At 47.8% G+C, this 56,951-nt stretch carries 60 protein-coding genes (1 of these 60 running past the window's edge); 51 read left to right on the top strand and 9 right to left on the bottom strand.

The window, feature by feature from the left end; genetic code table 11:
• From HP570_RS23315 to HP570_RS23280, 8 genes are all read left to right on the top strand, one after another.
• Window positions 1-723, top strand: partial view of a helix-turn-helix domain-containing protein gene (locus HP570_RS23315; RefSeq protein ID WP_173627315.1) — the 3' portion only. The gene continues 81 nt to the left of window position 1, outside the view; the window shows 723 of its 804 coding nt (coding positions 82-804); the start codon falls outside the window, past its left edge; it ends in the stop codon at window positions 721-723.
• 241 nt (window positions 724-964) lie between these two features.
• Window positions 965-2,590: a peptide ABC transporter substrate-binding protein gene (locus HP570_RS23310; protein ID WP_012684214.1), complete on the top strand. Its 1,626-nt coding sequence runs from the start codon at window positions 965-967 to the stop codon at window positions 2,588-2,590.
• 423 nt (window positions 2,591-3,013) lie between these two features.
• Complete coding sequence (locus HP570_RS23305) at window positions 3,014-4,663, top strand: peptide ABC transporter substrate-binding protein (RefSeq protein ID WP_173627314.1); 1,650 nt, start codon at window positions 3,014-3,016, stop codon at window positions 4,661-4,663.
• Between the two features lie 132 nt (window positions 4,664-4,795).
• Complete coding sequence (locus HP570_RS23300; protein ID WP_173627313.1) at window positions 4,796-6,391, top strand: peptide ABC transporter substrate-binding protein; 1,596 nt, start codon at window positions 4,796-4,798, stop codon at window positions 6,389-6,391.
• Between the two features lie 128 nt (window positions 6,392-6,519).
• Complete coding sequence (locus HP570_RS23295; protein ID WP_007721136.1) at window positions 6,520-6,777, top strand: hypothetical protein; 258 nt, start codon at window positions 6,520-6,522, stop codon at window positions 6,775-6,777.
• Between the two features lie 41 nt (window positions 6,778-6,818).
• The gene (locus tag HP570_RS23290) at window positions 6,819-7,295 is read left to right on the top strand and encodes a hypothetical protein (protein WP_050763813.1); all 477 of its coding nucleotides are present in this window, start codon (window positions 6,819-6,821) and stop codon (window positions 7,293-7,295) included.
• 172 nt (window positions 7,296-7,467) lie between these two features.
• On the top strand, window positions 7,468-9,117 hold the full coding sequence (locus HP570_RS23285; protein ID WP_173627312.1) for an N-acetylmuramoyl-L-alanine amidase family protein: 1,650 nt from the start codon (window positions 7,468-7,470) through the stop codon (window positions 9,115-9,117).
• 14 nt (window positions 9,118-9,131) lie between these two features.
• Window positions 9,132-9,680, top strand: coding sequence for a GerMN domain-containing protein (locus HP570_RS23280; protein ID WP_012684219.1), 549 nt, complete (start codon window positions 9,132-9,134; stop codon window positions 9,678-9,680).
• A gap of 1,404 nt (window positions 9,681-11,084) precedes the next feature.
• On the opposite strand, the gene HP570_RS23275 is transcribed toward HP570_RS23280, so the two are convergent.
• The gene (locus tag HP570_RS23275) at window positions 11,085-11,288 is read right to left on the bottom strand and encodes a DUF378 domain-containing protein (RefSeq protein ID WP_048036205.1); all 204 of its coding nucleotides are present in this window, start codon (window positions 11,286-11,288) and stop codon (window positions 11,085-11,087) included.
• A gap of 184 nt (window positions 11,289-11,472) precedes the next feature.
• On the opposite strand from HP570_RS23275, the gene HP570_RS23270 reads away from it, so the two are divergent.
• From HP570_RS23270 to pstB (HP570_RS23255), 4 genes are all read left to right on the top strand, one after another.
• A complete protein-coding gene (locus HP570_RS23270) occupies window positions 11,473-12,408 on the top strand; it encodes a phosphate ABC transporter substrate-binding protein (protein WP_012684221.1) in 936 nt (311 codons plus the stop codon).
• Window positions 12,409-12,497: 89 nt separating this feature from the next.
• Window positions 12,498-13,445, top strand: coding sequence for a phosphate ABC transporter permease subunit PstC (gene pstC, locus HP570_RS23265; protein ID WP_173627311.1), 948 nt, complete (start codon window positions 12,498-12,500; stop codon window positions 13,443-13,445).
• Complete coding sequence (pstA, locus tag HP570_RS23260; protein WP_012684223.1) at window positions 13,446-14,336, top strand: phosphate ABC transporter permease PstA; 891 nt, start codon at window positions 13,446-13,448, stop codon at window positions 14,334-14,336.
• A 19-nt stretch (window positions 14,337-14,355) separates the two neighbouring features.
• Window positions 14,356-15,129: a phosphate ABC transporter ATP-binding protein PstB gene (pstB, locus tag HP570_RS23255; RefSeq protein ID WP_012684224.1), complete on the top strand. Its 774-nt coding sequence runs from the start codon at window positions 14,356-14,358 to the stop codon at window positions 15,127-15,129.
• Between the two features lie 72 nt (window positions 15,130-15,201).
• Here the strand turns inward: pstB (HP570_RS23255) and HP570_RS23250 are convergent, their stop codons facing one another.
• Both HP570_RS23250 and HP570_RS23245 read right to left on the bottom strand, forming a co-directional pair.
• Entirely contained in the window at window positions 15,202-15,585 is a 384-nt protein-coding gene (locus HP570_RS23250) for a hypothetical protein (RefSeq protein ID WP_217364793.1), read from the bottom strand.
• A 60-nt stretch (window positions 15,586-15,645) separates the two neighbouring features.
• Window positions 15,646-17,691, bottom strand: coding sequence for a methyl-accepting chemotaxis protein (locus HP570_RS23245; protein WP_173627310.1), 2,046 nt, complete (start codon window positions 17,689-17,691; stop codon window positions 15,646-15,648).
• Window positions 17,692-17,921: 230 nt separating this feature from the next.
• Here HP570_RS23245 and pstB (HP570_RS23240) point away from each other — a divergent pair, with 230 nt between their 5' ends.
• A complete protein-coding gene (gene pstB, locus HP570_RS23240; protein ID WP_012684227.1) occupies window positions 17,922-18,674 on the top strand; it encodes a phosphate ABC transporter ATP-binding protein PstB in 753 nt (250 codons plus the stop codon).
• A gap of 64 nt (window positions 18,675-18,738) precedes the next feature.
• Here the strand turns inward: pstB (HP570_RS23240) and HP570_RS23235 are convergent, their stop codons facing one another.
• Window positions 18,739-19,077 (bottom strand): winged helix-turn-helix transcriptional regulator, encoded by a 339-nt coding sequence (locus HP570_RS23235; protein WP_007721121.1) that lies wholly within the window; start codon window positions 19,075-19,077, stop codon window positions 18,739-18,741.
• A gap of 171 nt (window positions 19,078-19,248) precedes the next feature.
• Here HP570_RS23235 and HP570_RS23230 point away from each other — a divergent pair, with 171 nt between their 5' ends.
• The 8 genes from HP570_RS23230 (at window position 19,249) to HP570_RS23195 (ending at window position 25,789) form a co-directional block, all read left to right on the top strand.
• Window positions 19,249-19,872, top strand: a complete 624-nt coding sequence (locus HP570_RS23230; RefSeq protein ID WP_173627309.1) for an ester cyclase — start codon at window positions 19,249-19,251, stop codon at window positions 19,870-19,872.
• 28 nt (window positions 19,873-19,900) lie between these two features.
• Window positions 19,901-20,452, top strand: coding sequence for an NAD(P)H-dependent oxidoreductase (locus tag HP570_RS23225; protein WP_012684229.1), 552 nt, complete (start codon window positions 19,901-19,903; stop codon window positions 20,450-20,452).
• A gap of 34 nt (window positions 20,453-20,486) precedes the next feature.
• Window positions 20,487-21,200 (top strand): SDR family oxidoreductase, encoded by a 714-nt coding sequence (locus tag HP570_RS23220; RefSeq protein WP_142498473.1) that lies wholly within the window; start codon window positions 20,487-20,489, stop codon window positions 21,198-21,200.
• 106 nt (window positions 21,201-21,306) lie between these two features.
• Window positions 21,307-22,599: an arsenic transporter gene (locus tag HP570_RS23215; protein ID WP_012684231.1), complete on the top strand. Its 1,293-nt coding sequence runs from the start codon at window positions 21,307-21,309 to the stop codon at window positions 22,597-22,599.
• A gap of 132 nt (window positions 22,600-22,731) precedes the next feature.
• The gene (locus HP570_RS23210; protein WP_012684232.1) at window positions 22,732-23,121 is read left to right on the top strand and encodes a hypothetical protein; all 390 of its coding nucleotides are present in this window, start codon (window positions 22,732-22,734) and stop codon (window positions 23,119-23,121) included.
• A gap of 27 nt (window positions 23,122-23,148) precedes the next feature.
• Entirely contained in the window at window positions 23,149-23,751 is a 603-nt protein-coding gene (locus HP570_RS23205) for a gluconate 2-dehydrogenase subunit 3 family protein (RefSeq protein WP_173627308.1), read from the top strand.
• Window positions 23,738-25,357 (top strand): GMC family oxidoreductase, encoded by a 1,620-nt coding sequence (locus HP570_RS23200; RefSeq protein WP_173627307.1) that lies wholly within the window; start codon window positions 23,738-23,740, stop codon window positions 25,355-25,357. The genes HP570_RS23205 and HP570_RS23200 overlap by 14 nt, the downstream gene beginning before the upstream one ends.
• 96 nt (window positions 25,358-25,453) lie before the next feature.
• A complete protein-coding gene (locus HP570_RS23195; RefSeq protein ID WP_012684235.1) occupies window positions 25,454-25,789 on the top strand; it encodes an ArsR/SmtB family transcription factor in 336 nt (111 codons plus the stop codon).
• A gap of 21 nt (window positions 25,790-25,810) precedes the next feature.
• On the opposite strand, the gene HP570_RS23190 is transcribed toward HP570_RS23195, so the two are convergent.
• On the bottom strand, window positions 25,811-26,062 hold the full coding sequence (locus HP570_RS23190; protein ID WP_173627306.1) for a glutaredoxin family protein: 252 nt from the start codon (window positions 26,060-26,062) through the stop codon (window positions 25,811-25,813).
• 170 nt (window positions 26,063-26,232) lie between these two features.
• Between HP570_RS23190 and HP570_RS23185 the strand changes: the two genes are divergently transcribed.
• The 14 genes from HP570_RS23185 to HP570_RS23120 all read left to right on the top strand — a co-directional run bounded on the left by HP570_RS23185 (window position 26,233) and on the right by HP570_RS23120 (window position 38,510).
• Complete coding sequence (locus HP570_RS23185; protein ID WP_173607085.1) at window positions 26,233-26,475, top strand: gamma-type small acid-soluble spore protein; 243 nt, start codon at window positions 26,233-26,235, stop codon at window positions 26,473-26,475.
• A 153-nt stretch (window positions 26,476-26,628) separates the two neighbouring features.
• Window positions 26,629-27,015 carry a holo-ACP synthase gene (gene acpS / locus HP570_RS23180; RefSeq protein ID WP_173627305.1) on the top strand — a complete coding sequence of 129 codons (387 nt, stop codon included), beginning with the start codon at window positions 26,629-26,631 and terminating at the stop codon, window positions 27,013-27,015.
• Window positions 27,016-27,279: 264 nt separating this feature from the next.
• The gene (locus HP570_RS23175; RefSeq protein ID WP_012684239.1) at window positions 27,280-28,317 is read left to right on the top strand and encodes an outer membrane lipoprotein-sorting protein; all 1,038 of its coding nucleotides are present in this window, start codon (window positions 27,280-27,282) and stop codon (window positions 28,315-28,317) included.
• Between the two features lie 599 nt (window positions 28,318-28,916).
• Window positions 28,917-30,290, top strand: a complete 1,374-nt coding sequence (locus HP570_RS23170; RefSeq protein WP_173627304.1) for a coiled-coil domain-containing protein — start codon at window positions 28,917-28,919, stop codon at window positions 30,288-30,290.
• 185 nt (window positions 30,291-30,475) lie between these two features.
• The gene (locus tag HP570_RS23165) at window positions 30,476-30,916 is read left to right on the top strand and encodes a hypothetical protein (RefSeq protein ID WP_012684242.1); all 441 of its coding nucleotides are present in this window, start codon (window positions 30,476-30,478) and stop codon (window positions 30,914-30,916) included.
• Between the two features lie 2 nt (window positions 30,917-30,918).
• On the top strand, window positions 30,919-32,121 hold the full coding sequence (alr, locus tag HP570_RS23160; RefSeq protein WP_173627303.1) for an alanine racemase: 1,203 nt from the start codon (window positions 30,919-30,921) through the stop codon (window positions 32,119-32,121).
• A 230-nt stretch (window positions 32,122-32,351) separates the two neighbouring features.
• Window positions 32,352-32,651, top strand: a complete 300-nt coding sequence (locus HP570_RS23155) for a CopG family ribbon-helix-helix protein (protein ID WP_007721089.1) — start codon at window positions 32,352-32,354, stop codon at window positions 32,649-32,651.
• A 3-nt stretch (window positions 32,652-32,654) separates the two neighbouring features.
• Window positions 32,655-33,005 carry a type II toxin-antitoxin system PemK/MazF family toxin gene (locus HP570_RS23150; RefSeq protein ID WP_005830205.1) on the top strand — a complete coding sequence of 117 codons (351 nt, stop codon included), beginning with the start codon at window positions 32,655-32,657 and terminating at the stop codon, window positions 33,003-33,005.
• 208 nt (window positions 33,006-33,213) lie between these two features.
• Entirely contained in the window at window positions 33,214-33,642 is a 429-nt protein-coding gene (locus HP570_RS23145) for an anti-sigma regulatory factor (RefSeq protein ID WP_173627302.1), read from the top strand.
• Window positions 33,643-33,647: 5 nt separating this feature from the next.
• Window positions 33,648-34,649 carry a PP2C family protein-serine/threonine phosphatase gene (locus HP570_RS23140; RefSeq protein WP_173627301.1) on the top strand — a complete coding sequence of 334 codons (1,002 nt, stop codon included), beginning with the start codon at window positions 33,648-33,650 and terminating at the stop codon, window positions 34,647-34,649.
• Window positions 34,650-34,672: 23 nt separating this feature from the next.
• A complete protein-coding gene (locus HP570_RS23135; RefSeq protein WP_012684246.1) occupies window positions 34,673-34,999 on the top strand; it encodes an anti-sigma factor antagonist in 327 nt (108 codons plus the stop codon).
• Window positions 34,999-35,493: an anti-sigma B factor RsbW gene (gene rsbW / locus HP570_RS23130; protein ID WP_173627300.1), complete on the top strand. Its 495-nt coding sequence runs from the start codon at window positions 34,999-35,001 to the stop codon at window positions 35,491-35,493. Before HP570_RS23135 ends, rsbW begins: the two co-directional genes overlap by 1 nt.
• On the top strand, window positions 35,462-36,250 hold the full coding sequence (gene sigB / locus HP570_RS23125; protein ID WP_012684248.1) for an RNA polymerase sigma factor SigB: 789 nt from the start codon (window positions 35,462-35,464) through the stop codon (window positions 36,248-36,250). Before rsbW ends, sigB begins: the two co-directional genes overlap by 32 nt.
• A 97-nt stretch (window positions 36,251-36,347) precedes the next feature.
• The gene (locus tag HP570_RS23120; protein WP_173627299.1) at window positions 36,348-38,510 is read left to right on the top strand and encodes a Tex family protein; all 2,163 of its coding nucleotides are present in this window, start codon (window positions 36,348-36,350) and stop codon (window positions 38,508-38,510) included.
• Window positions 38,511-38,535: 25 nt separating this feature from the next.
• Here HP570_RS23120 and cmpA read toward each other — a convergent pair whose 3' ends face one another.
• The gene (cmpA, locus tag HP570_RS23115; protein ID WP_012684250.1) at window positions 38,536-38,658 is read right to left on the bottom strand and encodes a cortex morphogenetic protein CmpA; all 123 of its coding nucleotides are present in this window, start codon (window positions 38,656-38,658) and stop codon (window positions 38,536-38,538) included.
• A gap of 76 nt (window positions 38,659-38,734) precedes the next feature.
• Entirely contained in the window at window positions 38,735-39,073 is a 339-nt protein-coding gene (locus tag HP570_RS23110) for a hypothetical protein (RefSeq protein WP_012684251.1), read from the bottom strand.
• A 192-nt stretch (window positions 39,074-39,265) separates the two neighbouring features.
• Between HP570_RS23110 and HP570_RS23105 the strand changes: the two genes are divergently transcribed.
• The 7 genes from HP570_RS23105 (at window position 39,266) to HP570_RS23075 (ending at window position 46,101) form a co-directional block, all read left to right on the top strand.
• The gene (locus tag HP570_RS23105) at window positions 39,266-39,727 is read left to right on the top strand and encodes a SprT family protein (RefSeq protein WP_012684253.1); all 462 of its coding nucleotides are present in this window, start codon (window positions 39,266-39,268) and stop codon (window positions 39,725-39,727) included.
• A 96-nt stretch (window positions 39,728-39,823) separates the two neighbouring features.
• Window positions 39,824-40,840: a thiamine-phosphate kinase gene (gene thiL / locus HP570_RS23100; RefSeq protein WP_173627298.1), complete on the top strand. Its 1,017-nt coding sequence runs from the start codon at window positions 39,824-39,826 to the stop codon at window positions 40,838-40,840.
• Between the two features lie 5 nt (window positions 40,841-40,845).
• Window positions 40,846-41,316, top strand: coding sequence for a tRNA (adenosine(37)-N6)-threonylcarbamoyltransferase complex ATPase subunit type 1 TsaE (tsaE, locus tag HP570_RS23095; RefSeq protein WP_007721055.1), 471 nt, complete (start codon window positions 40,846-40,848; stop codon window positions 41,314-41,316).
• A complete protein-coding gene (gene tsaB / locus HP570_RS23090; RefSeq protein WP_087345503.1) occupies window positions 41,297-42,019 on the top strand; it encodes a tRNA (adenosine(37)-N6)-threonylcarbamoyltransferase complex dimerization subunit type 1 TsaB in 723 nt (240 codons plus the stop codon). The genes tsaE and tsaB overlap by 20 nt, the downstream gene beginning before the upstream one ends.
• Before the next feature lie 4 nt (window positions 42,020-42,023).
• A complete protein-coding gene (rimI, locus tag HP570_RS23085; protein ID WP_012684257.1) occupies window positions 42,024-42,479 on the top strand; it encodes a ribosomal protein S18-alanine N-acetyltransferase in 456 nt (151 codons plus the stop codon).
• Window positions 42,479-43,561: a tRNA (adenosine(37)-N6)-threonylcarbamoyltransferase complex transferase subunit TsaD gene (gene tsaD / locus HP570_RS23080; RefSeq protein WP_173627297.1), complete on the top strand. Its 1,083-nt coding sequence runs from the start codon at window positions 42,479-42,481 to the stop codon at window positions 43,559-43,561. Before rimI ends, tsaD begins: the two co-directional genes overlap by 1 nt.
• 302 nt (window positions 43,562-43,863) lie before the next feature.
• On the top strand, window positions 43,864-46,101 hold the full coding sequence (locus tag HP570_RS23075) for a hypothetical protein (RefSeq protein ID WP_173627296.1): 2,238 nt from the start codon (window positions 43,864-43,866) through the stop codon (window positions 46,099-46,101).
• An 8-nt stretch (window positions 46,102-46,109) separates the two neighbouring features.
• On the opposite strand, the gene HP570_RS23070 is transcribed toward HP570_RS23075, so the two are convergent.
• Entirely contained in the window at window positions 46,110-48,044 is a 1,935-nt protein-coding gene (locus tag HP570_RS23070; RefSeq protein WP_173627295.1) for an ABC-F family ATP-binding cassette domain-containing protein, read from the bottom strand.
• Between the two features lie 107 nt (window positions 48,045-48,151).
• Between HP570_RS23070 and HP570_RS23065 the strand changes: the two genes are divergently transcribed.
• The 6 genes from HP570_RS23065 to HP570_RS23040 all read left to right on the top strand — a co-directional run bounded on the left by HP570_RS23065 (window position 48,152) and on the right by HP570_RS23040 (window position 52,148).
• A complete protein-coding gene (locus tag HP570_RS23065; RefSeq protein WP_064203341.1) occupies window positions 48,152-48,730 on the top strand; it encodes a 5-formyltetrahydrofolate cyclo-ligase in 579 nt (192 codons plus the stop codon).
• Between the two features lie 131 nt (window positions 48,731-48,861).
• Window positions 48,862-49,377, top strand: a complete 516-nt coding sequence (locus HP570_RS23060; protein WP_012684262.1) for a MogA/MoaB family molybdenum cofactor biosynthesis protein — start codon at window positions 48,862-48,864, stop codon at window positions 49,375-49,377.
• Window positions 49,371-50,372 (top strand): molybdopterin-binding protein, encoded by a 1,002-nt coding sequence (locus tag HP570_RS23055; RefSeq protein WP_173607399.1) that lies wholly within the window; start codon window positions 49,371-49,373, stop codon window positions 50,370-50,372. Before HP570_RS23060 ends, HP570_RS23055 begins: the two co-directional genes overlap by 7 nt.
• Window positions 50,373-50,433: 61 nt before the next feature.
• A complete protein-coding gene (gene tatA / locus HP570_RS23050) occupies window positions 50,434-50,826 on the top strand; it encodes a twin-arginine translocase TatA/TatE family subunit (RefSeq protein WP_012684264.1) in 393 nt (130 codons plus the stop codon).
• 21 nt (window positions 50,827-50,847) lie between these two features.
• Window positions 50,848-51,624, top strand: coding sequence for a twin-arginine translocase subunit TatC (tatC, locus tag HP570_RS23045; RefSeq protein ID WP_016740769.1), 777 nt, complete (start codon window positions 50,848-50,850; stop codon window positions 51,622-51,624).
• Window positions 51,625-51,728: 104 nt separating this feature from the next.
• Window positions 51,729-52,148: a hypothetical protein gene (locus HP570_RS23040; RefSeq protein WP_064203338.1), complete on the top strand. Its 420-nt coding sequence runs from the start codon at window positions 51,729-51,731 to the stop codon at window positions 52,146-52,148.
• Between the two features lie 67 nt (window positions 52,149-52,215).
• On the opposite strand, the gene HP570_RS23035 is transcribed toward HP570_RS23040, so the two are convergent.
• On the bottom strand, window positions 52,216-53,535 hold the full coding sequence (locus tag HP570_RS23035) for a CAP-associated domain-containing protein (RefSeq protein WP_173627294.1): 1,320 nt from the start codon (window positions 53,533-53,535) through the stop codon (window positions 52,216-52,218).
• A gap of 266 nt (window positions 53,536-53,801) precedes the next feature.
• Between HP570_RS23035 and groES the strand changes: the two genes are divergently transcribed.
• The 3 genes from groES (at window position 53,802) to HP570_RS23020 (ending at window position 56,760) form a co-directional block, all read left to right on the top strand.
• Window positions 53,802-54,086: a co-chaperone GroES gene (groES, locus tag HP570_RS23030; protein ID WP_012684268.1), complete on the top strand. Its 285-nt coding sequence runs from the start codon at window positions 53,802-53,804 to the stop codon at window positions 54,084-54,086.
• 55 nt (window positions 54,087-54,141) lie between these two features.
• The gene (gene groL / locus HP570_RS23025) at window positions 54,142-55,773 is read left to right on the top strand and encodes a chaperonin GroEL (RefSeq protein WP_017246591.1); all 1,632 of its coding nucleotides are present in this window, start codon (window positions 54,142-54,144) and stop codon (window positions 55,771-55,773) included.
• Window positions 55,774-55,977: 204 nt separating this feature from the next.
• Entirely contained in the window at window positions 55,978-56,760 is a 783-nt protein-coding gene (locus HP570_RS23020) for an HAD family hydrolase (protein ID WP_173627293.1), read from the top strand.
• Window positions 56,761-56,951 lie beyond the last annotated feature (191 nt).

The raw sequence follows: 56,951 nt of genomic DNA, 5'->3' as shown, positions 1-56,951 counted from the left end.
GAGCCAGCAGCTGAAATCAGCTACTTCGTGCAGCATTACTGGGTCGTCCGCTGGGATTTGCGTACGGAACCACCTTACTTGCAAACTGTACTGGCTCATCCCAATGTGAATCTGGTGTTTGAAAAAGGAGCAAGTGGTATTTTTGGTGTAGCCCGTACGACTTCCTCTCATCTTTTAAAGGGACAAGGTCAGGTGTTCGGAGTAAAATTCAGGCCCGGAGGTTTTTATCCGTTTCTGAATGCCCCGATATCAAAGCTGAGCGGCACTTCTACCAGTCTGGAAGCCGTGTTTGGTGTTGCCACTGACCAGCTTGAGAAAGAAGTGCTAAGCCTGCCAAATGATGAGCAAATGATGAAAAGAGTAGAAGCCTTTCTATTCGAACATTTGCCGAAGCCTGACCCGAATGTTGCGCGCATCAGTGAAATCGTCAGGATGATCCAGGAAGATCGATCCGTACTCAAGGTAGAGGATGCCGTACAGTTGACCGGTATGAACATGAGGACCATGCAGCGCTTGTTTGATCGTTATGTAGGGGTTAGCCCGAAGTCGGTCATCCAACGATACAGATTACATGAAGCAGCGGAGCAGATTGACCAAGGAACGGTCCGAGATTGGCTGGACCTGTCTACCTCTCTAGGCTACTACGATCACTCTCACTTCATTCGAGATTTTCGAGCAATTGTCGGTGTAGCGCCGAACGAGTATCGACGAGCCCAAATTTAATCATAGTGAACCCCTTCGCCTTTTGGCTGGAGGGGTTGTTTCTTGCTGCATAAATTTTTATGTACGAGGCATACTTCATCATGATGAAACTACCAATTTTATTTCCTTTAATAGAATTTGATGTTTGAATAAAACATAATTAATTTTACTTAAAATGTCTTCAATATTACTAAAAATGCAGTATATTTGTGGAGTAGCTTTCAAGGAATCTTTACCGATAGAAAAAGAGGGGGTCAACACCATGAAAAAAAGCGTTTTTGCAGCAATGAGTTCTATCCTGGTTCTTAGTGCGGCGCTGGCTGGTTGTGGCGGCGGTGGTGAGAAAGCAGGCGAGCAAGGCGGTGCTTCTAAGGAGCAAACAAGCGGTCCTAAAGAATTGAGAATGAACATGATGTCCGAGCCACCAACTGCTGACCCTGCATTGGCTGAGGATTCTACTTCCAGTGCGGTTCTGCGTGCAACATTTGATGGTCTCACTCGTATTGGCGAAGATGGCAAACCACATCCATCTGTAGCAGAAAAAATTGACGTATCCGAAGATGGCCTTACTTATACATTCACCCTGCGTGACAGCAAATGGAGCAATGGAGAGCCAGTTACTGCAAAGGATTTTGAATACGCTTGGAAGCGAGCGCTCAATCCGAAGACAGCAGCTAACTACTCCTACCAATTGTATTACCTGAAAAATGCAGAAGAATACAACAAGGGTAAAGCAAAAGCCGATGATGTTGGCGTAAAAGCGAAAGACGATAAAACACTCGTCGTGACTTTGAAGAATCCAACACCATTCTTCTTGGAGCTGACTGCGTTCTATACGTACTACCCAGTTAACCAAAAAGTAGTAGAAGGCAGCGATAAATGGGCAGGCGAAGCAAAAACTCACGTGGGTAACGGTCCATTCAAAATGGAAACATGGGAACATAAGAGCAAATTGGTTCTCGTGAAGAGCGATACCTACTGGGATAAAGACGCTGTAAAACTCGACAAGCTCAACTTCTCCATGGTTGAAGATGCAAATACAGAGCTGTCCATGTTCGACAATGACGATTTGGATTGGTCCGGAGCGCCTCTGAGCTCACTTCCTACCGATGCGATTCCTGCATTGAAAGAATCCGGTCAAATGCAAACACGCCCGATCGCGGGTACGTACTTGTACAAATTCAATACGGAAGTTCCGCCGTTCAACAACGCGAAAATCCGTAAGGCGTTTGCTTATGCTATCGATCGTAAATCGATCATCGACAACATTACGCAAGCAAACCAAGAGCCAGCTATGGGTCTGATCCCGCCAACAATGGCAGTGGCAACAAGCCCTTACTTCAAAGACGGCGATGTAGAAGCAGCGAAAAAGATGCTGGAAGAAGGTATGAAAGAAGAAGGCATTACTAAAATGCCTACCCTGACTCTTTCCTTCAACACGTCTGAAGGTCACAAGAAAATTGCCGAAGCCATCCAAGACCAATGGAAAAAAGCACTCGGCGTAGACATTAAGCTGGAGAACAAAGAATGGAAAGTATTCTTGGAAGATGTGAACCAAGGTAAATTCCAAATCGCACGTTCCAGCTGGACTGGTGACTACAACGATCCATACACGTTCTTGGACCTGTTCAAGGACAAAGATGGCGGCAACAACGACACGAAATGGGAAAATCCGAAGTACAAAGAGCTGCTGAACCAATCTGCTCTGGAAAAGGACCCAGAAAAACGCAAACAAATCCTGGCACAAGCAGAAGCTATTTTCATGGACGAAATGCCAGCAGCTCCAATCTACTACTACACACATTCTTATGTGAAAAAAGACAAAGTAAAAGGTGTAGTACTCGACGGTCTCGGTTTCGCAGACTGGAAATGGGCAGACATTCAATAAGAAAAAGCGCATAGCTTGTTGTAATAAAAGAAGGGTGCTACGGCACTCTTCTTTTTTTTGTAAACCATTTTAAGAGAGAACAATGGAGCAGAGGATTGAAGGTGATAATAGAAATTATAAAATTATAAATTAAATTACTATTGCCATTTTACTGAATGTGGATAAAATTGGGTGAACGGAAAAATATATAAATAAATGAGGGGTGAATCTTCAAGTCTGAAAAAGCTTGATTTTATGCGGTTTTTCTTCGAGATATCGAAAGAGGGATGTTCTGGAAATTTTATTTATCGATCAATATGTTTTATAATTCATTAATTCTCTTTATAAATAAATAAAAATTTATTAAATCATTCTAAAACATATTTAAAAAATATATAAAACCATGTATATTGATAAAAGATTTAGAAAAGGGGGATTACTTGTATGAAAAAGAATGTTTTCGTGGCAATGAGTTCTATCCTCGTTCTTGGCGCGGCACTCGCAGGATGCGGTGGCGGAAACCAGGCGGCACCGGCAGATAACAACGCTTCCGGAGCAAAGACAGAAAATTCTGCACCAGCTGGCTCTAAAGTACTGAAACTGAACCTGCACTCCGAGCCACCAACAGCTGACCCAGGTATCGCGGAAGATACAACTTCCAGCACCATCATCACTGCTACCTTCGAAGGTCTGACTCGCGTTGGTAAAGACGGTAAATACAATCCAGCAGCAGCAGAGAGCTACACTGTTTCTGAGGACGGTAAAAAATATACATTCAAAATTCGTGATAACAAATGGAGCAATGGCGATCCAGTATCCGCAAAAGATTTCGAATATGCTTGGAAACGCGCTCTTAATCCAAAAACAGCTTCCAACTATGCATACCAACTGTACTATGTGAAGGGCGCAGAAGCCTACAACAAGGGCAAAGGTAAAGTAGAAGACGTTGGCGTAAAAGCAATTGACGATAAAACACTCGAAGTAGAATTGGCGAACCCAACTCCTTTCTTCCTGGAGCTGGTTGCATTCAAAACATACTTCCCAGTTAATCCAAAAGTAGTGGATGGCAACGAGAAATGGGCTACCGATGCGAAAACAGTTATTGGTAACGGTCCATTCAAAATGGATTCTTGGGAGCACAAGAGCAAGCTCGTCGTTTCCAAAAACGATAACTATTGGGATAAAGACAACGTAAAATTGGACAAAATCGAATTCTCCATGGTAGAAGATGAGAATACAGAGCTGTCCATGTTTGAAAACGGTGAACTGCACTGGGCGGGATCTCCAACCTCTGCACTACCAACTGACGCGATTCCGGCTTTGAAAGACTCCGGAAAAATGACAACACAGCCAATCGCGGGTACCTACTTCTACCGTTTCAACACAGAAAAACCACCGTTTAACAATGCAAAAATCCGTAAAGCTTTTACGTACGCAATCGATCGTCAAAGCCTGATCGACAACATCCTGCAAGCTGGTCAATTGCCTGCAACAGGCTATGTACCACCAAGCATGGCGCTGACAAAAGACGGCTTCTACAAGGATAACGACATCGAAGCAGCGAAGAAAATGCTCGAGGAAGGTATGAAAGAAGAGGGCCTCACCAAATTCCCGGCACTTACTCTTTCCTTCAACACTTCCGAAGGTCACAAAAAGATTGCTGAGGCAATCCAAGACCAATGGAAGAAAAACCTCGGCGTAGACGTGAAGCTCGAGAACAAAGAGTGGAAAGTATACCTGGATGATGTACACCAAGGTAAATACCAAGTGGCTCGTGCAGGCTGGTTGGGTGACTTCAACGATCCAATCAACTTCTTGGAAATGTTCAAGGAAAAAGACGGCGGAAACAACGATACTCGTTGGGAAAATCCGAAGTACAAAGAACTCCTGAACCAATCCGCTCTGGAGCTAGACCCAGAAAAACGTAAAGCAATCCTGGCTCAGGCAGAGCAAATCCTGATGGATGAAATGCCGATTATGCCAATCTACTTCTATACTCAATCTTGGGTTAAGGACGACAAAGTACAAGATGTTATCATCGATGGTCTGGGTGCTGTAGACTACAAATACGCAGATTTCGTAGAAAAGAAATAATAGCTGTGCATGTAAAAGAAGAGAGGTGCTATACTCGCCTCTCTTCTTTTTTATCTATTTAATATCCAAATATTACCTTTTCATGTATACTATTTTTGGAAGATTCTATCAGAGTTAATTGGAGGGTATATGATGAAGAAGAGTGTTTTTATGGTATTGAGTTCGGCCCTCGTTTTCGGCGGAATGATGACAGCGTACGAAGGCGCTGTCCAAGCGGCTGAGCAGAAGGTATTAAGGATGAATCTGCAATCGGAGCCGCCTACAGCAGATCCAGGAATTGCGGAGGATACTACCTCTGGTACGATCATCACGGCTATATTCGAAGGTCTGACACGTCTCGGAAAAGACGGAGAGGTGCACCCGGCGGCGGCAGAGAGCTATACCGTTTCTAAGGATGGGAAGACTTATACATTTAAGATTCGTGAAGCAAAATGGAGCAACGGCGACCCAGTAACAGCACATGATTTCGAATATGCTTGGAAACGCGTGCTCGATCCAAAGACAGCTTCCAACTACGCCTACCAGTTGTATTATGTGACTGGTGCTGAAGACTTCAACAAAGGGATCGGTAAAGCAGGAGACGTTGGTGTAAAGGCAATTGACGATAAGACGCTGGAAGTGGAACTGACAAACCCGACACCATTTTTCCCGGAGCTGGTTGCTTTCAAAACATACTTCCCGGTGAACAAGAAGGTAGTCGAAGGCAACAGGAAATGGGCTGACGAGGCAAAGACGGTTGTTGGCAACGGGCCATTCAAAATGGAAACATGGGAACACAAGAGCAAGCTGACTGTTGTAAAAAACGAGAAGTATTGGGATAAAGCCAATGTAAAATTGGATAAGATCGAATTCACCATGGTAGAGGATGAGAATACGGAATTGGCCATGTTTGATAACGACGAAATCGATTGGGCGGGTGCTCCAACGTCCGGGCTGCCAATCGACGCACTTCCGGTTTTGAGGGAAGCTGGCATCCTGAAGACACAGCCAATCGCCGGTGCCTACTTTTATCGTTTCAATACAGAGCAAGCACCGTTTACCAACGCAAAAATTCGTAAGGCGTTCGCCTATGCAATTAATCGTGAAAGTATCACCGCCGATGTCCTGCAAGCAGGTCAAGTACCGGCAACAGGCTATGTACCACCGAGCATGGCGTTGAACAAAGACGGTTACTTCAAAGACAATGACCTTGAAGTGGCAAAGAAATTACTGGTAGAAGGTATGAAGGAAGAGGGTATCTCCAAACTCCCTCCAATTACACTCAGCTACAACACATCCGAAGGTCATAAAAAGATCGCAAAAGAAATACAGGCTCAATGGAAGAAAAACCTCGGCGTAGATATCAAGCTCAAAAATTCAGAGTGGAAAGTATACTTAGATGACGTACACCAAGGTAATTATCAAATCGCTCGTGGAGGCTGGCTGGGTGACTTCAATGATCCCATCAACTTCTTGGAAATGTTCCAGGAAAAAGACGGCGGAAACAACGATACACGTTGGGAAAATCCAAAGTACAAGGAGCTCCTGAACCAATCCGCTCTGGAGCAAGACCCAGAGAAGCGCAAAGCAATTCTCATGGAGGCTGAGCAAATCCTGATGGATGAAATGCCAATTATGCCAATCTACTTCTACGTGAACTCTTGGGTGCAAAACGAGAATCTGAAGGATGTCGTAATCGATGGACTGGGTGATATTGATTTCAAATATGCGGATCTTACCAAAAAATAAAAATGCAGGAGAAGAGGGCTATTTTCGTGCCCTCTTCTTTTTTTCTGTCTCATGGACAAATGACCAATCCATTACGTCCTTGGCTACATAGAGTAAAAAGGAACTAACTGCAATTAGGGGGGATACTGATGGATATTGGGTCTTTGCTCAACATTGTGAAATCCATTCCTAAGGAAAAGCTGAGGACAGATGCCGGAATTAAGGAAGTCATTCGTGAAATGGCCAGAAAGTCAGGGAAAAAATTGACCGAGCAAGAGGTTAACAGTTATGCTGCGCAGTTTCGTCAGATGCAGAAAACAGAAAATGTCGGAAGTTTGTTGAATAAGCTTTCGAAAAAAGGTGTCACTGCAAAGGATTTGGAAAATATAAAAAAACGTTTTAGATAAGGGGGGAGAGTGAGGAGGGAGGTGGGATTATCGTTGAGAAAATGAAAGCGAAAAAGAAGCAGGCTGTCCCCAAGAACCCTTTGCTAGAATCGATCAACAAACTTGCGGATGCGCAGCATGCAAACAATGCCCAAATGATGAAAGAAATGAGTCAGGTGCGCCAGGAGCTACAGGATATGAAAAATACACTGGGGCGTCTCAAGCAGGCACCTCCAAAAGGTACAGGAGAACGGCGAAGTCTGCTGTTTGGAGGACGACGGAATACCGCCCAAGTGGAAGCTGTACCCCCACCACAAAAGCCTGCCATTTCTATCGAAGATTTACTGCCGCTTTTACCGCATCTAGGCGACGCTATTCCCCAATTGAAAAACCCCAAGGTAGCCGACTCCATTAAGGTACTATCGAATCCAGCTGTGATATCGCTGATCCAACAATTTCTTGCTAACGGGGGCTTGAACATGATAAAAAAACCGGTTCAACAAGTAAGTAGGCAAGAGAGAAGGGGATTTTTCCGGTAACAAATGCTCAGTTTCAAAGACTGTCTCGCGGGGCTTGCGGAGGCGGTCTTTTCATTTTGGTACCAAAAGACTATAAACTTTACAGATCATCCAGCGTCTAATAGAATGGTGAACGTTGCACATTGGCTGACGCCACATAACGAAGAATACAGACATCACGGAGGAGGTCAGGATGAAGAGACGATTTTACCCTCTGCTTTTTGCATTGCTGGTCCTGCTGCTAATCCCCGGTTGGGCGGTTGCAGCAAGCAGTGCCTCAGAGGAAGCTGTCAATCTCGTGATTGGTGGACAAGCAGTAAATGCTGAAGTGCCGCCAGTCATCAAGAATGGGCGCACGTTGGTACCCGTTCGTGTCATCGCCGAAGGGCTAGGTGCAAATGTGGATTGGAATGAGGCTACTCGAACAGCTGTCATTACCAAAGGCACACAGCAGCTCTCCCTTACACTTGACTCCCGTACAGCAGTGTTGAACGGCAAACAAGTGAAGCTTGATACGCCGCCTGTTATTTCACAAAAGCGTATGCTGCTGCCACTGCGTTTTGTCGGGGAGTCACTTGGTGTTACAGTCGGGTGGGACAACAGCAAGCGTACTGTCATTGCGAACGAAACACCGCAGGTCAAGCTGAATGGCAAGGTACCAACCCAGCCGATCAAGCTGTATCAAGTGGAAGACACGATGTACGCGTCCGCACAGGCCGTAGCTGAGCAAGTGGGACAAAAAGGCTTTACGTGGAAAAGACCTGAGCGCGGGATGACGATTGATGATCAGTTGGTCCTCCCATTACGTCAATTGGAGGACGAGCTTGGAGGGTCATTTACGTGGGACAAGAAAAATAATCAGGTTGAGATCGATCGCCTCAATATTTTGAAAGGTGTATCTGAGAACGGCGACCGTGTTCGTATTGAAACGACCATACCTGTTATTCCGCAGTCCTTTGTGATGACAGGACCACACCGGATTGTCTTGGATCTCCCACAAACCGCATTGGATGATGATTTAATCGATGATCTGAAGCGTCAAGACGAGAAAAATGATAGCGTAGGCGAATCCGAGGAAACGGCCTCCGCTGCTGATGAAGATCAAGGCACAGATTCTGACGGACTGAATCAGGCAGAACAAGCAAAAGAAGAACCTCTCATCACTAACCTGCGTTACAGCCAATACAGTGCGTCTCCTGACACAGTTCGCGTCGTTATTGAGCTGAACCAAAAGAGCACGTATGAGCTGGCTTACACGAATGATGGTATCGAAGTGAAATTGGCGCCAAAACCGAAGAAAACAGGCTACCTGATCGTCGTTGATGCCGGTCATGGGGGAAAAGACCCTGGTACGAAGGGCTCCGCTGGCAACAATGAAAAAGATTACAACTTGGCTGTCTCCAATAAGATTGTGGCTTTGCTGAAGCAATACCCAGAGTTTCAAGTCGTTCCTGTCCGCACGACGGATGTGTTTTATGAACTGTCAGAGCGTGTCGCTGTTGCCAATGAGTTAGATGCCGACTTGTTCTTGTCTATTCACGCCAACGCATTCGAGAAACCGACGGCTGCAGGAACAGAAACTTTCTATTATAATGAAAACAGTAAAGACTTTGCCCAGCTGGTACATAAATATTTACGTGGGGCAACGCAGTTCCCGGATCGAGGCTTCAAGAAGAGCGGCTTTTATGTGATCAAAAACACGAAAATGCCTGCTGTGTTGACCGAAACTGGCTTCCTCTCCAATCCACAGGAGAACGCGCAGCTGACGAATCCGGCATTCCAAGATAAAATCGCGAAAGCCATTGTTGCGGCTATTCGTGAATACTACGAGTCTTATCAGTAAGGGGGCTTTTCACGATGAAAAAAAGTCGAGTGATCTGGATGGCAGCGTTAGTGATGCTGCTTTTGGCCGGATGTGGGCAAAACGCGACAGAAACACCACAGCCAACCACACCAGTAGAGCAGCCATCTGGTTCAAACACTGATCCATCGACAACAGAGCCGACTCTGAAAAAGCAAATGGTCACCGTTTACTATTCGGATAATAATGTGATGGAGCTGCAAAAAGAAGAGCAAGAGATCACGTTTGCAGAAGATATCGAGAAGTACAAAAAGACACTTGCCCTGCTGGAGACGCCTGTAAAGCCAGACGTGCACGTTCCACTGTGGAGAGACTTTAAGTACCATTCCATTACAATCGATAAAGGCACCCTGACGATTGATGCAGATAGCAAAAATAAGTTCAACATGGGTTCAAGTGGCGAGACAATGGCTTTGGATGCGTTGAAGAATACCTTCTTTCAATTCTCAGAAGTAAAGGAGATTGTCTTCTTGGAGGATGGCAAGAAAGTAGAAACGCTGATGGGGCACGTAGATCTCTCCGAGCCACTGAAACGAGATAATTAATCATCACCATAAAGGCGGCACACCCTGTTTATCAGGATGTGCCGCTTTTTTCTCGTATAGTGGCTGTCGTGGGGAGAAGAATATTTCCAGTCTAGGCTCCAGGCTCCGTCCCACTGCAGCGTGCACTGTCCGCTCCGAAGGGATTAGCGGGGAAACGCAAAAGTGGTAGCCGCTTCGTAGTATGGGCACGTTGCGTTTCTTTTGCCCGCTAATCCCTTCTCCGCTTGGTAGGACTCCACAAGTCGCTACGTCTGGAAATATTCTTCTCTTGCGTTACTGGCTACATTCTTCATTCTTTTAAGGCTTTAAAAACTGCGGGAACACGGAAAGCTCGTAGAGGAAACAGGAGAAAAAAGCGAAGATCTTTGGTACACCGACCAAGACGGAATGCAAAAAGCGAAACACGTTCTTAAGCGTCCACCTCTGAGACACATCCTGAAGATACCACTTTGGACGCGGTTTCGCTTTTTGCATGGAGGCGGGCAGTGAATCCCACAGCGGGTGGGACAAGAAGCTAAGCGTTTTCTCCTGTTTCCTCCCCAGCACTACAGCAACAACTTAAGGTCACTAATTATGTAGCTACGGTGGAGAGAGTCTAGGCTCCAGGCTCCGTCCTGCTGGAGGTTAAGCCTGTCCGCTCCGAAGCGATTAGCGGGGACGGAAAAGTAGTAGGGAAATATTCTTCTCTGTCGTGACTGTTTACGTTCTTCAATTTGTTTAGGATTTTAAAATCTCGAATAGCACGGAAAGCTCGTAGAGGAAACAGGAGAAATAAGCGAAGATCTTTGGTACACCGACCGAGGCGTAATGCAAAAAGCGAAACACGCTCTTAAGCGTCCACTTCTGAAACACATCCTGAAAGAACTACTTTGGACGCGGTTTCGCTTTTTGCATGGAGACGGGCAGTGAATCCCACAGCGGGTGGGACAAGAAGCTAAGCGTTTTCTCCTGTTTCCTCCCCAGCACTACAGCAACAACTTAAGGTCACTAATTATGTAGCTACGGTGGAGAGAGTCTAGGCTCCAGGCTCCGTCCTGCTGGAGGTTAAGCCTGTCCGCTCCGAAGCGATTAGCGGGGACGGAAAAGTAGTAGGGAAATATTCTTCTCTGTCGTGACTGTTTACGTTCTTCAATTTGTTTAGGATTTTAAAATCTCGAATAGCACGGAAAGCTCGTAGAGGAAACAGGAGAAATAAGCGAAGATCTTTGGTACACCGACCGAGGCGTAATGCAAAAAGCGAAACACGCTCTTAAGCGTCCACTTCTGAAACACATCCTGAAAGAACTACTTTGGACGCGGTTTCGCTTTTTGCATGGAGACGGGCAGTGAATCCCTCAGCGGGTGGGACAAGAAGCTGAGCGTTTTCTCCTGTTTCCTCCTCACCCCAACAGCCGGACATAGTCTTTATGTTGTTGGCGTTTCTTCCCGATCCGTGAATAGAAACTTGATGGCATACACCCCAAACAAGCCTACCAACGTATACACGATTCGACTTACGATAGACTCCGCTCCACCAAACAAGCTTGCGACTAAATCGAATTGAAATAACCCGATTAACCCCCAGTTCAGGGCTCCGATGATCACAAAAAGCAAGGCCAAACGTTCCACATGGACACCCCCACCAAAAGAATAGGGACATTATTCCCATGTTTGCGCCGTTTTACAACAGGAATCCCGGGATCTTTAAGAAAGCTTTACATTCACAACATAATACGACAACATTCCCGCTGTATAGTTTGTACTTGTAAGAGAGAAAAAACAAACCGAACCTTTTAAGGAGGATTTTCATCCAATGAAAAAACTCAGCAAAATGTTTATTGCGCTGACATGTGTAGGGGCATTACTCGCGGGGTGCGGAAGCGGCAACACTGCGCAGACACAGACACCAGCACCGGCGCAAAAACCAGCTCAGGAGCAAAGCAACTCTGGTTCGACAACAAAAACTTCCGGTGAACCTGTCACAGCAGTGGGTTCTACCGCTTTACAACCTCTGGTCGAGCAAGCGGCCAAAGACTTTATGGCAAAAAATGCAGGCGCACAAATCCAAGTACAAGGCGGAGGAAGCGGCACAGGCTTGAGCCAAGTAGCAAGTGGTGCAGCAACGATTGGTAACTCCGATATTTTTGCAGAAGAGAAAAAAGGCATTCCAGCAAACGAACTGGTAGACCACAAAGTATCGGTTGTCGGAATGGCAGCAGCGGTAAGCCCAAAAGTAAAAGTGGACAACTTGACCAAGCAACAATTGATCGACATCTTCACTGGAAAAATCACGAACTGGAAAGAAGTTGGCGGCGATGATATGAAGATCACGCTGGTTAACCGTCCGAAATCTTCCGGTACTCGCGCGACATTCAGCAAATTCGCTTTGGATGGCAAAGAAGAAGCAGAAGGTATCACAGAGGATTCCTCCGGTACTGTTCGCAAAATCATTGCAGAAACACCAGGTGCAATTGGTTACTTGGCACTGTCCTACTTCAATGACACTGTAAAAGCGCTGAAATTGGATGGCGTGGAAGCAAACGCAGAAAACATTGTAACGAACAAATATCCAGTATGGGCGTACGAGCATATGTACACTAAAGGTGAAGCAACTGGCGATGCAAAAGCATTCCTCGACTTCATCCTGACTGACGAAGTACAAAAGAAAACTGTTACAGAACTGGGCTTCTTGCCAATCACAGACATGAAAGTGGAACGTGATGCAGAAGGCAAAGTAACTCAAAAATAAGCATTATCGTCAACAGCAAAATAGAGGGGTAGGGGGGCCTTCCCCTCATTTTGCTTGCGTACAGTCGTTTTCTTTCCAGGAGGGAGAACATGAGCCATCGTACTGAAGGGATAAATACAGAGCGTAAATCGATGATTGCGCAAAAAATGCTGACAACGAACAAGCGTCAAAAAACAGAGAATATTACCGGCAGAACCATCGCGATGATTTGTGCGGGTTTGCTCGTTATTGTAGTTTTATCGATTACCTATTTTATTGCATCAAAAGGGCTATCGACGTTCTTTGTCGATGGAGTAAGCTTCAAAGAATTTTTAACCCATGTTAAATGGGACCCAGAGGGTGAGCCATCCTCGTATGGTGTGTTGCCCTTTATCCTCGGTTCGTTTTTCGTAACGGCACTGGCTGCTTTGATTGCCGCGCCACTCGGAATCGGCGCCGCTATTTTTATGACAGAGATCTTTCCTGGCTTCGGGAAAAAAGTATTGAAGCCAGTTATCGAGCTGTTGGTTGGTATTCCATCGGTCGTTTACGGTTATGTTGGACTAACTTTGCTTGTTCCTTTTATTCGCGAACAATTTGATGTTCTTGGCTTCAGCTTATTGGCAGGGGGACTTGTTCTTGCCCTGATGATTTTGCCAACCATTACGAGTGTGGCAGCAGATGCTATTGAGGCTGTTCCGCAAGATTTGCGCAATGCTTCGCTCGCACTGGGTGCTACTCGCTGGCAAACGATTTGGAATGTCGTGTTGCATTCCGCGCTTCCTGGCTGTTTGACGGCCATTGTTTTGGGAATGTCTCGCGCTTTTGGAGAAGCTTTGGCTGTGCAGATGGTTATCGGTAACACAACGAAGTTGCCAGGCGGTTTGTTCGAACCGATCAGTACGCTCACTAGCGGTATTACATTGAACATGGGGAACACGATTCAAGGAACTCCGTATAACAATGCTCTCTGGTCAATGGCTTTGCTGCTCTTGGCGATGTCTTTCATCTTTATCGTGATTTTGCGCCTGTTGGGCAGAAAGAGGTTGGCAAAATAGATGAAAGCGAGACTGATGGACCGCGCTGCTACTGTTGTTTTGACACTGATTGCCGTACTGATTATCGGTACCTTGGTGGGATTATTGGGCTTCATTCTCTCACAAGGCTGGCATAAGCTGAATCTCGACTTTTTGACCTCTCCGCCGGATATTGTCAATGCGGGTGGCGGGATTGGACCACAGCTTTTTAACTCGTTGTACTTGCTGGTCCTGACTATGCTGATCGCGTTGCCGCTCGGGATCGGAGCAGGCATTTATATGGCTGAATATGCGCCGGATAACAAGATTACACAGTTTATCCGCATGAGTATAGAAGTATTGTCTTCCCTTCCGTCTATCGTAGTTGGTTTGTTTGGATTGCTCGTGTTCGTAAATATGACAGGCTGGGGCTATACCCTGTTTGGTGGAGCACTTGCGCTGACGGTATTTAACCTGCCACTCTTGGTTCGTGTAACAGAGGATGCACTGCGCAATGTACCACGCAGTCAAAAGGAAGCGAGTCTCGCGCTTGGTATTACCAAATGGCGTACCATCGTGTCTGTCATCCTTCCAGCAGCACTCCCAGGTATCCTTACGGGGGCCATTCTGGCTTCTGGTCGTGTATTTGGGGAAGCGGCTGCCTTGCTGTTTACGGCAGGGATGTCTTCACCGAATCTGGATTTCACCGACTTCTCGATGAACAGTACAACATCACCTCTGAATCCGTTCCGTCCTGCCGAGACCCTGGCCGTTCATATTTGGAAGGTAAATAGCGAGGGGCTGACACCGGATGCACGTGATGTCGCAGATGGCGCGGCTGCTGTTCTGATTATTGCCGTCTTGCTCTTTAACCTTTCCGCTCGTTGGTTCGGGAATTGGGTTTACAAAAAGATGACGTCAGGATCAAACTAAGAAGAGGTAGGTGGCAGCCATGTCCGTACTGACCATGCAAGAAACGATCATTCAGACGAATAACGTGAATGTATACTACGGAGAGAAGCACGCCGTAAAAAATATATCCATGGATATTGAAAAAAACTCCGTGACAGCCTTTATCGGCCCATCTGGATGCGGCAAATCGACGCTTCTGCGGAGCCTGAACCGGATGAATGATCTGGTTCCTTCTTGTCGGGTAGAGGGTTCCATTATTGTTGATGGTATCGACATTAACAGCTCGCAAGTAAATATCGAGAGCCTGCGCCAAGTGGTAGGAATGGTGTTTCAACGAGCGAATCCATTTTTTAAATCGATCTATGAAAACATCGCATTTGCACCACGTTTCCACGGGATGACCAATAAACGTGATTTGGACGAATTGGTTGAGTCGAGCCTGCAAAAAGCAGCGCTTTGGGATGAGGTAAAGGATCGCCTTCGCGACTCAGCGCTCTCTCTTTCTGGTGGACAGCAACAAAGGCTTTGTATCGCGCGTGCAATTGCGATGCAGCCAACCATTTTGCTGTTGGACGAACCGGCTTCCGCTCTCGATCCGATCTCTACCATGAAAATCGAAGAGCTGGTCATGCAGCTAAAAGATGAATATACGATCGTGATCGTTACCCATAACCTCCATCAGGCAGCGCGAATTTCTGAGAAAACCGCCTTCTTCCTGATGGGTGAGCTGATCGAGATGGATGAGACAGGAAAAATCTTTACATCGCCTGAAAGCGAAAAAACCGAAGATTATATTAGCGGACGTTTTGGATAAGAGTGAATAGAAAAGAACACGAAGCCCTCCCAAGCAAATCAGCTTGCAGGAGGGCTTCGTGTTCTATTGGTTTCAGATTTTCCGTAGATATCGTGAATAAAAACCATAGTAGGTAATAAACAGACCCAAGAAGAAGAACGCGATGACAGTGCCGTAGTCTTCGCTGGAAGCTTCATAGCCTACAACAGCTTTTACACCATATTTGATAGCCATATAGATAAGGGCAAAAGCAAGTAAAAATCCATACCTGTACCATTTGCTTTGATCCTTCATGTTCTCGCTTTTGACCTTCATCAAATATCGAACATAACCGACGATCAAGCCAACAAAAAATATCGTCACAAACAAGTAACGCAGATAGTGGCTTTGATCAAAGACCTTGATAAAGGTTACGAGGGACATTGCTAGCAGTACAAAAAAGGCAATAACATAAAAGTGAATGGAACGCTTATCCAAGGTCCAGACATCCCCTTTCGCAGGATAGGTTTGTAAAGAGTTCACATTCACTTTATGATATCATGAATTTTTCAAAGAAAGGGTTGTTTCTCCCGCTCGAAAAAATTTGATGGTTTGTTCGAGATCCTCTACGATTTCTGTCAGGCGCAGAGAGTCATCGAGAAATTGCTCCGATAAGGATAGACTTTCTTGATTGGCGGCTACAGCTTGCTGTGTGCCTGATACTACTTGCTGTGCAGAGGCAGACAGATTGTCTACCCGCTGTGAAATGGCTATGCTCTGTGTCGAGATTGTTCCTGTGAGCATTCTGATCGATTCAAATTGGGCAGTCAACGCTTCGCTGAGCTGGATGGTATTGTGGAAGATAGAAGCGGCCTGGTGCAAGGTTTGGATGCCATTTACAGTAGCATGATCGGTTGTTTGCAAGCAGGCGGCTACATGCTCCATTCGTTCTTCCCCTGATTCAATTACCTTTTGAATACGGGCAGATGCCTCTTCTGTCTGGTCGGACAGCAAGCGAATTTCGTCTGCTACGACGCTGAAGCCGACTCCGGCTTGTCCAGCTCTGGAAGCTTCGATTCGAGCATTGAAGGACAAAAGCTTGGTTCGCTTGGAGATAGCGGAAATCAGACCGAGCATTTCGTTGATGTCGCCCATGCTTTCTCTCATGGAGGACATAGCATGCATAGATGCCTTCATATCTTCCGAGATACTGTGCATATTTTCTTTTAGTAAATCGATGGAGGTTGCTGCTTTTGCATTTTGCTGACGTGATTCCTGGCTTTGTACAATTGCTTTTTCCATGGAGTCTGTGATCCGAGACATTTCTTGTGTAATGCCGGCCATCGTGGCGTGGATATCATCGATCTGCTCCTGCTGATTGTCCATTTCTTGGGCAAGTCGCTCTGTTACGGATACGACTTCTGACTGCATGGCGTGAGAATGGCGGGAGCCTTTTCCTACATGATCGGCTACTTGTTTGACGTCTGAGATGACATACTGGATTTTACCGATGATCGTCCGGATTTGTTCACTCATTCGATTGAAGCTGTCAGCCAGCTGGCGAATTTCATCATTGCTTTGTACGTGCATCGTTTGCAGCAGATCGCCCTCGCTAAAGGCGGACATTTTTTGTTGTGCTTCCTTAATCGGCTTGATGATTCGGCGAACGTACACATACAGCATCAGGGCGAGTGCTGCGAGTCCGACGAGTGAGACGGCTAAAATAGTTAGTTGAAGGCGACGGACCTCTTGCTTTACCTCGGATACCGACTGTGCGACGATCACTCCCCATTTTAGAGAAGGGGCAAATTGATAGGCGGCAAAAGAATCCACCCCATTGATCCTGCTCGGCTCGTACCCAGATTGACCGGCGATGACGTTTTGTACGATGGCAAGCTCAGTAAGTAGGGGGCGCTGCAACGCATAGGATTGATCGGGATGAGCGACCAGCTTGCCTTGTTGATCAACGATCATGGCATATCCGGTTTCCCCTAGTTTGATCTGGCCAATGGATTCGCTCAGCTTCGGAACAGAGACGAATGCCACGACGACGCCTACAGGCTCCTCGTCTTCATTGCGCAAAGGGAGTGAGACGGCTATCTTGGGAAACTCCGTCTTGGAAAACTGGAAGACATCTGAGACAAAAACTCCCTGCTGCGGTTGATTCAATGCTCCCTCATACCAGTCCATTTTTCGCGGATCATAGGAACTGTCGAGGGGTGATCCCGGAAAGGTCAAATACTTTCCGTCTGTGGTGACGATCTGTAATTCGGAAATCGTAGGATTGCTGGTGGACAAATCAGTAAAAATGCCAAAGATCTGACTGTTAGTGATCTTGCTGTTTTTATAAGTGGAGGCAAATGATTGCAAGGCGGTTACGATGTCATAGACCCTGCTATGTACTTTCTGTAGAGCTGCACCTGATGCTTCGTGTAATTGCTGCTTTGTTTTTTCATTGAGTGTGGCTTCGGATTGATAGCTGATGAAGAAAGCGGCAATTGCCATCATGCAGATAACCATTCCCATGATTCCTGCGAACAGCCTGGTGAAAATTGAACGATAATGAAACGACGAGCGACCCCACGGTTTTCTTATGTCTGGCATTAATTGTTCTCCCCTTATCAAAACGTTCAGCTTTATTGTAGGGGGTACCTAGGGGAGCGTATATGCTTTATCGACAAGATTTACCATAAATTAACGTAAGATGACCTATGTAAAAAGTCCTAAGTCGAAATCTTTATCGAAACTTAATAAACACCACACGGAAACCTAACAATGGTGCGCTATAGTGGGGAAGTAAAAGGACGTAACAACCACGAAGGAGCGAAGACCGTATGAGTGTTATTTCGGTGAGGGAGTTGAATCTCTTCTACGGTAATAAGCAAGCCCTCTATCATATAAATCTGGATGTAGAGTCTGATTCCATTACAGCCTTAATTGGTCCGTCTGGCTGTGGTAAGTCTACATTTTTACGGACGTTGAATCGAATGAACGACTCTGTACCGAACACCAAAATTACGGGAACAGTAAAAGTGTTCGACGAGGATATTTATAGCTCTCGTGTAGAAGTTGAGCGACTTCGCAAAAATATCGGCATGGTGTTTCAGCATCCGAATCCATTTCCGAAGAGCATCTATGACAACATCACGTACGGGCCGAGACTCCATGGCATGAACGATCGTAACAAGCTGGACGAGCTGGTAGAGACAAGTCTCAAGGCAGCAGCCCTTTGGGATGAAGTGAAGGATGTATTGAAAAAGCCAGCAACAGGGCTTTCCGGTGGACAGCAGCAACGCCTTTGCATCGCACGGGCACTCGCTGTTCAGCCACAGATTATTTTGATGGATGAGCCAACCTCCGCCTTGGACCCCATTTCGACAGCCAAAATCGAAGAGCTGTTGGAAGAGCTGAAGAACCGTTATACGATTGTAATCGTGACGCACAACATGCAGCAGGCGGCACGTATTTCCGATAAGACTGCGTTTTTCTTGAATGGCGAGCTAGTCGAGTTTGACAGTACCCCGACGATCTTCCAAAATCCTCGTGACAAAAGAACAGAGGATTACATTACCGGACGTTTCGGATAATTCAATAAGCATGATGGTAGGAGAGCGGACTTTTGAGGTCCGCTCTTTTTTATTTGAAAAACGTTTATAAATGTAACCCAAATCTCTTTAATTCAATGAAAATACCTTCCAATCGTTTCCCCTTCTCCGTTAACGTATATTCCACGCGGGGAGGGACTTCCGGAAACACTTTCCTTTCCAATATGCCGTGCTCCTCCAATTCCTTCAGTCTGAGCGACAGTGTTTTTGGACTAATCCCATCCATGGATTTCAGCAGGTCGCTGAAACGCAGCGTTCCTTCGATAAGCAGGTCCCGAATGATTAAAAAGGTCCATTTGGTCCCGATTACGTCAAGCGTCTTGGCAATGGGGCAAGGTTGGCCTGGGGTTCCTTTGTTCAGTTCGATTGGCTCAAGAACGTTCATCGGAATATCCTCCAAAAAAATTAGTAGGGTTTTTGGCTATTATAGCGCAATAGTATCTTTTCGGAAACTATATGAAATAAATATCACTACTTCCATAAATGAAGTTAGTGTCATTACAATAGCAATGTAAACCGATACTTCCCCTCTAAATAAGGAGCTGATTAGAACGACATGATTCCACTTACCAAAAAAATGAGTTCGATAGCTGGTATTGCTGTCATCTTCGGGACGATGCTGTTCACGACAGCATGCGCTACTGATTCGAAAACGTCTGCTTATGATAAACAAACGGCTGTGTTGTCCGCCAAGACAGACGTCCAACTATTGAAGGATCTTCCTCAACCCGTTTCGATGACGATTGATTCCTCATTGGATTCAACGAAAGCTACCGAGATGGTACAGGCTGCACAACGTTTCTACGGATTCTGGAACACGGGGAATGAGGATCTCATTGCACAAACCGTTTCTCCAAGTTTCATAGATAACACATTGCCGAAAGGAAGGCCTCAAGGCCCCGATGGCTTGTTGTTCGCTTCCCGCAACTTCCGTAAAGCAGTTCCCGACTTGCAATGCAAGATTGAGGATTTACTGGTAGTGGGGGACAAGGTGACAGCTCGTCTTTCCTTTACGGGTACGAGCAAAGGCGAGTTTATGGGAAAACCTCTGGCCGGGAAGCCCATTCAATTTATGGCAATCGATGTTTTGCACATCAAGGATGGGAAGCTCGTTGAAGACTGGCACCTGGAAGACAATTTAACTTTTATGCAACAAATTGGCGTTTTAGCGGAAAATTGAACGTCCTAACATAAAGGAGATGGAAAAAATGAAAAAAATCCTTATCATCAATGGTCATCAAAAATATGGCTCATCAGAGGGGAAACTAAACCAAACATTGACGGATCATATGGTGCGTCTGCTCGAAAAAGAGAACCATGTACGAACTACCATTATTCAAAACGGATACCAAATCGAAGAAGAGCACGAGAAATTTCTCTGGGCAGATATGGTCATTTATCAAACCCCCATTTACTGGTTCAGTGTCCCTGGGTTAATGAAAACATATATGGATGAAGTATATGCCTACGGCTTGTTTTTCAAGGGGGCTAATCAGTACGGAAGAGGCGGTTTATTAACCGGCAAAAAATATATGTTTTCAACGACTTGGAATGCTCCAGAAAAAGCATTTAACGATCCGACCCAATTTTTTAATGGAGAAAGCCTGGAGGATGCAATCAGCCATTTGCACCGCGTACAGGAATTTTTAGGCATGCAACCTGTAAAGAGCTTTGCTTGCTATGATGTCATCAAAAATCCGCAGATCGACCGATTTGTATCCGAACTCGAGGCGCATCTCAAACAGGTATTGAGTTTCTAATAAAAACCTCACAATAAAGGGGAGAGATCTTATCATGTTGCACAATCAAAAGATAGTCATCATCGGCGGAAGCTCCGGAATTGGTTTGGAGACAGCCAAACAGGCAGTAGCGCTAGGAGCAGAAGTGATCATTGCAAGCCGCTCCGAAGAGAAATTGCAAAAGGCAAAAGAGAGTCTGGGCTCCAAAGCCTCGGCGTATACGTTAGATATCACCGATGAGCAGCAGGTTCAGGCCTTTTTTGAAAAAGTAGGCACATTTGATCATCTGGTCGTCAGCGCAGCGGAAACATCAGGTGGTTCATTCCTTCAAACGGATACAGCCCAAGCGCGGAAGCTGTTTGACAACAAATTTTGGGGCCAATACTACGCAGCGAAGTACGGAGCAACGAAGATTTCCACAAACGGTTCCATCACCTTATTCTCCGGGGTTGTTGCCTACAAAGCGATGATCGGTTCGTCTGCCCTTGGTGCAGTTAATGCGGCGGTTTCGAATCTGGGGCAAACCCTCGCCTTGGAACTGGCACCAATCCGAGTGAATATCGTTTCACCTGGCATTATTGATACGCCATCACGGAGTAAAATGCCTGAAGATGTGCGCGAAAATTTCTATGCAACATTGGCAGACAAACTCCCTGTGAAGAGAGTTGGACAAGCGAAAGACGTCGCACAAAGCGTACTATACCTGCTCCAAAATAGTTTTGTTACCGGAACTGTACTTCATGTAGAAGGTGGCCACATTTTACTTTAACGAGTTCCATTACTTGACGTTTCAGATCATTTCAATTTGTAGTATGGTAGGAGAGCGGACTTTTTGAGGCCCGCTCTTTTTGGTTTTTGGAAAGGAGATACTTGCAGTGGTTTGGATTTCATGTTTCCTTTTTTTGATTACGTTGACATTGGTTATCTGGCAACCGCGGGGGTTGTCGATTGGTTATCCGGCTGTCGGTGGAGCACTGCTAGCATTGGCGATCGGGGTAGTCACGATTGGTGATGTTGCAGAGGTAACCTCCATTGTTTGGAATGCGACGCTCGCGTTAATTGGGATTATCATCATCTCGCTCGTATTGGACGAAGTCGGTTTTTTTGAATGGGCTGCGCTCCATATGGCCCGTTTTGCCAAAGGGAATGGGCGGTTGATGTTCGTTTATGTGATCCTGCTCGGTTCACTCGTATCCGCTTTGTTTACGAATGATGGGGCAGCCCTAATCCTGACGCCGATTGTGTTGGCACAGGTGCGGGCACTAAAGCTGGATGGGAAAACAGTTTTGGCATTTGTCATGGCGAGCGGGTTCATTGCAGATACGAGCTCGTTGCCCTTTGTGATTAGCAATTTGGTGAATATTGTTTCTGCTGACTATTTTGATATCGGCTTTGCTGCGTATGCGGCCAAAATGATCATTCCGACTTTGTTTTCGATTGGTGGAAGTTTGCTGGTTTTGTACCTATATTTTCGCAAAAGCATCCCGGCGCAGATTGACCTTTCCCATCTAAAAAATCCGGAGGAAGCGATTCGCGATCACAGAATGTTTCGCCTGGCGTGGCCGATTCTTGCGGTGTTGTTGATTGGCTTTTTTATTAGCGAGTCCATCCATACGCCCGTTTCTATCATCATTGCGGGGGCAGCCATCATTTTTTGCCTGGCTGCAAGAAAAAGTGAAGCGATCGCCATGCGGCGGATTATGAAAGAAGCACCGTGGGTAGTCGTTGTTTTTTCAATTGGCATGTATGTCGTGGTGTGGGGCCTGCACAACGCGAAATTGACTGACTTGGTCAAGGACGCCTTGGATTGGTTCATGGGGCATGGTTTATTGGCAACGACCTTGGGAACAGGCTTTCTGGCTGCTGCTCTTTCCTCTGTCATGAACAACCTACCGACAGTCATCTTCAACGCGTTGGCAATTGCAGGGACACAAGCAGATGGAGTGTTGCGGGAAGCGATGATCTACGCCAATGTGATCGGGAGCGATTTAGGGCCGAAAATAACCCCGATTGGATCGCTTGCGACCTTGCTCTGGTTGCATGTCTTGGGACGCAAAGACGTGACGATTACGTGGGGACAGTATTTTCGGACGGGGGTTATTTTGACCGTACCGACATTGATGTTCACCTTGCTCGGTTTGTATTTGACATTGGTTTATTTTTCATAGGGAATGAAAAGCCTGCTGGCTAGTAGCAGGCTTTTTTCTATTCATCATGCTGCTTGTATTGAAATAGGCAGAATAGGACCTGACAAGGACGGAAAAAATAGGCGCAATGTACGTAAAAAGGAGGATGTTTCCATGTGGCATGGCTGGCCGATCGAACGCGTACTGATACTTTTTACTGGATTGGCGTTTGCCCTGATTGCGGTTCAGGTCACACTTTTTCACTCTCGACAAAACTTCCGACATTGGGCAATGTGGATTCCCGTGCTTGAGCTCCCTGTATTTGCGGTTACTGCTATTGTTTTATCGTTTGTGAATGCGGGTTGGCTACGCTGGGTGTTTGCTTTGATGATGGTCGTTGGCATGGTTGGGGGGTTGTATGGGGCCTATTTACATACGGTTGGCGTCGGGCAGCGTGTGGGGGGGTATTCACAGGGTCAAAATTTTCTCGTCGGTCCTCCTGTGATTCTTCCTTTACTGATCACGGCAATGTCAGCATTAGGGCTTCTTGCGCTGTTTTGGTAAAAATCGTTTTCAAAGGGGTGAGAGGACATGGAAAAGCCTAAACGTTACCCATCCTATGATGTTTGGGACCAGCATACAGAGTGGGATGCTCACACCAGGAAAGTGGTAGGCGCCAGACGAATGCCCGCGATTGCCAATCAATTTTTTACGAAGCCTGAATCCTTGCTTTTGCAGACAGTCGTAGGCGTATTGGTCAATGATCACCGTTTGGAGGTGCTGACCTTTGTTGTGGAGCATCTGGACAATACGACGGCTAGTAATATCGGCGAATCACAGCGAAAGGTCGGAATTCCACCCAAAAAAGAGCTCTATCGCTCGGGCTTGAAAGGGATTGATGCGGAGAGTCATGCCGCTTATGGAACTGATTTTGTTGCGTTGAAGCTAGACCAGCAGGAAGCTGTTCTTCAGCACGTCGCGAATGGAGGCATCCAAAACCAGGAGGCGTGGAAAGACTTTGCTCCCGCAGATTTTTTCAAGCGGTTGCTGCATGACACAGTCAGTGCGTACTATTCGCATCCGTTAGTTTGGTCGGATATCGGCTATGGCGGACCCGCTTATCCGCGCGGTTATGTACGGGTGGAAAAAGGATTGACAGACCCATGGGAGGCGAAAACAAATGACGAGTCATGACCATCATACGATTACTCATCGCCCTACTCCTGTGGATCAAAGAAAATACGCCAATGACGCAGATGTATGTATCGTAGGTGCCGGAGCGGCAGGAGGCGTGCTGGCTTATGAGTTGGCAAAAGCCGGGTTGCGCGTAGTCGTACTGGAAGCGGGGCCGTTTTGGGACCCGCAGCACGATTTCGCAAGTGATGAGCTGTCGATGCGGAGATTGGCCTGGCAGGAAACGAGGCTGGTAGCAGGCAAAGACCCGCTGCGTTTGGGACATAACAACTCAGGACGGGGAATTGGGGGAGGCACCGTGCATTTTACGGGGGTGTTCCTGCGTTTCCACGAGAGTGATTTTAAGACGAAGACGGTAGACGGCGTAGGGGAGGACTGGCCGATTACGTATCAGGACCTTGCCCCGTACTACGACAAGATCGAACGGGAGATTGCGGTCTCAGGTCCTAATCATTTTCCGTGGGGTTCCTTTCAAGGGCCATATCCGTACCCGGTTCGGGAGCCCATCAGCGCCAACGCGCAACTGTTCCGGGAAGGGTGCGAGAAGCTGGGAATCGAGAGTGTGGTCGCCCCTCTGGCGATTTTATCGGGTCCTTTTGATGGGCGTCCCCCCTGTATCAATCGTGGCTTTTGCAATCAAGGGTGCATGCCGAATGCCAAGTACAGCGGGTTGATTCATCATATTCCCAAAGCGATAGCGGAGGGGGCAGAGGTACTGGCCGACTGCATGGTGACGGAAATTTTGATGGCTGGTGACCGGGTCGGCGGTGTGTTGTTTAACCATAATGGTTTGACGTACAGGCAAATGGCTCGTGTGGTCATTTTGGCCGGGTTTGTGGTGGAGACTCCCCGATTGCTGCTCAGTTCGGCGAATGCTCAGTTTCCGCAAGGGCTGGCGAATTCGAGTGGATGGGTAGGAAAAGCAATTATGCCCCACTCCAGTCATGATGTATACGGACGTCTACCGGAGGAAGTGCGATTGTATAAAGGAACCCCTGTGCTTGCCTTGACGCAGCATTTTTATGAGACGGACCGGGAACGAGGATTTGCCCGCGGATATACATTGAGTGCACACGGGTCACGTCCGGTCGGGATGGCGGCTGCCATTGCTGCCGAGAGGGAAGATGGCTCGTATTTATGGGGAAAACAGCTTCGAGAGACCATGCTGGATTACAATATGTATGCGCGGATCACCTTGGTAGGGGAAGTACTGCCTCACCCTGATAACAGAGTGACGCTCTCAGGAGAAAAGGATGAATACGGAATGCCGATCCCTACGGTAACGTTCAGTTATCAGGAGAACGACAAACAGCTTTACAAGCATGCCATTGGGCAAATGAACCGGATTATTGAAGCGATGGGAGGACATCCGGAGCATGTGGTGTCTGATACCGCTCATCTCATGGGGGGATGCCGAATGGGGAATGACAGGGAAACCTCTGTTGTGAATGAATACGGGCAGTCACATGACATACCCAATCTTTTCATAGCAGGTGCTTCTACGTTTGTTACCTCAAGTGGTAGCAATCCGACAAATACAGTCATGGCGCTGGCTGCTCGCACTGCAGACAAGATCATTGAGGCGATGAAAAAGCAAGATGTATAGGCGGGGTTCACATAACTTTTGCGTTCTATCTTCCCCATCATATAAGCCATATAGTATACTGATAAACAGATATGTAAGGCAAAGGTGGGTATCCTTATGGAAATGGATTTGATGCAGGTTCTGTTTTTGTCAGAGACTTATAAGCTACTTGGTGACAAGACGCGCTTGACGATCATGGCTCTCCTGCAAGTACAGTCCTTATGTGTCCGTGATCTCGTGGAAATTTTGCAAACTTCCCAGCCTTCTGTTTCCCAGCACCTGGCTAAGTTAAAAACGCATGGTTTGGTCAAAGAGCGCAGGAAAGGACCATGGGTTTATTACTCCGTTAATACGGAATGCAGTCCTGAAGTGAAGCAAATTTTGTCTAACTTGCCGGACATGTCGCCAGTCGTCAAACAAAAATCAGCTGCAAGTGAACCTTCATTTGGCTGATCAGTCGTAAAAAGCGTTGGATCAATTGAGATCCAACGCTTTTTTTAGTTCTTCCTTGTCAAATCCATGGATGACAATTTGCTCGCTGTTTTCCTTTTCAATGTAGGTTACAGGTGTCATGCTGGCGCCTAATTGAATGGCTTCCTGGAAAAAAGCCTCGTTTTGACGGATGTCTCTGTCTTCGAAATCAATGTCGTTTGAAGTCAGCCACATTTTTTCTTCCTGACAAGGACCGCAAGTGACTTGGGTATAGATAATAACCTTGTGAGCCATACAGAATTGCTCCTTTCAAAAGCAGAGTAGAAGCCTTGCCTTTCCAATATGAATGATCGGTCGAGACAAAGCAAGTAAACAACAGTATGATTTGGAAAAATGAGGATGGATACGCATGTAGGGGGCTGTACAAATTATATTCAGTGACGTCGAGGAGGTGAATGTTAACGATGCCTAAACAAAACAGAGGTATGGGCCAAGCGAACCAAGCTAGCCAAGCAGCAAACACTGCGACTGAATTCGCAAGTGAAACAAACGCAGCAGAGGTTCGTCGTCAGAACCAACAATCCGCACAACGCGCTACTTCCCAAGGCGCTGCGACTGAGTTCGCAAGTGAGACAAATGTTGCGGAAGTTCGCCGTCAGAACCAACAATCGGCTGCACAACAATCTTCTGGCCAAGTTACTGAGTAGGAGCCAGCGGACAAAAGCCCTCGCAATTTGCGGGGGTTTTATTTTTTCCATAAAGTCTATGCATGGAATGTGGTCTCTATCCTCGCACTTGCAAAAGCGTGGAAGTGGATGATACTGTGATTCGTAAATCAGCCTACTAGGAGGCAAGTGCTCATGATCATTGGAACAGGCGTAGACATTGTGGAAATAGAGCGCATCGCTACTTTGATAAAAAGACAAGAGCGTGCAATCAAACACTTTTTGACCACAGATGAACAACAGCTCCTGCATGGAAAATCAGAGACGAGACAGGCGGAAATGGTTGCAGGCAGATTTGCTGCCAAGGAAGCGGGAGCAAAGGCACTTGGCACAGGCATTGGTGCTGTACTCAGCTTTTTGGATATGGAAATCCTCCCGAATCATTTGGGCAAGCCGGTCATGACCATAAAGAACGAGGTGTACAGCAAACTTGATCTGGACCCCACTCGGGTTCAGATTCATGTGAGCATTTCGCATAGCCAGTCGCATGCGATTGCGCAAGTCATTGTAGAAGAACGATAGATGTTTGAAAAAACCGATAAACTTGTCTGCATATTGGGACGAGGATGGACATACATTTATATCGCGTAGATCAGGAGGGACTACCTGCTCTTACACAGGAAGGCTAAGTCTGTAGCCGATCCAAGCGATATGTCGTCAACTTCGTAACCATTTGCAACCATTGACACGATGTGCGCTGCATGGGCGAGAGACTGACAGATTTCCCAGGAAATAGACAGGGATGCCCTTCTTTGTCGAAAATATTGACAAGGAGGAGTTCATTGAATGAAACGGGTAGCTTTACCACTGGTGTTATTGTTGGTTTTCACCCTGTTCCTCGGCGGTTGTTTCGGTCAGAAAACACCAGAAGATGTGGTGAGCGACCTGAACGGTGCGTTGGGAAAAATGACTGGGTACAAGTCTCAGGCAGTTTTGACCATGCAGACAGGCTCTACCCCCATGGAGTACGATGTTCAGGTCTGGTATGAAAAGCCAACCAACTATCGGGTAGCTCTCACCTCGAAGCAGCGTGGCATTACACAAATCATCTTGCGAAACAATGAAGGAGTCTTTGTACTGACCCCGCATCTGAACAAGAGCTTCCGCTTCCAAAGTGGCTGGCCTGAGAACAACGGACCGTTATATCTATACGAAACGCTGGCCAAGAGCATTATCGATGACACCGAGCGCCAAATGAAGATGGAAGAAAAACAGTATGTATTCGAAGTGAAAGCGAACTACAGCGGCAATCGTTCTTTGACCAAGCAAAAAATTTGGCTGACAGAAGATTTCAAACCAACGCACGCCGAAATTATGGACGCTAGCATGAATCCGCTCGTACGTATTGATTTCACTGATTTTTCGTTCAACCCTATGTTTGACAAAGACGCCTTTGACAAAGAGCGCAATATGACAACAAGCTCGTTGACAACGATCCCAACAATGGCGCAAACAAATGGACAGGTCGTAAAACAACCGAACAGCCAATTCGGTGTTATCGTCCCTACGTATATGCCAGAAGGGGTTAAGCAAGGAGATATCGAGCCAGTCACCCGTGATGGAGAGAGAAAGGTTATCTTAACCTACAAAGGGACTTACAACTACAAGGTAATCGAAGGTCGCCCGACAGCAGCATCTGTATCGTATGAGCAAGGTATGCCTGTGAACCTCGGCTTTACGGTTGGTGTGCTTGCGCAGACAGGTGAAAATCAGCGACTTCTGACGTGGGAGCTCGACGGCATCGAATATACAATCGCGGGGGATCTTCCTGAGGAAGAAATGGTGAATGTCGCACAGTCGACATATGGCCTCAGCGCGAAATAAAAGCGTGGGAGAGGGGACGGTGAATGCCGTCCTCTTTTGTTTTCGCATTAGAAAGTGGCTGTAGCGGAGGGGAAGAAGCGCATTTCCAGTCTACGCTTCGGCCTACGCCCCGCAAGGGGTTAGACTGAAATGCACTTAATCCCAAGCAACTTTGTTCTACTATTTTAGAAACTCCCCCCTGTTGATACATAAAGGAGAATCTTCCTAAGTTTTTAAAGAAGCGATGAACCAAAAAAGCTGGCAAAAAGAAAAAGCACAGGGCTCGCAGACCTTGACAACGCCTACCCAGTCGGAACTCCAAAAAGGGGACCACGCTTGTCGAACACTTCTTCCCTGAAAAACTTCCGCCCGTAGGGTGGCTTTGGATCGACGGTCCCCTTTTTGGAGTGGAGACGGCCAGTGAATCCCCCAGTTGGCGTGTCAGAGTCGAAGAGAACTGTGCTTTTTCTTTTCCTCCACTATGTTGACATAGTTTTCTACGATTTTCCCTCAAGTTTTCCTTTTTTCTCAAACGGGAATCTAAAAATACCCATGTACACTTGGTCTTGTAACAAAGAACAAGCACACTACACGAGCATAGACGAAAGGGTTGAGTGTATATGTTTAGCAAAACGAAAATGGGAATGCTGATGGGTACGATGGCAGTAGTTTTGAGTCTGGGTAGCATAGGCGGAGCAATGGCAGCCGATTCAGCAAAACCAACTTCATTGAATAAACCCGTAGAAGTAAAATTCAAAACTGGCAAGATGGGCCACCACGGTGGGGTGGGCTTCAAAGAAAATAAAGAGCTGCTCTCGCTGTTAAAGCTGGATGCTGACAAGCTGAAAGAAGAGCTTGCGGCAGGGAAAACACTCGCAGCGATTGCACAAGCCCAAGGAGTTGACACTGCAGATGTCGTGGCACTTCTGGTTGACCAGCAAGAGGCCAAACTGAAGGAAGCAGTGGCAGCAGGCAAGCTGACGCAGGAGCAGGCAGATAAGCTGTCTGAAAATCTGAGCGACCGCGTAAAAGAACAGGTAGAAAACTCGAAACCGGATAAAGGCTTCGGCAGAGGAGGCTTCATCGGTGGCTTCGAGAAAAACGAAGAACTGCTGTCTCTCTTGAAGCTGGATGCCGATAAACTCCAAGAAGAACTGAAAGCCGACAAATCGCTGGCTACAATCGCAGAGGCTCAAGGCGTATCCGTGGATGATCTGGTGGCTCTGTTGGTGAAACAACAGGAAGCCAAGCTGAAAGAGGCGGTAGCGGCAGGCAAGCTCACTCAGGAGCAAGCCGACAAGATGAATGAAAAAGCGAGCGAACGAGTAAAAGAAATGGTGCAAAATACGCATCATGGACGTGGACAGGGTAGAGAAATGGGCTTTGAGAAAAACGAAGAACTGTTGTCCCTCTTGAAGCTGGACGCCGATAAGCTCCAAGAAGGGCTGAAAGCGGAGAAATCGCTGGCTACAATCGCAGAGACCCAAGGCGTATCCGTGGATGATCTGGTAGCACTGTTGGTGAAACAACAGGAAGCCAAGCTGAAAGAGGCAGTAGCGGCAGGCAAGCTCACTCAGGAGCAAGCCGACAAGATGAATGAAAAAGCGAGCGAACGAGTAAAAGAAATGGTGCAAAATACGCATCATGGACGTGGACCAGGTAAAGGAATGGGTATCGAGAAAAATGAAGAACTGCTGTCCCTCCTCAAGCTGGATGCAGACAAGCTGAAAGAAGAGCAAAAAGCAGGAAAATCGTTGGCGACTATTGCAAAGGAGCAAGGCGTAGAAGTGGATGACGTTATCAAGCTCTTGGTAGGTCAGCACGAAACCAAGCTAAAAGAAGCAGTTAAGGCAGGCAAGCTCACACAGGAGCAAGCTGACAAGCGCAGCGAGGAATTGACTGCGATGGTGCAAAAGATGGTGGATGGCAGCTTTGAAAAAGTCGTTTTCCCAAGACATGAAAAAGAGAAAAAAGACCAGAAGGAAACCATGTAGAAAAGTCAGGCAGGTGGGAGTTACTCTCATCTGCTTTTCTATTTTCTCGGGATTGGTCGATGTGCGTCGATTTGTACATAAAAACCAACGTGCGAATGAGGTGAAAGGACAATCCGCGAATTGACACACAGCGGGAAAACACGATACATTCAGAGTAACTTATTGAATGAGGTGGCATGCTTTACATGAAGAAACCGTCTAACGAAGTTTTGTACCAGGAAGCATCGACCTACAAAGACATGCTCCTGCGAAAAAGCTGGAAAATGCGCATTAACGAGACTGTCATGTTTGTGCTGGGGATGATGATTCTCGCTCAATTTTTCCCGACCAATGACACGAGATTCAAGGTCCTTGTTTTCGCCATTGCCATTGCTGTTGTTGGATTGTCTCCGTTTATGTACAAATCGGTATTACGTCCGGTGTACAAGCTGACCAAGACCCACCTGATTATCTCCTTGTCAGGACAGGAAAAGAGCTACCCGCTATCTGAAGTCGAGCAAATTTATGAAGGCCGTCATTTTTATCTCGTTGGCGGCAAAAAGGAATCCCTGATGGTTTCCAGGCAATTTCTCAGTCATTTGAATGAACGCTTGTTTTACTATAAAAAAGGGAACAAGAGGAGATAGGAATGAAATCGTTTTGTCGTGACACTTGGGTAGAGGTTGATTTGGATGCCATCCGGGCGAACCTCGAGACATTCAAACGCCATTTGCCAGAAAAAACGGATATTATGGCTGTTGTGAAAGCAGACGGGTATGGTCATGGTGCTGTCCATGTTGGAAAAGAAGCGTTGGCGAGCGGTGCAGATTCACTTGCAGTCGCATTGCTCGATGAAGCGCTTATTTTGCGGAGGGCAGGGATCACAGCACCGATTTTAGTGTTGGGATACACACCTGTCGAGTCCATTGTCACTGCAAGCGAGCTGGAAGTGGAGTTAACTGCTTACAGCGTCGAATGGATCACGGAAGCGAACGACATTCTTCAGAAAAACGATCACAAGCCTGTCGGAATTCATGTGAAGACCGATACGGGGATGGGACGTTTGGGCGTTCGGACAAAGGAAGATTTGCTTGCGGTTGTAGGTGCCCTTGAAGAATGCTCGAAGCTTAAGTGGACAGGCATTTTTACGCATTTTGCCTGCGCGGATGAACCAGATACAACCCATGTGCGACGACAACACGACTTGTTTCAATCCTTTTTGCAAGCACTGCGTGAAGCAAATAAAACATTGCCGACCGTTCATTGCTGCAATACGGCTGCGGCTATCGCATTTCCCGATTGGGGGTATGATACGATTCGTTTAGGCATAGGTTTATACGGATTGTATCCTTCTTTGTACATGAAAGAACGTGCGGATGTTATTCTTGCCCCCGCGCTGGCGCTCAAGACCAGAATTGCCCACGTGAAGAAGGCAGATGAGCCATTTACCGTCAGCTATGGTGCTACGCATACAGCACAGCCGGATGAGTGGATTGCAACGCTGCCGATTGGATACGCAGATGGCTATTCTCGCCTTTTGTCCAACCGCGGTGAGGTGTTGTACAATGGCACGCGCTACCCGATTGCAGGCAGAGTTTGCATGGACCAAATCATGGTCAGCCTGAATTCGACAGAAGCAGCGGTCAATGATGAGGTCGTCTTGTATGGTAAGCAGGGTGATGAGGAAATCTCCTTGGATGAAATTGCCGATTTGCTGGGAACAATCAATTACGAGGTTCCTTGTATGCTGAATTACCGAATTCCGCGCCTTTATTTGCGCGACCAGAAGGTAACGGACGTATTTCACCCATTGACGATGAAGCACTCGTCCCATGAAAATGTAAATATCTAGCAGGGAAAGTCAGCAGGAATTTCCCCGTGGAACACGAATACTAGTTAAGCGAAAAAGCTGGCTTTTTTGGGTAAACGAAGTCTTCACCTGCACCTTTGGATTGTTTACACTCACGTTTTCTCACCGAAAAAGCGCACAGTAGGTATATTTTTGCAATGGATTCGACATAATGGTATTGTTCATATTGGCTGTTCTTTCTAGAACCAGCAAAGCGGATGGAAGTTACGGTCATGGTTGGAGGTGGATTTGTCTTGTCGAAGTCAAACACGAAACGCATCATGATCAGCTTGCCACAACACTTGCTTCAGGAAGTGGATGGCGTTATTCAAAAGGAAAAATCCAATCGCAGCGAGTTTATTCGTCAAGCGATGCATTTGTATTTGAAAGAGCGAAAAAAACGTACAATCCGTGAGACCATGCAAAAAGGGTACATGGAGATGGCGAAGATCAATCTGAATATGGCATCGGAGGCTTTTGGCGCTGAAGAAGAGGCTGACCATACTCTTGTCCGCTTAGTTAGCGGGGTGTGACTGGTGATTGTCAAACGTGGCGATGTGTTTTTCGCGGACCTGTCCCCGGTCGTTGGCTCTGAGCAAGGAGGCGTACGGCCTGTTTTAGTCATTCAAAACGACATTGGAAATCGATTTAGTCCGACGGTCATCGTCGCAGCCATTACGGCGCAGATTCAAAAGGCGAAGCTGCCTACGCATGTGGAAATTGACGCAAAAACTTATGGATTTGATCGTGACTCCGTTATTCTGTTGGAACAAATACGAACCATTGACAAACAACGTCTAACTGATAAAATTACGCATCTCGATGACGAGATGATGGATCGGGTTAATGAATCCTTGCAAATCAGTTTAGGACTCATTGATTTTTAACGTGTGAAAAAAGATCAGATTATTTGATAGGAAAAGCCACTTGAGTGAAGCAAGTGGTTTTTTGCTGTCAAATTTGCAGGGATTTCGTGGGTGTACATCGAACTGTTCGAAAAGAGAATATAAGACAAAATGTGACACAATATGATTTATTTTTCGAGGTAGAGAAAAAACTCATTTCTACCTACCAAGCGAGGCGGAAGGGGTTTTTTTGGTTGTGGCAGACTATTCTCCTGAGACAATCAATATAGAACAAGAATCAGACATCGTGACGGCGCGGCAAGTGGGGCGAAACATGTCGAAGCTGTTTGGCTTTGGCACGATCACGCAGTCCCGCATCGCCACGTCAATCTCTGAATTAGCTCGCAACATTTATTTGTATGCGGGCGCGGGGACGATCACCATTTCGCCGATTGAGCGCGAAGGAATGATCGGCTTGCAAATAACAGCAAATGACAGCGGTCCAGGGATTCCTGATATTCGCCAGGCATTAGATGATGGCTATTCGACTTCGGGTGCCCTCGGAGCCGGATTGCCGGGTGTCAGACGCATGATGGATGAATTTGAGATCCACAGTACCCTGGGTGAAGGAACGCGTGTTGTTGTTGTGAAGTGGAGCGATCAAGCAAAGGAGGAATGAGATAGATGGTAACCCGGAGCTTCCAAGAAGAGTATGTAAAAATTCTTCGGGATTACCTGAGTGCTCAAGGAGAGGACCAGCTTTATGGAGCCCAGCAGTTGGGCAAATGGATGCTTTCTCAAGATATTTCACCAGAAGAAATAACTGATTTGCACGCGCAAGCGCTTGAGCAGCTCGGGGAAGTGCCAGAGTTTGTGCGCTCCTCCTTCTCCATTTTGACAGAGGTCATGATTGAATATGGGAACGAGCACCGATCCGTAAATAGCTGGCGCAATCGCCATCAGCAGATGGAATCAGAAATAGCCGTGGCGAAAGCGATGCAGCAATCACTTTTGCCAAGTGAGGTTCCAGTCTATTCAGAACTGGAGATTGGCGTAGTGAGTATTGCTGCGAAACAAATCTCGGGCGACTATTACGACTTCATTGAGCAAAGTGAAGGGCGTTTTGGTGTCGCCATAGCAGACATTACCGGAAAAGGAATGCCTGCTGCGATGTGTATGTCGATGGTGAAATATGGGCTAGACAGCCTTGGACAAATGGAGCTGGGTCCCGATGAAATGCTGCACCATTTAAACAGGATCGTGGGAAGAAACATTGATCCGAGCATGTTTGTGACGATGATGTTTGGCAGTTACGACGCGAAGAAGCACTGTTTCCGTTATGCCATGGCAGGACACGAGCCAGGATTTTTGTATCGGTCGGCCGAAGGAAAGTTTTACGATCTTGAAGGACGAGGGAACGCACTCGGTTTATGCCCCAACAGTGAATACGAGGTTCAGGAGATTTGTTTAGAAATAAATGATGTTCTGATTCTTCTGACGGATGGTGTAACAGAATGCAAAAATAACCGATATTATTTGCAAAGGGAAGAGCTTGTACACCATTTGCAAAAAGAGGTTGGCGAATCTGCCCAAAAGATGGCAAACGGCCTGTACAATAGACTGCTTCTGCTCTCCCAGTTTAACCTGCTGGATGATTACACCATGATTGTACTTCGAAGAACTTAAGCAACGTACGGGGGGAGACGCAGATGGACCTGCTAATTCAGACAACGAGCCTTGAAACTGAGCACCGAGTGGTCCTTGGTGGAGATATTGATGCTTTTACAGCACCGAAAGTAAAGGAAACACTCATGTCACTCGTCACCAAGCCGGATATCAATCACATTACGGTTGATTTGGAAGCAGTAGAATACATGGACAGTACCGGAATCGGAATTTTCATCGGGATTATGAAAGAGTGCTTCCAAAGAAATAGAACATTTGAGGTGCACAAAATGTCTCCGCGTGTGGAAAGGCTATTTCGCATCACTGGCTTATACGATCATATTGCCATCCGCAAAGGAGAGAGCGAGTAATGGGTCCAAATCGACCTCAGGCAGACGTGATTCAATTGACTCTGCCAAGTAAGGCGGAGTATTTGGGAGTAGCACGTCTGACTGTATCCGGTATAGCCAACCGTATGGGCTTTTCTTATGAAGAGATTGAGGATATCAAGCTTGCCGTCGGAGAAGCATGCACGAATGTAGTAAGACATGCATATAAGGAAACAGAGAATCCTGGCTCCATTCATATCCAATGCCACGTTTATGAGAATCGGTTGATGATCGAGGTAAGCGATCAGGGCGTTGGATTTTCGAATGAGCTCATTGCTGAGCAACTGACGCCGATTTATGCAGGGAAAAGCCTTGAGGATTTGGATGAGGGTGGGCTTGGGCTCTATCTCATTCACACGCTTATGGATGAGGTGGAGACTCGCTCTGAATCAGGAGTAGTAGTCTCCATGACCAAGTATGTTCGGCAGGATGGGGTGGCTGGCAATGACTGGACAATCTCGGAAGCAGAAATATAGTCCAGAGGAGTTGAAGGAGCTCATCCACCTGTATGGTGAAACAAAAGATCCTACGATACAGGAACAACTGGTGAGGGCCTATACTCCTCTTGTGGAATCGTTAGCGAAGAAGTTTGTTCGCGGACAAGTCATGTATGAAGACCTCGTGCAAGTCGGATTAATCGGCCTGCTTGCTTCCTTTCGTCGGTTCGACCCTAGCTTTGAACGGACCTTTGAGAGCTTTGCGATACCGACTATCGTGGGTGAGATTAAGCGCTATATTCGGGACAAGACATGGAGTGTCTATGTTCCGCGCAGGGTAAAGGAACTGAGTCCCAAGATCAAACGAGTGGTCGACGAGCTCACGATCAAGCTACAGCGTTCTCCCCAAATTGCGGACATTGCCAACAGCCTCGGCGTTTCAGAGGAAGCGATTCTAGAGACATTGGAGATGGGGCGCAGCTATCATTCTCTCTCTATGGACAGTGAGCTGGAAGCGGATCTGGACGGCAACACCATTTCTTTACTCGACCTAGTAGGGACGATGGAAGAAGGGTACGGAGCAGTCGAGCAAAATCTGATGCTGGAGCGGGCCCTGCAAATTTTGGATCACCGTGAAAAAGAAATCATTCAATTAACTTTTTATCAAAATTTGAGTCAGAAGCAAGCGGGGGACATCATGGGGATGTCGCAGATGCATATATCCCGCCTTCAGCGCAGGGCGTTGGGCAAGCTGAGAGAAGCATTGAGAGTGGAACAGCTGGAAACCGCGACGTAGAGGGGCCAAATGGCTCCTCTTTTTTCTTTCCTTTTTCCAGTCCTTGTTAGCAAATGTGGTACAATAAACAACGAAGAATGAGCGCAGGAGGACAGGTATGGAGCTTACGTTGATGATCCAGACAATCGCCCAAGATACGGGTGTCAAACCTCACCAGGTGGAGCGCACGGTTGCCCTCCTGGATGAAGGAAACACGGTTCCTTTTATTGCCCGCTACCGCAAAGAAATGACGGGGCAGCTAGATGAAACACAAATTCGAGCGATTGAGGAACGCGTTCGCTATTTACGCAACCTGTCAGTGCGGAAGGAAGAAGTCGTTCGGCTCATCGATGAGCAAGGCAAGCTGACGGACGAGCTGCGCGCAGCTATCGAACGTGCGACAAAGCTGCAAGAGGTAGATGACCTGTACCGCCCTTACCGCCAAAAACGCCGCACGCGTGCAACCATGGCTAAGGAGAAGGGACTAGAGCCACTTGCCAACTACCTCATGAGCTTACCGAAAACCGGGAATCCGGAAGAAGAAGCAAAACCATATATCAACCCGGAAAAAGGCGTCGAGACGACTGAGCAAGCTCTGCAAGGAGCAATGGACATCGTGGCGGAACTTCTGTCTGATGACCCGGAAATTCGCCAGTGGGTTCGTCAACGCTCCGTGCAAAAAGGATTGCTTCTGACGGAGCAGAAAGCCGAAGAAGCAGACGAGAAAAATGTATACCAAATGTATTACGCATATAGTGAGCCTCTGAAAAAGGTCGTTCCCCATCGGGTACTGGCTATTAATCGGGGAGAAAACGAAGGCATTTTGAAGGTTTCCATTGAAGCGCCTGTCGCCGAGATTTTGGCTTGGATGCAAAAACGCACCATTCCACGTGATACAGTTGCCCGCGATTTGCTGACAGTGACAGTCGAGGACGCGTATAAGCGCCTGATCGCCCCTTCTATTGAACGAGAGGTGCGCGCCGAGCTGACAGAGGCAGCCGAGGAACGTGCTATTCACATCTTTGCAGAAAACCTGCGCAATTTACTGCTCCAACCGCCTGTAAAAGGCAAAGTCGTCCTTGGGGTAGATCCGGCGTTTCGGACAGGCTGTAAGCTCGCTGTTGTAGACGAAACCGGGAAACTGCTCGAGGTTGCCGTCGTTTATCCGACTCCTCCGGCCAATAAAGTGGCAGAAGCCACAGTGAAAGTGAAGCAGATGATCGAAACCTATGGGGTTACGGTTGTCGCGATTGGGAACGGTACTGCTTCGCGCGAGACAGAACAGTTCATTGCCACGCTACTGAAAGAGCTGAAACGAGAGGTAATGTACATCATCGTGAACGAGGCAGGAGCATCCGTGTATTCTGCATCGGCCTTGGCCAAGGAAGAATTCCCGGACCTGGATGTAGCAGAGCGAAGTGCGGCATCGATCGCGCGACGTTTGCAAGACCCGCTCGCTGAGTTGGTCAAAATCGATCCAAAGTCCGTCGGAGTTGGTCAGTACCAGCACGATGTTTCCCAATCGAGACTGGCAGACAGTCTGCAGTTTGTGGTTGAGTCTGCCGTAAACCATGTCGGGGTAGATGTGAATACGGCTTCTCCTTCTCTCTTGCAGTATGTATCAGGGATCAGCCGTCAAGTGGCGGGGAATATCGTGAAAAAACGGGAAGAGATCGGGATGTTCACGGAGCGCTCTCAGCTTAAGGCGGTTCCTCGCTTGGGTGCCAAAACGTACGAGCAGTGTATCGGATTTCTGCGCGTGATGGATGGAGCGAATCCACTAGATAAAACACCGATTCACCCGGAATCGTACGAGGCGACTCACCAGCTACTGTCGATGTTGGGCATTAGCGCTCAGGAGATCGGCAGTGAGAACTGCAAGGAACGCGTGCAGTCTTTAGATGTAAAAGAGACTGCTGCGAAGCTCGGGATTGGCGAGCCTACGCTGCAAGACATTGTAGGCAGTCTCTTGCGTCCTGGTCGAGATCCGCGAGACGAGCTGCCAAAACCACTCTTGCGAAGTGATGTCCTCCAGCTCTCTGATCTGAGTGTGGGCATGAAGCTGCAAGGTACCGTGCGCAACGTGGTCGACTTCGGAGCGTTTGTGGATATCGGTCTGAAAAACGACGGACTCGTGCACATTTCCCGTTTGAAGAAGGGCTTTGTGAAGCATCCGCTTGAAGTGGTGACTGTTGGCGATATCGTAGATGTATGGGTAGTAGAAATTGACGAAAAACGTCAGCGTGTAGGGATGACCATGATCGCTCCAACAGAAGGATAAAAAAGAACTAAAAGGCGGCCTCCTGTCAGTCAGGGCGGCCGCCATTTTTTTCTAAATATAAAAACCAGCAACTGTTGAGCACACGGATTTGGCGAACGTCCTTCCCATTAAAGGCACGTTGCAACTGCCTGCGCATCCATTGTGGCATGAAAGTACCTCCTGGAGAGATTCGTCTATAGGCAATGTATGCGCCAAGACGAGCAGGAGGTGCCTAGAATTTTCATTTACTCTTCTTCTTCGTGTAAATACTCCAATTGGGCTTGCAAGGCACGAATCTCTGTTAATAAAGAGATGAGCGGATACTCGGTTTCTTGTAAGGCAGCAAAACGGCGCTCCAGACCACTGACGTACTCCAAACCATCCACGATTGAAAGCTCGTTTCCTAACCGTTCCACATCTGCACAGTCTGCCAGAACCGTAGGTAATTCTGGACGCTCTGTGATCGTCAATTTGTCAATTTCCTTGTAAAGTCGTTTCAATAGAGCGATTAATTGGTACATATGCGTTTCGGGCAACGAGACAAACTGTAGTCCGTCACTGGACTGCAACAACAAATAGCGCATAAGCTCCTCCACCATTCTGTCTACCGTGTATTTGTGAAAAACGTCTAGACGTTTTTCATTAAACAGGATATGACCGCATGCGGTCAGCAAATAAACGGTCACAACCGTTTATTTGCACTCAGTGTAGCCTATCTGTCTGGAACTTTTCAACTGGAACTGCTATGGTGAAAAGAAGGAAGCGGAGGAGATGAGATGACCGATACGGAACTGCAAATGCTGGTAGAGCAAATATCCAGCGAATTTTTTGCCAAGCCCTTTCGCCATCAGGCCCGCTTTAACAGCAGATTGCGCACGACTGGCGGAAGGTACTTGCTACGCTCGCATGACATTGAATTGAACCCGAAGCATTTGCAGGAGCATGGGGTAGAGGAATTGATTGCGATCATTAAGCATGAGCTTTGCCATTATCATTTGCACATAGAAAAGAGAGGGTATCGTCACGCTGATCGGGATTTTCAACTGCTTCTGCGTCACGTGGGGGGAAGCCGATACTGTCAACAGGTAGGAAGCGGCCGGACGACCCTGCCTTATCGTTACGAGTTGGTTTGCAAGGAATGTGGCATGAGCTACAAACGCAAACGAAAGATGAATCCGAGCCGCTATCGTTGCGGGCGTTGCAAAGGAAAGCTGCTGTTGCGTGAGCTAACGATGTGAATAACCAGAGGCGTTGGCTTTCTTGCGCGTCTTTTGACAGCAGGGGTATAATGAACAGACGAAAAATGTTTTCCGCGAAGAAAAGGAGCGTTTGAAGTGGCACACGACGAATTTTCCCTGATCCGGCAATGGACGAGTCGTTCTGCGGGGCAGGAAGGGAACGGTTTGACCGTCGGGATAGGGGATGATGCCGCTGTCTTCTCCCCAGCGCCAGAAATGGAAGTCGTGGCCTGCTGCGATGCGATGGTGGAGACGGTTCATTTTTTGAAGAAAACGATGAATCCTAGTGATATCGGATATAAGGCTGTTATCAGCAATGTGAGCGATGTAGCAGCGATGGGCGGGGTTGCCCGGTATGCGCTTGTCAGTATCGCGGTAAGTCCGCAATGGACGCCTGACGAATGCCAGAAAATCTATGAAGGTATTTACGAGGCTTGTCAGGCATATGGGGTTCGTGTCATTGGTGGCGATACCGTTTCTGCGCCTGATGCCCTACACTTGAGTGTTACCGTACTGGGTGAGGTAGAAAAAGGGCGCGCCATTCGCCGCTCACAAGCAAAGCCTGGACAGCTTGTTTTTGTTACAGGGCATGTCGGAACTTCCGCAGCAGGACTACATCTTCTCCTGCAAGGCGAGACTGCTGAAAGAGGCGTCTCTGTACCTTGGGAGACATTGATGGATGCCCATCAGCGTCCCGTTGCCCAAATAAAGGCGGGCAGACTGCTGCTGGAATCAGGGGCATGCAGTGCGCTGAATGATGTAAGTGATGGACTTGCCTCAGAGCTGTGGGAGATTGCTGAGGCCAGTGGCGTATCGATTTTGGTCGATGCTGCAACGGTACCGATCCATGACGAAGTTCGGGAGTATGCACGGCACGTAGAGAAAGATCCGCTGGAATGGGCTTTTTATGGCGGTGAAGATTATCAATTGGTCGGAACGCTTGCGAAAAGTCACTACGAAGCCGTAAGCAAGCAATTTGCCGCTAGTGGTGTACCGTTTACTGTTATCGGTGAGGTGGTAGAAAAAAGGCATGAACCAGAATTGATGCTTCAGCGCGATGATCAACAGCTCCCGTTGCCCAAAGCGGGATTCAACCATTTTAGGAGTGGATGAAAGAGATGAGCTATACATGGAGGCTCACGGGAGCGCAGGAGACGCAGCGCTTTGCCGAGCAACTGGCAAGTCTGCTTGAACCAGGTGACTTCCTCGCGATGGAGGGGGATCTGGGAGCGGGCAAGACGACTTTTACCCAGGGGTTGGCCAAAGGACTAGGAGTCCGACAAGTAGTGAACAGTCCGACCTTTACTATCATAAAAGAATATCAGGGGCGCTTGCCGCTTTATCATATGGATGTCTACCGGGTAGGCGATGATCCAGACTCTCTTGGTCTGGACGATTACTTTTTTGGCGAAGGTGTCTGTGTCGTAGAGTGGGCCTCTTTGATCGAGGATGTCCTGCCGACAGATCGGATGACCGTCTTCCTGCGTAGAGAAGGGGAGGAACAGCGTATGATTGAGCTGGTTCCTCAAGGGAATCGTTATGTGAAATTGTGTGAGGAGTTTGATTTTGATGCGCGTACTGGCGATTGATACATCGAATCTGGTGCTAAGTGTAGCTGTGGTAGAGGAAGAGCGAGTCTTGGCGGAAATGACAACGAACCAGCAAAAAAACCATTCCGTGCGTCTGATGGATTGCGTCAGTGAACTGCTCGATGCAACAGGAACAGCGCCAGAGGAACTCAGCGGCTTCGGGGTGGCAAACGGACCGGGCTCCTACACAGGCGTGAGAATCGGCGTAGCCTCTGCGAAAAGCATGGCTTGGTCACTGAATGTGCCAGTCATCGGTGTATCCAGTCTGGAGGTAATCGCCATGAATGCCACAGGCTTCTCTGGATTGATTGTCCCGCTGTTCGATGCGCGCAGAGGTCAAGTGTATACCGGCTGTTATCGTTCCGAAGGCATGGAGGCGGTACGAGCGCAGTCCACAGAACAAATCATCCTGCTGCGAGAATGGCTGCCACTGTTGCGAGACCTGGCGCAAGGAGAGCCGATCTTGTTCTTGGGTGAAGATGTCAGGCTACATCGGGAGACGATTGTGCAAGAGCTCGGGGATCAGGCGCAATTTGCTTCTCCAGCGTTCAATCACCCGCGTGCTGCCCATATCGGCTATGTGGCACTGCGCAAGCTTCAAGACGGCGGAAATGCGCATGAACTAGTTCCGGAGTATTTGCAACTGGCAGAAGCAGAAGCGAAGTGGCTTGCCCAAAAGCAGGCGGGGGCCGTAAAGGAGTAAAAGCATGAGTCAACCAATCGATTTGGAATATCGTTATATGACGATGCAGGACGTTGGGGCTGTGGCAGAGCTGGAGCGCTTGGCTTTTACAACTCCATGGCCGCATGATGCATTTGTCAACGAGCTGACGAGAAATCCAAATGCACGCTATGTAGTCGTCGCTCACCAAAATAGAATCATCGCTTACTGCGGCATGTGGATCGTGATCGATGAGGCACATATTACAAATATCGCTGTCCATCCACTCTATCGTGGAAAAAAGGTTGGATTGGCGCTGATGATCAAAATGATGGGTGTTGCCAAGCTGCAGGGTGCCCATAGCATGACGCTGGAAGTTCGACCTTCAAACACAGTCGCGCGGAACATGTATATCAAGCTCGGCTTTAAAGAGCATGGGCGACGCAAGAGATATTATTCGGATAACAATGAGGACGCAATCATTATGTGGGTGACATTGTAATGAACAAGACGTATACGTCGCGCTACGAGAAGCGCATACAGCAAAAATACGAAGCACACAAGGAATCAGGTGCTCCTACTTATATTTTAGGAATTGAAACAAGCTGCGACGAAACATCGGCTTCTGTCATCCGTGATGGCCGAGAGGTTCTGTCGAACGTCATCGCTTCCCAAGCCGATATCCATAAAAGGTTTGGCGGAGTCGTGCCCGAGGTGGCTTCTCGCAGACATGTAGAGAATATTACGCTTACCATCGAAGAGGCTCTGATCGAGGCTGGGAAAACGTTGGATGACATCCAGGCAATTGCGGTGACGTACGGGCCTGGACTTGTCGGAGCCCTGTTAGTTGGCGTGGCAGCAGCAAAAGCCATTTCCATGGCCAGAGGCATCCCGTTAATTGGAGTCCATCATATCGCGGGTCATATTTACGCGAATCGTCTGGTGCAAGAAATGGAGTTTCCGCTGATCGCACTCGTCGTATCGGGCGGGCATACGGAGCTTGTCTGGATGAAGGAGCATGGTCAGTTCGAGATTTTGGGGGAAACGCGCGACGACGCTGCAGGGGAAGCCTACGACAAAGTAGCAAGAGCGCTAAATATGCCATATCCAGGCGGACCTCATATTGATCGCCTCGCGCATGAAGGGGAGGCAAATGTACCACTCCCTCGTTCATGGCTCGAGCCAGATTCCTACGATTTCAGCTTCAGTGGCTTGAAATCAGCTGTGCTCAATACCTTGCACAATGCAGCACAGCGAGGAGAGACGATCGAACCGGCGAATCTTGCGGCGAGCTTCCAAGACTCTGTAACAGAAGTGCTCGTAGAAAAGACGATTCGGGCAGCCCGTTCGCATGGAGCGAAGCAGGTATTGCTGGCTGGTGGCGTTGCGGCGAATCGCGGATTGCGTGAGCGGTTGCAGGCAAGGTGCGAGGCAGAAGGAATACCGTTGGTAATCCCACCGTTCTCGCTATGCACAGACAACGCTGCGATGATTGCGGCGGCAGGCTTTATCAAGTATGAAAAAGGGCAGTTTGAGGGGCTTGATTTGAACGGAGTCCCAAGCCTGTCGCTTTCTGAGCAATAGAGTGAATGGATGAAAAGCATCTCTGAGGTTGAGTCGGAGATGCTTTTTTGTTTGTTTAAACGAGCGGCGGTCGGTGAGGGGGAGAAGCGCATTTCCAGTCTACGCTTCGGTCTACGCCCACAAGAGGTTAGACTGCCGCCGATTTATCCACATCATAGGATAACTTTCTGGATTGTTCACATATACTCCTGTGAATACTGGTGATAACACGAGAAAATGACCGGGAAAACCGCATATACTCTGTGGATTGTTCTGTGGAAAATGTGGATAAAAAAGTCGAGTTATCAACAGGAGGGAGACTCGTGAGAAAGAAACTCGCGCTGATTTGCTTGCCATTCCTGATATTGTTTCTAGCTACAAATATAGGAAAACCATTGGTAGCAAAGGAAAAACAGCAGGTCATCATGCTGTTTGTGGAGGGGCTGTCGTTTCATGATCTGGAGCAGCTCAAAAAGTTATCTACTGTGGATAAATGGTTGGATGGCGCAGGAGCTGGGGCTCTTTCCATAAGAACACCCGGATCGCGCACGGCCGCAAACGGCTACCTGCTCATGGGGAGCGGCGGTCAAGCGCTTTACTCTGAAAAGAGCGGGACAGGCTATCATCCGTTTGAGGCGCTCTCGTCCAGGGAAACAGCCGGTGAAAGGGCGCAAGAGCTAGGCGGTGATGAAGCGCAGGAGGTGGCGCGCTCCTCGATCATTTTTCCGGGTATTTTCCGGCTCTTGGCAGATAATCGGGAGAAACCGTATTCTGCGCAAATCGGGCTTCTTGGGACCGTGCTTGCTGCAAACAACATTCAGGTCGCTTTATACGGAAACGGTGACTTTGAGGATATTCGACAGAGACATGCCGTTCTGTTTGCGATGGATCAGCAAGGAAGGGTTCCGACAGGGGACATTTCGGCAAAAGGCATGGAGCTCCTTCGTGGCTATCCGTACGGGATCAAGACAAACTACTCGTACCTGCTTGAAAAAATCCACAGCGAACATCAAGCGGGCTTGATTATTGCTCAGCTCTCAGATTTAAACCGGTTATACCAGTTGAGTGCGGATATGGACCAAGGCCAGTTTACCCAGCAGTATCAGCGCGCTTTACGTGACTTGTCCTTTTTCCTTGACCAACTCCTTGAGAAACGTAAACCACATCAACGCATTGTATTGGCATCACCAGCCGTTAATCATGTGGCGACAAAAGAAAAGACTCTCTTAACTCCCGTGTTCATTTGGGGAGAGAAAGCGAATGGAGTTTTGACCTCCGCTACCACGAGGCAGCCGGGTTTAGTCAGTGGACTCGATATGGTGCCAACTATACTGTCTTGGCTGGACGTACCCGTACCAAAAGGGTTGGCTGGTCATGTCATACGTATCGAAAAAGGGAATGGTCTCATTGCCCTTCAGAATCAGGTAGGCAAGATTCATCATACATATGCGACAAGGCCAGCAGTGCTCTACACCTACGTCATGCTGCAGATTGTCATTGTAGGGTGTGCGGTTGTTCTTTGGTGGTTTGGGCGGAAGAGAGAAGGGTCAGGACTTTTGCGGCTGCGTAGAGGAATACGTCTCGCGCTGCTGGCTTTATTATGGTTTCCTGCATTGCTTTTGGCGGAGAGCCTACTCGACTGGCAGGTTTCCGGCGCGGTTGTCTTGGGAGGGCTCATCATGACTGCCTTGATCGCGGCTTTTTGGCAGGAAACCCACGCTCTCCCGCGAATCGTGATGACAGTTAGCGGAGTGACGACAGCCATTCTGCTGCTGGACGGATGGACTGGTGCTCATTTGATGCGGCAATCGTACCTCGGGTATGATCCGGTAATCGGAGCGAGGTTTTACGGGCTAGGAAATGAATACGAAGGGGTCCTGATCGGCAGCACGATCATGCTTGTGGCTTCGCTATACGAGAGAATGACCGGAGGACAAAAGGAGCTACGTCGGGAACAGAAATGGTTACCTGCTGTCGCCACAGCGATATACGGTGTTGTGCTTTATTACATGGTGGCACCGAGCCTGGGAACGGACGCAGGCGGCTTTCTTGCGGGGCTGATCGGATTTACCGTGGCATTGTCACGGCTTGAGGGCTGGCGAATTGGCAAAAAAGGCCTCCTGCTGTTGGCAGGCGGCCTGGTTATGGGTGTATGCGGTTTGATGGCGATCAGTCTCATGTCAGATCAACCCTTGACTCATGTCGGACGTCTTTCCGAGCAGATTGTACATGGGGAATGGGCCGAGGTAGGGCAGATGATTGAACGCAAGCTGGCGATGAATCTCCGCTTGATTCGCGTTTCCATTTGGAGCAAAGCATTTGTCGTCTCCCTGATTGCTCTAGGCGTTCTCACCTTGAAAAACGACCGCTTCTTGCACCATCTGGCGAAGGACACGCCATACTTGGTTAAAGGCTTTGCTGGTGTCACTGTGGGTGCACTGGCTGGGCTGCTTCTCAATGACTCAGGCATCGTCACAGCAGCTACCTGCAGTACCTTTCTAGTGGTTCCAGCCCTCTATGCCGCCTTGGAGGAGCCTGCACAAGAGCGCTGTTCTACGTGAAGACGGGACTACTCTTCTGATAGCGCGCTCCACTCGTCATACAACTGCTCCAATTCTTCTTTGGCAGCATGGATTTGATCGTTGCGTTCTTTTGCCTGTACATGATCACTATAAATTTCCGGGAGACAAAGCTCTTCTTCCCATTTGACAATGTCAGCCTCTCGTTTTTGGATCGTGACCTCAATCTCTTCCAAGCGGCGCTGACGTTGACGCTCGCGACGTTTTACTTCCTTATCCAGCTCATAAGAGGATTTCTCAGGCTGTGCCGTTGCGGTACCGCCTTGTTTTTTTGCGGGCAACGCTGCTTGTTCGGCTGCGAGCTCTTCCAGCTCCTGCTTTTTCTCCACGAAGTAATCGTAGTTACCCAAATAGCTGGTCACGCCTTCACCTGTCAGCTCTAGGACGCGGGTGGCAATCTTGTTTAAGAAGTAACGGTCATGGGAGACGAACAGGATCGTACCCGGATAATCGTAGAGGGCATTCTCGAGCACTTCCTTGCTGAAAATATCCAAGTGGTTCGTCGGCTCGTCGAAGATCAGAAAGTTTGCTTGTTTCAGCATGAGCTTTGCCAGAGAGACACGCGCACGCTCTCCACCAGACAGGTCGCTGATCTTCTTTTGTACATCATCACCGCTAAACAAGAAGTTGCCAAGCAGGGTACGGACTTCCTTTTCCAACATATTCGGATATTCATCCCAAATTTCGCCGAGCACTGTATTCCGTTCGTTCAGGTTACGATGCTCCTGGTCGTAGTACCCGATCGTTACATTGCTCCCGAAATGAATATCGCCGCGTAGCTTAGGCAACTGTTCCACGATCGTTTTTAACAGTGTCGATTTCCCGATACCATTGGGACCGACCAAGGCCACACGCTCTTCGCGCTCGATTTCAAACGTTAGACCCTGAGAAAGGACAGCATCCGGGTAACCAATCGCGACGTTGTTTGCTTTCATCACAATAGTACCGCTCATTTTCGCTACATCAAAAGAGAAGTGGACGGATTTGTTGTTCATGATTGGCTTGTCCAATCGGTCTATCTTTTCCAATGTCTTCCGTCGGCTTTGCGCTCGTTTGGTCGTCGTAGCTCGAGCAATGTTTCGCGCGATGAAATCCTCCAGCTTGGCGATCTCTTCCTGCTGCTTTTCGAATCGCTTCAAATCCTGTTCGAGACGAGCCGCCTTTTCATCGAGGAAGCGGCTGTAGTTACCGACATAGCGGGTAGCGCGTGTCCGTTCGATTTCATATACCACGGTCACGAGCTTGTCCAGGAAGTAACGGTCATGGGAAACTACGAGAATGGCACCCTGGTAGTTTTGCAAATACGTCTCCAGCCAAGTCAATGTCTCGATGTCCAGGTAGTTCGTCGGCTCATCCAGCAGGAGAATGGTAGGGGATTGGAGCAACAGCTTGGCTAATGCCAGACGAGTCTTTTGGCCGCCGCTCAATGTGCGGATCGGCGTCGTGTAATCGAAGTCAGCAAAGCGCAGACCGTGCAAGACCCCACGAATCGCCCCCTCGTAACTGTATCCGCCTTTTTCCTTAAAGGCCTCCGAGCGGTGGGAGTAATTTTCCAACAGTTGCTGGTAACGCTTCTCATCAGCGAGAATAGCGGGATCGCCCATTTTGGCTTCGAGCTCACGAAGCTCCAGCTCTTCTTTTTGTAGATGGGAAAAAACACTCAACAACTCATCCCAAATCGATCGTTCTGATTCAAGGCCGCTGTTTTGTGCCAAATACCCGAGTGTAACATCCTTTGGAATGCGGATAATGCCTTTGTCGTAGCTTAGCTCGCCGGCGAGGATCTTCATTAGAGTCGATTTGCCTGCACCGTTTACGCCAACCAGACCAACCCTTTCCCCGGTTTGAATTTGCAGGGAGATGTCTTGTAGAATGGTTTCGATACCATATGTTTTTTCTATATGTTCAGCTTGTAGCAAAATCATCGGATTCACCTCTTTATATACTAATGCCAGTGTAGCCTAGAGAGAGCGCATGGGACAAGCCTCGTGGGAATGTCCCATGCACGATACGAAAGAGGGAAGAGGTTGTCATGGACCAAAAAACGAATAAAAAACAGCTGCGAAGTCATATTTTGGAGAGGCGCAAGTCCATGTCTGCAAAGGAACGGGAGCAGCTTTCCAGAGAGGTATGCGATCATTTGCTGTCTCATGAAAGGCTGGCTGATGCCAAAGCAATTATGGCTTTCCATCCTTTTGGCGATGAACTGGATATTCTGCCCTTTCTACATGAGGCAAAAAAGCGAGGCCAAGACATATGGCTGCCGCTCACAAACGTTGCCGAGAGACGTCTCATTCCCTATCGGTATACAGGAACGGACATGCTAAAGCAGGGAGTCTACGGGATTTGGGAGCCAGATCCTGCCCTGGCAGAGGAAGCGGACGTATCACACCTGGATGCGATCATTGTTCCCGGCGTTGCTTTTGACAGCAAGGGCGGACGTATGGGATATGGTGGTGGTTATTATGATCGCTTTCTGGCAACGCTGAAAAAGCTCCCGTTCTTGGTTGGAGTTGGCTTCTCTATTCAGGTTGTGGAGCATGTACCCTTAGAGTCTCATGATGTTTTGCTAGATGCAGTTGTCACCGAAAAAGGTCTTCTGCATTTTTGAATGTTTTGTGTCAGTAGCTTTTACATGCCTTCTTCTGTCGCGAATGGTGCTATCCGCTAAGGAAAAACGACGAGACGTTTTTTACAGAAAAGTGTACAATACTATCGAATGAGAAACCGGAGGAATGTATCGTGAGCAAATGGAAGGTAGGCGTTATTTCTGCAAGTGATTCGATTGCCAGAGGAGATCGTGTGGACGATCGTATGCCAATCGTTCGTCATCTGACAAGGGAATGGCTTCAAGTAGATGTCGCTGTATACCGTGCCGTTAGTGATGATATGGAAGATTTGCAAGAACATATGATTGAGCTCGTAGACCGCGAAAAATGCGATCTGTTGATTGTTACTGGAGGAACGGGACTTAGCCCGCGTGACGTTACGCCAGAAGTGACAGCGTGGGTCATTGACAGACCAGTCCCCGGCTTGGCTGAAGAAATGCGCCGTGCTGGTTTGAAGCAATCTCGCCGGGCGATGCTGACCCGTGCAGTTGCGGGAACGAGGGGGAATTCGTTGATTATCAACCTCCCTGGCAATCCGAAAGGCGTAGAAATCTGTTTCAATGCGATTGGCGATATGCTGTCCGACGCTTTGCACATTTTGCAAGGAACGGGAGAAGCAAACGAAGATTGGGGAGGATTGCATTGGTAGAAAAACCTCAGATGCGGGAAGTGCCAGTGCGTGAAGCGATCGGCATGATGCTTCCTCACGATATGACGCAAATTTTGCCTGGAGAATTCAAAGGACGCTTGTTCAAAAAAGGACATGTTGTCACCGAGGCTGATATTGAGCCACTGTTGTCCATTGGCAAAGAGCATATTTACGTGCTGGAGATGCCAGAAGGCTACATCCATGAGGAAGAAGCGGGCATTCGTATCGCGAAGGCCGTTTCCGGCCCAGGCTTGACCTTGACTCCTCCTTATGAGGGTAAAGTATCGATGAAGGCCTCAAGAACAGGTTTAGCCAAAATCAACGAGGAAGCTGTCCATGCGTTGAACAAGCTCGAAGGAATTGCGTTCTCCACAATTTATGGTGATCAGGTCGTGCATCCGGGACATACATTGGCGGCTACGAGAATCATCCCGTTAATCATGGAAGAGTCTCGAATCATCGAGCTGGAGCAACTGGCCAAACAGTTTGACGAACCGATTGTACAAGTAAAAACGTTTCAGGATAAAAGAGTGGGACTTGTTACGACAGGGGGAGAAGTTTTCTCTGGCAGGATTGCAGACAAGTTCGGTCCTGTGATTCGAAACAAGGTGGAAGCTCTTGGCTCTACTGTCGTAGACCAGCGTTTTGCGCCAGATGACAAGGAAGCGATCGAACAGCAGATTCAATCGTTCCTCGATGAAGGGGTCGATCTGATCCTGGTCACGGGGGGCATGTCTGTCGATCCAGATGACCGCACGCCGGGAGCGATTGCAGGAGTAGGAGCTGAAGTAGTGCGCTACGGTACGCCGATGCTGCCGGGCTCCATGCTGATGGTTGCTTACAAAGGCGAAGTACCGATTCTCGGATTGCCGGGAGCGGTCATGCATGAAACGTTTACTTCTTTTGATGTATTTTTGCCTCGCATTTTAGCTGGGGAGCGAATTGTAGCTTCTGATATGACAAGACTCGGATATGGTGGTTTACGAAAGTGCTAGCTGGTTAGACTGGCAAATAACGAAAAGCAAACGACTTCACAAGAAAAAGGAGTGAACACGTATGAGCTCAATCGGGATTCCTGGATTAATCTTAATTTTAGTTTTAGCCTTGGTGCTTTTTGGTCCGAAAAAGCTTCCAGAATTGGGGCGTGCGGTAGGTCATACTTTGAAAGAATTCAAAAATGCTACCCGCAGTCTGACGAGCGACGATGAAGACGACGATGAGGAGAAAAAGCGCAAGGAGCTAGCTTCCAAAGAAGTGTCTGTTGCCAAAACAACGCCGGTTGTCGCTGACAAGGAAGCAGCGGAGCGGGAGAGAATTGAACGCGAAGTTCGTGAAAAAATGGAACGCGAGGTTCGTGAAAAAATAGAACGTGAACGCTTGGAAAAAGAAATCCGCGAAAAGCTGGAGCAAGAGCGCCTGCAATTGGAAAAAGAGCAGAAGAACGCGTAACAGGTAAGGTTGGTGGTTACCATGAAGGATCAGGAAATGACATTGGTAGAACACCTGACGGAACTTCGCAAGCGCATCATATGGGTGCTGGCCGTGTTTATTGTCGCATTGATCGTCGGTTTTTTCCTCGCCGGTCCACTTGTGGATTATTTAAAGCAAGAACCGATTGCGGATGGCGTGCCCATTGTCTCGTTGCATCCGTCAGACGCACTTCGTGTTTACATGCAGGTTGCCTTCCTAGTGGGTGCTGTCATTACACTGCCTGTAGCACTTTATCACGTTTGGCGTTTTGTTTCGCCAGGGCTGGAAGAACAGGAAAAGCGCGGGACACTTTACTTCATCCCGGCGGCTTGTTTTTTGTTTATCATTGGTGTCTTGTTTGGGTACTACGTCGTTTTTCCGATGGTCATGCAGTTTATGACCGGTATTACAGCATCGATGGGCGCAGACCCGAACTACGGAATCGCGCAATACTTTGGCTTCATGTTTAATATGGTCATTCCGTTCGGGATACTGTTCCAGCTGCCGATTATCGTTATGTTCCTGACGAGACTGCGAATCCTCAATCCAATGAGGCTGGCAAAGGCACGACGCTACGCTTACTTTGCATTGGCTGTCGTCGGGATTACCTTGACGCCTCCAGAGATTGTTAGTGATATTCTCGTGACCATCCCTTTGCTGCTTTTGTACGAGCTGAGCATTTGGCTATCCCGGATTGTTTATCGCAAGCAATTAAAAGAACAAGAAGCGTGGGAACAAGAATACGGTAGTTTGGAAACAAACGAACCCGTTCAATAACGAGCATGAGAAAAGTCTTCTGTCCTGAGTGGCAGAGGGCTTTTTTGGTATTCTGGCAGAAATCGGGAAATACTACGGACGTTATGATCCGGGAGGTGCTGAATATGTGGCTAATCGTATGTTTGGCGTTGCTTTTTTCTGGGAGTACTGCAAATGCCGCTGGGCTGGGGGAGCCTATTGAACTTTTTGATACGGACAAGCAGCGCGTTGTGGCTAGCTTTGAAAATACAACAGGTTTTCAGGAGGAAGCCAAGCAGATTTTGCAAAGTGTGAGCGGGCGGGTCTTGGAGTTTAATCCATCCTTGGATTCCGCCATGATCGTAAAAATTCCACTAGTCCCTCCAAAGCAGATAAAGCTAAAATCCGCTAATCTCGATGCGATGATTGCAGAGATGTTTGTCATCATGCCCAAAAAAGGGGAGCGTCGTCCGTGGCTGATTCTGCATACGAAGGAATATGAGACGGTCGTTGTGGAGTTTATCGAAAAAGTTGACGACTTGAGGAAACAGGTGAAATTGCCGTAAAGTGGCACTTGCTGTTGCAAGAACAAGCCCGGTCGTCCATAAAAAGCGACGAGACCGGGCTTTTCGATTATTTCTTGGGAGTGAGGAAGGTTTGGGTGAAGTAGTCTGTATATACGCCCACTCCTAATTGGGTGAAGCCTTTTTCGAGTACGTTTTTGCGATGGCCTGGACTGTTCATCCAGCCCTCATGGACTTCGATGGCATCCGTATAGCCTGCTGCAATATTCTCTCCAGCCATGTTGTAAGCGAGAGAGGCACTTTTCATGCGGTCAAATGGATTACTCCCAGTCGTCGCAGAGATGTGATCGAAGAAATTGTTACTCTCCATGTCCATGCTGTGTTTGCGTGCCACATCGGCAGCCTTTTCATTCCATTGAAGGGGCGGAAGCTTGTATCGGTAGCGGGAGACGTTGACCAGATCGAGGATTTGACGCTCAGATGCAGCATTGACCTGTTCTCGTTCGCCAACTCGAAGCGGCGGGGGATCAAAATTGGGTGCCTGACCTTGATAGGTCCACTTCGTTTCGTAAAAACTGCCGCGCAACAGCATTTGCGCATCCATCATACGTACAGCGGTGACCTTGTTGCCATTCTGCTTGTCCAAGTAATAAATGTAGGGGGTGCCATCTTTCATGACGAGAGGGCGTTGCTGCTTTTGATTGGTTATTTGGAGTTGTGCCCCCTGAAAAGAGAAAGAAACAATGTTTTGTATAGCCAATTGACGCTCAAGTGATTGCTGGCTGGTGCCGACTCCGATGTTTCCGAGCTTTGCTGTAGGAGCAAGCGAGTACACATCGACGACTTTGTTATTTGCTATGCCGACTTGAATGTATCGGGCAGGCTCGTGATTGTACACCCACCATTGATAGCCGAGACTGCTTGGCTCTTTCCGGGCGGGCTCACCTAACCGTTTGTGTACTTCCTCAGAAGACATGCCGAGAGCGATGTCAAAAATCGTGTTAGGCTTCTCCTCTCGAACGGGTGCTGCAGGTGGTTTGACGGTTGCGGGCTTTTGGGGAAGCGTCAGAGAGGCAGGGACTGCATCGGGTGTATTCTGTTTTTCAGGCTGTCCAACGGAGAATACGGGAGGTTGACCGACCCAAGCGCTTTGGGAAGCTTCATCCCACCCGATAGGCTTGTTCAAGTGGCGACTGATCATGGACAGAGGCACATATAGCGTTCCTTCGTATTCGAGGGAAGCTGGTATTTCCTTGCCTTCCTCCATGTAGTACCCGGGCTTTTCGCTTGCGACGATTTCTCGGCCATCCCAATAGATAGAGGCTGGGTTAAGATTGACCCGTATAAAGGAAGTAGTATCCGAAGTGAAGAGACGGCTGATTCCGAAGACTCCCAGGGCAATTAAGCCAATCCAGAGCCATTTGTGCATGGAAAAATTCCCTCCTTGGTGAGCTTGCCTGATTCTATGTTTCATTTATATGAGCGTGTCCGAATACTAGAACCTCCTTGCTAGAGAATGCAATTTAAATAGGAGGAAGAGTAGTCAAGCAGTTGCAAATGGAAAAAAGTGAGGGAAACTACTTGCAAAGTACATAGTGATTCATTATTATAGGAATTGGGTGTTAGCACTCATAACAGTCGAGTGCTAACAACAGAAATATTGTTTACCTACATTTTTTGAGGAGGGTGTTTTTAGTGCTTAAGCCATTGGGTGACCGTGTGGTAATCGAAGCTATCTCCAAAGACGAAACGACTGCAAGCGGTATCGTTTTGCCTGATTCTGCAAAGGAAAAACCGCAAGAAGGCCGCGTAATCGCAGTAGGTTCTGGCCGTGTTGCTGACAACGGTGAGCGCATCGCTTTGGAAGTAAAAGAAGGCGATAAAGTAATCTTCTCCAAATACGCTGGTACTGAAGTAAAGGTAGACAACAACGAATACCTCGTGCTGCGCGAATCCGATATCCTCGCGATCATCGGTTAAGGCTCTTAACATAGGAAGTCGAACGAATAAACACATAACAGGAGGTTGAGTTTAGATGGCTAAACAAGTCAAATTCTCTGAAGACGCTCGCCGCTCCATGCTGCGCGGTGTTGAAACTTTGGCAAATGCGGTTAAAGTAACCCTCGGTCCAAAAGGCCGTAACGTGGTTCTTGAGAAAAAATTCGGTTCTCCATTGATCACCAACGACGGTGTGACCATCGCGAAAGAAATCGAGCTGGAAGACGCTTACGAAAACATGGGTGCGCAACTGGTTAAAGAAGTTGCTACCAAAACCAACGACATCGCTGGTGACGGTACAACAACTGCAACTGTACTTGCTGCAGCTATGATCCGTGAAGGTCTGAAAAACGTAACTGCCGGCGCTAACCCAATGGTTATCCGTCGCGGTATGGAAAAAGCAGTTCGTGCAGCTGTAGAAGAAATCAAATCCATCGCGAAGCCGGTTGAGAACAAATCCTCTATCGCGCAAGTAGCTGCTATTTCCGCTGACGATCCAGAAGTAGGTAACCTGATCGCTGAAGCAATGGAAAAAGTGGGCAAAGATGGCGTAATCACTGTTGAAGAATCCAAAGGATTCGTAACAGAGCTGGAAGTAGTAGAAGGTATGCAATTTGACCGTGGCTACGCTTCCCCTTACATGATCACTGACACTGACAAGATGGAAGCGGTTCTGAACAACCCTTACATCCTGATCACTGACAAAAAAATCTCCAACATCCAGGAAGTTCTGCCTGTACTCGAGCAAGTTGTACAAAGCGGCAAACCACTCCTGATCATCGCTGAAGATGTTGAAGGCGAAGCGCTCGCTACTCTCGTAGTGAACAAACTGCGTGGTACCTTCACAGCTGTAGCGGTTAAAGCTCCTGGCTTTGGCGACCGCCGCAAAGCTATGCTGCAAGACATCGCTGCTCTGACTGGCGGCGAAGTAATCACAGAAGAGCTGGGTCTGGACCTGAAATCCACTAAGCTGGAGCAACTGGGCCGCGCTGGCAAAATCGTGGTTACAAAAGAAAACACAACTGTTGTTGAAGGTGCTGGCGACAAAGCTTCCATCGAGGGCCGCGTAACCCAAATCCGTCAACAAATCGAAGATACTACTTCCGATTTCGATCGTGAAAAACTGCAAGAGCGCCTGGCTAAATTGGCTGGCGGTGTAGCAGTAATCAAAGTCGGTGCAGCTACTGAAACCGAACTGAAAGAGAAAAAACTCCGCATCGAGGACGCTCTGAACTCTACTCGCGCAGCAGTAGAAGAAGGTATCGTACCTGGTGGTGGTACTACTTTGATCAACGCAATCAAAGCGGTTGAAGCGATCAATGTAGGTGGCGAAGAGGCTGTCGGTGTACAAATCGTACTCCGTTCCCTGGAAGAGCCAGTTCGTCAAATCGCTGCGAACGCAGGACTCGAAGGTTCTGTAATCGTAGAGCGTCTGAAAAAAGAAGCAGTGGGCATCGGCTTCAACGCTGCAACTGAAGAGTATGTAAACATGCTCGAAGCTGGTATCGTTGACGCAGCGAAAGTTACTCGCTCCGCTCTGTCCAACGCTGCATCTGTAGCGGCTATGTTCCTGACTACAGAAGCAGTAATTGCTGACAAACCAGAAGAAAACAAAGCTCCTATGGGCATGCCAGATATGGGTGGCATGGGCGGTATGGGCATGATGTAAGAAAGCGGCTCGCCGTTTTCTTCAAAGAGAGGCAGACAAATCGTCTGTCTCTTTTTATTTACCCGCTGATTTTTTAAAAGAGCGAAAAATTTAGCACCATTCCGTTAGGCGCGCTTACACTATTTGGGGAGTGCGACACGGAGTGTTTGACTATTTCAATGCTTCCAAGCAATTTATCGGAGGACTGACGTCGGAGGTGATAAAATGAGTAAGCGCTGGATTAGCTTTGATCTGGATGGAACCTTGATGCAAAACCCGTTTGGAGCGTGGGTATTTCCAGAGATAGCGCGTGTGATCTCTGGTCAATTGGGGAGAGAGCATGACATTGTTTCTGAAATGGTAGCCGAGCATGAGCAGCGTATGTCCCAAAAACGCTATGTAGAAGCGTATGATTGGGATGATATTCTCGCTAGTAGATGCGATGCATGGAGTATAGAAAAAATGATTGATATTGAATCGTTGGTTCGGAAACACTCTGTAATGCCCAAGGTTAAGTTGCTCGAGGATGGAATACTCCAGATGCTTGAGGAGATAAAGAAGCGGGGCTTTTCTTTAGCGGTGGTCACTAATGGTTTTTACAAGTTTCAGGCACCAGTAATGGAAGCATTAGGCTTGCTGGAATACTTTGATGAGATCATTACGCCAGAACGAGCTGGTACAGGCAAACCTGATCCAGCTATTTTGCAAAAACTGCAGGGAGAAGTAATTGCTCATGTAGGAGATCGTTTGGATCATGACGTTCAACTTGCTAACCGCAGTCATATAACCTCTATTTTAATTGAGCGAAATTTGCCAGAGGAATTGCTGAAGCTCCAACCGCAGATGCGTGCAAATGATCACGGAATGCCCTTGTTTTGCTTGGAGAAGTGGAGGAGGGAATGCAAGAACCCATTATTATTAGAGCTTCCGGAGCTTTTCATGCCGCGAATTGTTATTCATTCTATGGGAGAATTGCTTTCTGCTCTGGATGAACAGGGGGTGGGATAAAATTCTAGGTAATAATGCTTGCGTTTTTGCTTCCGGCTTGGTATGATAAATCTTGTCGCTTTTGAAGGGAATTTTAGAGAGAATGAAAAAAACTTCGAACTTCTAAAAATAACCCTTGATTTTCAAAAGAAGATCTGATATAGTTTAAAAGGTCGGCGCCACAAGCGCTAACGACGAAAGAAAAGAACGAT

Source organism: Brevibacillus sp. RS1.1, from assembly GCF_013284365.1.
GTDB lineage: Bacteria > Bacillota > Bacilli > Brevibacillales > Brevibacillaceae > Brevibacillus > Brevibacillus brevis_D.
This window is presented reverse-complemented; position numbering and strand designations above follow the sequence as displayed.

What these genes read in the sequence shown, in the direction of transcription:
- HP570_RS23310 (WP_012684214.1), top strand. Translation starts at nt 965, where the DNA reads ATGAAAAAAAGCGTTTTTGCAGCAATGAGTTCTATCCTGGTTCTTAGT.
- HP570_RS23305 (WP_173627314.1), top strand. Translation starts at nt 3,014, where the DNA reads ATGAAAAAGAATGTTTTCGTGGCAATGAGTTCTATCCTCGTTCTTGGC.
- HP570_RS23300 (WP_173627313.1), top strand. Translation starts at nt 4,796, where the DNA reads ATGAAGAAGAGTGTTTTTATGGTATTGAGTTCGGCCCTCGTTTTCGGC.
- HP570_RS23295 (WP_007721136.1), top strand. Translation starts at nt 6,520, where the DNA reads ATGGATATTGGGTCTTTGCTCAACATTGTGAAATCCATTCCTAAGGAA.
- HP570_RS23290 (WP_050763813.1), top strand. Translation starts at nt 6,819, where the DNA reads ATGAAAGCGAAAAAGAAGCAGGCTGTCCCCAAGAACCCTTTGCTAGAA.
- HP570_RS23285 (WP_173627312.1), top strand. Translation starts at nt 7,468, where the DNA reads ATGAAGAGACGATTTTACCCTCTGCTTTTTGCATTGCTGGTCCTGCTG.
- HP570_RS23280 (WP_012684219.1), top strand. Translation starts at nt 9,132, where the DNA reads ATGAAAAAAAGTCGAGTGATCTGGATGGCAGCGTTAGTGATGCTGCTT.
- HP570_RS23270 (WP_012684221.1), top strand. Translation starts at nt 11,473, where the DNA reads ATGAAAAAACTCAGCAAAATGTTTATTGCGCTGACATGTGTAGGGGCA.
- pstC (WP_173627311.1), top strand. Translation starts at nt 12,498, where the DNA reads ATGAGCCATCGTACTGAAGGGATAAATACAGAGCGTAAATCGATGATT.
- pstA (WP_012684223.1), top strand. Translation starts at nt 13,446, where the DNA reads ATGAAAGCGAGACTGATGGACCGCGCTGCTACTGTTGTTTTGACACTG.
- pstB (WP_012684224.1), top strand. Translation starts at nt 14,356, where the DNA reads ATGTCCGTACTGACCATGCAAGAAACGATCATTCAGACGAATAACGTG.
- HP570_RS23245 (WP_173627310.1), bottom strand. Translation starts at nt 17,691, where the DNA reads ATGCCAGACATAAGAAAACCGTGGGGTCGCTCGTCGTTTCATTATCGT.
- pstB (WP_012684227.1), top strand. Translation starts at nt 17,922, where the DNA reads ATGAGTGTTATTTCGGTGAGGGAGTTGAATCTCTTCTACGGTAATAAG.
- HP570_RS23235 (WP_007721121.1), bottom strand. Translation starts at nt 19,077, where the DNA reads ATGAACGTTCTTGAGCCAATCGAACTGAACAAAGGAACCCCAGGCCAA.
- HP570_RS23230 (WP_173627309.1), top strand. Translation starts at nt 19,249, where the DNA reads ATGATTCCACTTACCAAAAAAATGAGTTCGATAGCTGGTATTGCTGTC.
- HP570_RS23225 (WP_012684229.1), top strand. Translation starts at nt 19,901, where the DNA reads ATGAAAAAAATCCTTATCATCAATGGTCATCAAAAATATGGCTCATCA.
- HP570_RS23220 (WP_142498473.1), top strand. Translation starts at nt 20,487, where the DNA reads ATGTTGCACAATCAAAAGATAGTCATCATCGGCGGAAGCTCCGGAATT.
- HP570_RS23210 (WP_012684232.1), top strand. Translation starts at nt 22,732, where the DNA reads ATGTGGCATGGCTGGCCGATCGAACGCGTACTGATACTTTTTACTGGA.
- HP570_RS23205 (WP_173627308.1), top strand. Translation starts at nt 23,149, where the DNA reads ATGGAAAAGCCTAAACGTTACCCATCCTATGATGTTTGGGACCAGCAT.
- HP570_RS23200 (WP_173627307.1), top strand. Translation starts at nt 23,738, where the DNA reads ATGACGAGTCATGACCATCATACGATTACTCATCGCCCTACTCCTGTG.
- HP570_RS23195 (WP_012684235.1), top strand. Translation starts at nt 25,454, where the DNA reads ATGGAAATGGATTTGATGCAGGTTCTGTTTTTGTCAGAGACTTATAAG.
- HP570_RS23190 (WP_173627306.1), bottom strand. Translation starts at nt 26,062, where the DNA reads ATGGCTCACAAGGTTATTATCTATACCCAAGTCACTTGCGGTCCTTGT.
- HP570_RS23185 (WP_173607085.1), top strand. Translation starts at nt 26,233, where the DNA reads ATGCCTAAACAAAACAGAGGTATGGGCCAAGCGAACCAAGCTAGCCAA.
- acpS (WP_173627305.1), top strand. Translation starts at nt 26,629, where the DNA reads ATGATCATTGGAACAGGCGTAGACATTGTGGAAATAGAGCGCATCGCT.
- HP570_RS23175 (WP_012684239.1), top strand. Translation starts at nt 27,280, where the DNA reads ATGAAACGGGTAGCTTTACCACTGGTGTTATTGTTGGTTTTCACCCTG.
- HP570_RS23170 (WP_173627304.1), top strand. Translation starts at nt 28,917, where the DNA reads ATGTTTAGCAAAACGAAAATGGGAATGCTGATGGGTACGATGGCAGTA.
- HP570_RS23165 (WP_012684242.1), top strand. Translation starts at nt 30,476, where the DNA reads ATGAAGAAACCGTCTAACGAAGTTTTGTACCAGGAAGCATCGACCTAC.
- alr (WP_173627303.1), top strand. Translation starts at nt 30,919, where the DNA reads ATGAAATCGTTTTGTCGTGACACTTGGGTAGAGGTTGATTTGGATGCC.
- HP570_RS23155 (WP_007721089.1), top strand. Translation starts at nt 32,352, where the DNA reads ATGGTTGGAGGTGGATTTGTCTTGTCGAAGTCAAACACGAAACGCATC.
- HP570_RS23140 (WP_173627301.1), top strand. Translation starts at nt 33,648, where the DNA reads ATGGTAACCCGGAGCTTCCAAGAAGAGTATGTAAAAATTCTTCGGGAT.
- HP570_RS23135 (WP_012684246.1), top strand. Translation starts at nt 34,673, where the DNA reads ATGGACCTGCTAATTCAGACAACGAGCCTTGAAACTGAGCACCGAGTG.
- rsbW (WP_173627300.1), top strand. Translation starts at nt 34,999, where the DNA reads ATGGGTCCAAATCGACCTCAGGCAGACGTGATTCAATTGACTCTGCCA.
- sigB (WP_012684248.1), top strand. Translation starts at nt 35,462, where the DNA reads ATGACTGGACAATCTCGGAAGCAGAAATATAGTCCAGAGGAGTTGAAG.
- HP570_RS23120 (WP_173627299.1), top strand. Translation starts at nt 36,348, where the DNA reads ATGGAGCTTACGTTGATGATCCAGACAATCGCCCAAGATACGGGTGTC.
- cmpA (WP_012684250.1), bottom strand. Translation starts at nt 38,658, where the DNA reads ATGCCACAATGGATGCGCAGGCAGTTGCAACGTGCCTTTAATGGGAAG.
- HP570_RS23110 (WP_012684251.1), bottom strand. Translation starts at nt 39,073, where the DNA reads ATGCGCTATTTGTTGTTGCAGTCCAGTGACGGACTACAGTTTGTCTCG.
- HP570_RS23105 (WP_012684253.1), top strand. Translation starts at nt 39,266, where the DNA reads ATGACCGATACGGAACTGCAAATGCTGGTAGAGCAAATATCCAGCGAA.
- tsaE (WP_007721055.1), top strand. Translation starts at nt 40,846, where the DNA reads ATGAGCTATACATGGAGGCTCACGGGAGCGCAGGAGACGCAGCGCTTT.
- tsaB (WP_087345503.1), top strand. Translation starts at nt 41,297, where the DNA reads ATGCGCGTACTGGCGATTGATACATCGAATCTGGTGCTAAGTGTAGCT.
- rimI (WP_012684257.1), top strand. Translation starts at nt 42,024, where the DNA reads ATGAGTCAACCAATCGATTTGGAATATCGTTATATGACGATGCAGGAC.
- tsaD (WP_173627297.1), top strand. Translation starts at nt 42,479, where the DNA reads ATGAACAAGACGTATACGTCGCGCTACGAGAAGCGCATACAGCAAAAA.
- HP570_RS23070 (WP_173627295.1), bottom strand. Translation starts at nt 48,044, where the DNA reads ATGATTTTGCTACAAGCTGAACATATAGAAAAAACATATGGTATCGAA.
- HP570_RS23065 (WP_064203341.1), top strand. Translation starts at nt 48,152, where the DNA reads ATGGACCAAAAAACGAATAAAAAACAGCTGCGAAGTCATATTTTGGAG.
- tatA (WP_012684264.1), top strand. Translation starts at nt 50,434, where the DNA reads ATGAGCTCAATCGGGATTCCTGGATTAATCTTAATTTTAGTTTTAGCC.
- tatC (WP_016740769.1), top strand. Translation starts at nt 50,848, where the DNA reads ATGAAGGATCAGGAAATGACATTGGTAGAACACCTGACGGAACTTCGC.
- HP570_RS23040 (WP_064203338.1), top strand. Translation starts at nt 51,729, where the DNA reads ATGTGGCTAATCGTATGTTTGGCGTTGCTTTTTTCTGGGAGTACTGCA.
- HP570_RS23035 (WP_173627294.1), bottom strand. Translation starts at nt 53,535, where the DNA reads ATGCACAAATGGCTCTGGATTGGCTTAATTGCCCTGGGAGTCTTCGGA.
- groL (WP_017246591.1), top strand. Translation starts at nt 54,142, where the DNA reads ATGGCTAAACAAGTCAAATTCTCTGAAGACGCTCGCCGCTCCATGCTG.
- HP570_RS23020 (WP_173627293.1), top strand. Translation starts at nt 55,978, where the DNA reads ATGAGTAAGCGCTGGATTAGCTTTGATCTGGATGGAACCTTGATGCAA.